General features: G+C 50.2%; 42 protein-coding genes and 1 tRNA gene. 12 read left to right on the forward strand and 31 right to left on the reverse strand.

Annotated elements, in window-relative coordinates; translation table 11 throughout:
- Positions 1–58 precede the first annotated feature (58 nt).
- From OGY13_RS02355 to proB, 9 genes are all read right to left on the reverse strand, one after another.
- On the reverse strand, positions 59–1,507 hold the full coding sequence (locus tag OGY13_RS02355) for an EAL domain-containing protein (RefSeq protein ID WP_048214863.1): 1,449 nt from the start codon (positions 1,505–1,507) through the stop codon (positions 59–61).
- A 517-nt stretch (positions 1,508–2,024) separates the two neighbouring features.
- Positions 2,025–2,720, reverse strand: a complete 696-nt coding sequence (locus OGY13_RS02360) for a fimbrial biogenesis chaperone (protein ID WP_057068504.1) — start codon at positions 2,718–2,720, stop codon at positions 2,025–2,027.
- Positions 2,717–4,324 carry a fimbrial adhesin EcpD family protein gene (locus tag OGY13_RS02365; protein WP_213752995.1) on the reverse strand — a complete coding sequence of 536 codons (1,608 nt, stop codon included), beginning with the start codon at positions 4,322–4,324 and terminating at the stop codon, positions 2,717–2,719. Before OGY13_RS02365 ends, OGY13_RS02360 begins: the two co-directional genes overlap by 4 nt.
- Positions 4,325–4,334: 10 nt before the next feature.
- A complete protein-coding gene (locus OGY13_RS02370; protein ID WP_213752994.1) occupies positions 4,335–6,827 on the reverse strand; it encodes a CS1-pili formation C-terminal domain-containing protein in 2,493 nt (830 codons plus the stop codon).
- A 58-nt stretch (positions 6,828–6,885) separates the two neighbouring features.
- A complete protein-coding gene (locus OGY13_RS02375; RefSeq protein WP_213752993.1) occupies positions 6,886–7,563 on the reverse strand; it encodes an EcpB family pilus assembly chaperone in 678 nt (225 codons plus the stop codon).
- A 52-nt stretch (positions 7,564–7,615) separates the two neighbouring features.
- On the reverse strand, positions 7,616–8,203 hold the full coding sequence (ecpA, locus tag OGY13_RS02380; protein ID WP_003830835.1) for a common pilus major fimbrillin subunit EcpA: 588 nt from the start codon (positions 8,201–8,203) through the stop codon (positions 7,616–7,618).
- Between the two features lie 598 nt (positions 8,204–8,801).
- The gene (locus OGY13_RS02385; protein ID WP_213752980.1) at positions 8,802–9,521 is read right to left on the reverse strand and encodes a Crp/Fnr family transcriptional regulator; all 720 of its coding nucleotides are present in this window, start codon (positions 9,519–9,521) and stop codon (positions 8,802–8,804) included.
- Positions 9,522–9,799: 278 nt separating this feature from the next.
- Positions 9,800–11,050: a glutamate-5-semialdehyde dehydrogenase gene (gene proA / locus OGY13_RS02390; protein ID WP_048236044.1), complete on the reverse strand. Its 1,251-nt coding sequence runs from the start codon at positions 11,048–11,050 to the stop codon at positions 9,800–9,802.
- An 11-nt stretch (positions 11,051–11,061) separates the two neighbouring features.
- Positions 11,062–12,165: a glutamate 5-kinase gene (gene proB, locus OGY13_RS02395; protein ID WP_003031373.1), complete on the reverse strand. Its 1,104-nt coding sequence runs from the start codon at positions 12,163–12,165 to the stop codon at positions 11,062–11,064.
- A 289-nt stretch (positions 12,166–12,454) separates the two neighbouring features.
- On the opposite strand from proB, the gene phoE reads away from it, so the two are divergent.
- The gene (gene phoE / locus OGY13_RS02400) at positions 12,455–13,510 is read left to right on the forward strand and encodes a phosphoporin PhoE (RefSeq protein WP_153687913.1); all 1,056 of its coding nucleotides are present in this window, start codon (positions 12,455–12,457) and stop codon (positions 13,508–13,510) included.
- Positions 13,511–13,691: 181 nt separating this feature from the next.
- Here phoE and crl read toward each other — a convergent pair whose 3' ends face one another.
- The 3 genes from crl to gpt form a co-directional block, all read right to left on the reverse strand.
- Positions 13,692–14,093, reverse strand: coding sequence for a sigma factor-binding protein Crl (gene crl, locus OGY13_RS02405; protein ID WP_008783790.1), 402 nt, complete (start codon positions 14,091–14,093; stop codon positions 13,692–13,694).
- 57 nt (positions 14,094–14,150) lie between these two features.
- Complete coding sequence (gene frsA / locus OGY13_RS02410; protein WP_048214870.1) at positions 14,151–15,395, reverse strand: esterase FrsA; 1,245 nt, start codon at positions 15,393–15,395, stop codon at positions 14,151–14,153.
- A gap of 100 nt (positions 15,396–15,495) precedes the next feature.
- Positions 15,496–15,954, reverse strand: coding sequence for a xanthine phosphoribosyltransferase (gene gpt, locus OGY13_RS02415; RefSeq protein ID WP_003031380.1), 459 nt, complete (start codon positions 15,952–15,954; stop codon positions 15,496–15,498).
- Positions 15,955–16,215: 261 nt separating this feature from the next.
- Between gpt and pepD the strand changes: the two genes are divergently transcribed.
- Positions 16,216–17,673, forward strand: a complete 1,458-nt coding sequence (pepD, locus tag OGY13_RS02420; protein ID WP_008783788.1) for a cytosol nonspecific dipeptidase — start codon at positions 16,216–16,218, stop codon at positions 17,671–17,673.
- Between the two features lie 151 nt (positions 17,674–17,824).
- On the opposite strand, the gene dinB is transcribed toward pepD, so the two are convergent.
- Positions 17,825–18,880, reverse strand: a complete 1,056-nt coding sequence (gene dinB, locus OGY13_RS02425; protein WP_003830824.1) for a DNA polymerase IV — start codon at positions 18,878–18,880, stop codon at positions 17,825–17,827.
- Between the two features lie 331 nt (positions 18,881–19,211).
- Here dinB and dpaA point away from each other — a divergent pair, with 331 nt between their 5' ends.
- The gene (dpaA, locus tag OGY13_RS02430; RefSeq protein WP_167820216.1) at positions 19,212–19,952 is read left to right on the forward strand and encodes a peptidoglycan meso-diaminopimelic acid protein amidase; all 741 of its coding nucleotides are present in this window, start codon (positions 19,212–19,214) and stop codon (positions 19,950–19,952) included.
- On the opposite strand, the gene OGY13_RS02435 is transcribed toward dpaA, so the two are convergent.
- Positions 19,923–20,690 carry a class II glutamine amidotransferase gene (locus OGY13_RS02435; RefSeq protein ID WP_003031388.1) on the reverse strand — a complete coding sequence of 256 codons (768 nt, stop codon included), beginning with the start codon at positions 20,688–20,690 and terminating at the stop codon, positions 19,923–19,925. The two genes, dpaA and OGY13_RS02435, sit on opposite strands and share 30 nt — an antisense overlap.
- A gap of 111 nt (positions 20,691–20,801) precedes the next feature.
- Positions 20,802–21,383 carry a D-sedoheptulose 7-phosphate isomerase gene (lpcA, locus tag OGY13_RS02440; RefSeq protein ID WP_003031390.1) on the reverse strand — a complete coding sequence of 194 codons (582 nt, stop codon included), beginning with the start codon at positions 21,381–21,383 and terminating at the stop codon, positions 20,802–20,804.
- A 961-nt stretch (positions 21,384–22,344) separates the two neighbouring features.
- Here lpcA and fadE point away from each other — a divergent pair.
- From fadE to OGY13_RS02455, 3 genes are all read left to right on the forward strand, one after another.
- Positions 22,345–24,789 carry an acyl-CoA dehydrogenase FadE gene (fadE, locus tag OGY13_RS02445; RefSeq protein ID WP_003830821.1) on the forward strand — a complete coding sequence of 815 codons (2,445 nt, stop codon included), beginning with the start codon at positions 22,345–22,347 and terminating at the stop codon, positions 24,787–24,789.
- Between the two features lie 110 nt (positions 24,790–24,899).
- The gene (locus OGY13_RS02450; RefSeq protein ID WP_213752979.1) at positions 24,900–25,667 is read left to right on the forward strand and encodes an amidohydrolase; all 768 of its coding nucleotides are present in this window, start codon (positions 24,900–24,902) and stop codon (positions 25,665–25,667) included.
- A gap of 179 nt (positions 25,668–25,846) precedes the next feature.
- Positions 25,847–26,257, forward strand: coding sequence for a Spy/CpxP family protein refolding chaperone (locus OGY13_RS02455; RefSeq protein WP_003830819.1), 411 nt, complete (start codon positions 25,847–25,849; stop codon positions 26,255–26,257).
- A gap of 15 nt (positions 26,258–26,272) precedes the next feature.
- Here the strand turns inward: OGY13_RS02455 and OGY13_RS02460 are convergent, their stop codons facing one another.
- The 9 genes from OGY13_RS02460 to OGY13_RS02500 all read right to left on the reverse strand — a co-directional run bounded on the left by OGY13_RS02460 (position 26,273) and on the right by OGY13_RS02500 (position 35,376).
- The gene (locus tag OGY13_RS02460) at positions 26,273–26,992 is read right to left on the reverse strand and encodes an EAL domain-containing protein (protein WP_213752978.1); all 720 of its coding nucleotides are present in this window, start codon (positions 26,990–26,992) and stop codon (positions 26,273–26,275) included.
- Position 26,993: 1 nt separating this feature from the next.
- A complete protein-coding gene (locus OGY13_RS02465; RefSeq protein WP_213752977.1) occupies positions 26,994–28,661 on the reverse strand; it encodes an O-antigen ligase family protein in 1,668 nt (555 codons plus the stop codon).
- A 1-nt stretch (position 28,662) separates the two neighbouring features.
- Positions 28,663–29,205 (reverse strand): fimbrial protein, encoded by a 543-nt coding sequence (locus tag OGY13_RS02470; protein ID WP_003830815.1) that lies wholly within the window; start codon positions 29,203–29,205, stop codon positions 28,663–28,665.
- Positions 29,206–29,214: 9 nt separating this feature from the next.
- Positions 29,215–30,279, reverse strand: coding sequence for a fimbrial protein (locus tag OGY13_RS02475; RefSeq protein WP_020996610.1), 1,065 nt, complete (start codon positions 30,277–30,279; stop codon positions 29,215–29,217).
- Positions 30,276–30,881, reverse strand: coding sequence for a fimbrial protein (locus tag OGY13_RS02480; RefSeq protein ID WP_213752976.1), 606 nt, complete (start codon positions 30,879–30,881; stop codon positions 30,276–30,278). Before OGY13_RS02480 ends, OGY13_RS02475 begins: the two co-directional genes overlap by 4 nt.
- A 12-nt stretch (positions 30,882–30,893) precedes the next feature.
- Positions 30,894–31,682 carry a fimbrial biogenesis chaperone gene (locus OGY13_RS02485; RefSeq protein ID WP_191226401.1) on the reverse strand — a complete coding sequence of 263 codons (789 nt, stop codon included), beginning with the start codon at positions 31,680–31,682 and terminating at the stop codon, positions 30,894–30,896.
- Positions 31,683–31,696: 14 nt separating this feature from the next.
- Entirely contained in the window at positions 31,697–34,168 is a 2,472-nt protein-coding gene (locus OGY13_RS02490; RefSeq protein ID WP_204192643.1) for a fimbria/pilus outer membrane usher protein, read from the reverse strand.
- 41 nt (positions 34,169–34,209) lie between these two features.
- Positions 34,210–34,758, reverse strand: a complete 549-nt coding sequence (locus OGY13_RS02495; RefSeq protein WP_020996612.1) for a fimbrial protein — start codon at positions 34,756–34,758, stop codon at positions 34,210–34,212.
- A 69-nt stretch (positions 34,759–34,827) separates the two neighbouring features.
- Complete coding sequence (locus OGY13_RS02500; RefSeq protein ID WP_048236091.1) at positions 34,828–35,376, reverse strand: fimbrial protein; 549 nt, start codon at positions 35,374–35,376, stop codon at positions 34,828–34,830.
- Positions 35,377–36,126: 750 nt separating this feature from the next.
- Between OGY13_RS02500 and OGY13_RS02505 the strand changes: the two genes are divergently transcribed.
- Complete coding sequence (locus OGY13_RS02505) at positions 36,127–36,810, forward strand: winged helix-turn-helix domain-containing protein (RefSeq protein ID WP_250152994.1); 684 nt, start codon at positions 36,127–36,129, stop codon at positions 36,808–36,810.
- A 1-nt stretch (position 36,811) separates the two neighbouring features.
- Positions 36,812–37,330 carry a FidL-like protein gene (locus OGY13_RS02510; RefSeq protein ID WP_003830806.1) on the forward strand — a complete coding sequence of 173 codons (519 nt, stop codon included), beginning with the start codon at positions 36,812–36,814 and terminating at the stop codon, positions 37,328–37,330.
- A 156-nt stretch (positions 37,331–37,486) separates the two neighbouring features.
- On the opposite strand, the gene OGY13_RS02515 is transcribed toward OGY13_RS02510, so the two are convergent.
- Together OGY13_RS02515 and dnaQ are read right to left on the reverse strand one after the other, a co-directional pair.
- A tRNA-Asp gene (locus OGY13_RS02515) sits at positions 37,487–37,563 on the reverse strand.
- Positions 37,564–37,696: 133 nt separating this feature from the next.
- A complete protein-coding gene (gene dnaQ, locus OGY13_RS02520; protein ID WP_095533177.1) occupies positions 37,697–38,425 on the reverse strand; it encodes a DNA polymerase III subunit epsilon in 729 nt (242 codons plus the stop codon).
- A 64-nt stretch (positions 38,426–38,489) separates the two neighbouring features.
- Between dnaQ and rnhA the strand changes: the two genes are divergently transcribed.
- Positions 38,490–38,957, forward strand: a complete 468-nt coding sequence (gene rnhA / locus OGY13_RS02525) for a ribonuclease HI (RefSeq protein ID WP_003838896.1) — start codon at positions 38,490–38,492, stop codon at positions 38,955–38,957.
- On the opposite strand, the gene OGY13_RS02530 is transcribed toward rnhA, so the two are convergent.
- A complete protein-coding gene (locus OGY13_RS02530; RefSeq protein WP_048214878.1) occupies positions 38,954–39,676 on the reverse strand; it encodes a class I SAM-dependent methyltransferase in 723 nt (240 codons plus the stop codon). The genes rnhA and OGY13_RS02530 overlap by 4 nt on opposite strands.
- 33 nt (positions 39,677–39,709) lie before the next feature.
- Between OGY13_RS02530 and gloB the strand changes: the two genes are divergently transcribed.
- Together gloB and mltD are read left to right on the forward strand one after the other, a co-directional pair.
- Positions 39,710–40,465 carry a hydroxyacylglutathione hydrolase gene (gene gloB / locus OGY13_RS02535; RefSeq protein ID WP_008783773.1) on the forward strand — a complete coding sequence of 252 codons (756 nt, stop codon included), beginning with the start codon at positions 39,710–39,712 and terminating at the stop codon, positions 40,463–40,465.
- 71 nt (positions 40,466–40,536) lie between these two features.
- Positions 40,537–41,895: a murein transglycosylase D gene (gene mltD / locus OGY13_RS02540; protein ID WP_048236093.1), complete on the forward strand. Its 1,359-nt coding sequence runs from the start codon at positions 40,537–40,539 to the stop codon at positions 41,893–41,895.
- A 49-nt stretch (positions 41,896–41,944) separates the two neighbouring features.
- Here mltD and OGY13_RS02545 read toward each other — a convergent pair whose 3' ends face one another.
- The 3 genes from OGY13_RS02545 to OGY13_RS02555 all read right to left on the reverse strand — a co-directional run bounded on the left by OGY13_RS02545 (position 41,945) and on the right by OGY13_RS02555 (position 44,899).
- A complete protein-coding gene (locus tag OGY13_RS02545) occupies positions 41,945–42,715 on the reverse strand; it encodes a class I SAM-dependent methyltransferase (RefSeq protein ID WP_213752975.1) in 771 nt (256 codons plus the stop codon).
- A gap of 76 nt (positions 42,716–42,791) precedes the next feature.
- Positions 42,792–43,592 (reverse strand): endonuclease/exonuclease/phosphatase family protein, encoded by an 801-nt coding sequence (locus OGY13_RS02550; RefSeq protein ID WP_008783770.1) that lies wholly within the window; start codon positions 43,590–43,592, stop codon positions 42,792–42,794.
- 131 nt (positions 43,593–43,723) lie between these two features.
- On the reverse strand, positions 43,724–44,899 hold the full coding sequence (locus OGY13_RS02555) for an MFS transporter (RefSeq protein WP_213752974.1): 1,176 nt from the start codon (positions 44,897–44,899) through the stop codon (positions 43,724–43,726).
- A gap of 104 nt (positions 44,900–45,003) precedes the next feature.
- Here OGY13_RS02555 and yafC point away from each other — a divergent pair, with 104 nt between their 5' ends.
- Entirely contained in the window at positions 45,004–45,918 is a 915-nt protein-coding gene (gene yafC, locus OGY13_RS02560; protein WP_008783768.1) for a DNA-binding transcriptional regulator YafC, read from the forward strand.
- A 21-nt stretch (positions 45,919–45,939) separates the two neighbouring features.
- On the opposite strand, the gene dkgB is transcribed toward yafC, so the two are convergent.
- Complete coding sequence (gene dkgB, locus OGY13_RS02565; protein WP_213752973.1) at positions 45,940–46,743, reverse strand: 2,5-didehydrogluconate reductase DkgB; 804 nt, start codon at positions 46,741–46,743, stop codon at positions 45,940–45,942.
- Positions 46,744–46,980: the final 237 nt, after the last annotated feature.

The raw sequence follows: 46,980 nt of genomic DNA on the forward strand, positions 1-46,980 counted from the left end.
AGCACATACTCGTTTAAAGGTTTTACCCTTCATATGTAAAAACCGTGTCAAAAATGAATTACGTAGATAAAGGTGAATCCGACGCTGATTCAAACAAATCTACAGACTGCTGGTAATACCGGATAAAATCATTAAATGTCACTGGCGGTAGAAACTGATACCCCTGCAGATAGTCAACATTATTTTTTCCCAACCATTGTTGCTGATAGTCATTTTCAACGCCCTCGGCCACCGTACGTAACCCCAGAAGTCCTGAAAGGTGAGTAATTGACTCGAGCATAGGGATATATTGATCAACCTCTTTAATTTCCTTAATGAAGCTTTTATCAATTTTGATTACATCCAGGTCTAACTCATTGAGATAGCAGAGATTAGCGTATCCAGTACCAAAATCATCCAAAGCAAACAACACACCTTTATTTCGTAACGAACGAATAAGTTCTTTGATTGCAGGAGTGATCGTGAACGTCTGGTTCTCTGTTATCTCTATCATCAATTTTATCGGCAGACCTTGCGTTATCTCCATAAAATTAAGGCATTCCCAATAGAATACGGGATTATTTAAACCTGACGGACTGACATTAAAAGAAACGAACAGAGTTTTATTAATGCTTGCGCCTCCAGAGACCAGATTGCGCGCAACAGCGGTCATTAAATAGCTAGTTAACTCATTGATTAAGCCACTTTTTTCAGCCAATGGAATAAACTCTCGCTGAGAAATAGCATAGTTATGTCCCTGTGGCCAACGAGCCAATACCTCAACACCACAAACGTCGCCCCTGATATTCACGATGGGCTGAAAATAAGGAATGATCTCCTCATTCCTTATTGCCATACTCAGTCTACTAGTATCCGAAACATCATATGCGTCAGTGTAAACTGCATCCCCATTCACATTATTATTGATTATAGAACTTTCATTTAATAAATTATTTCGGGTTAAAAAGATAACAGTTTCATTAAAATTGGAAAAGCCGAGGCGAGCAGTAATTTTATCCCGATATCGATACACTGACTTAATTGTTAGCGAATTAGCAATACAGAAATCATGCAGTTTTTCTTTTGTGAATGATGAATACAGCATTTCTTCTTCAAATTCAGTCAAGTTAAAAGTAAACATCGGTGAATCTTTATTGACTTCCACAACTTTGTTAGGTGCCAATAGACTCTCTTTTAATTGAGCGATCAACTGCTCCGACAATTCCCCCCCATTGATAAAGGAATATTCTTCATATCCCCGATTAACAGGCAGGGTTTCGCACATCCGCAGAACAATACAGTGTATGTTGATGAACTGTGTACTGTTTCTCTGAAGCCATTTTTTGACCAATAATAATGGCAACCGGTTATCGATCACCAGCAAGCAGGACGGATATTGCGACATAACTGACTGCGTGCCAGAAATAAATGTCCGTGCATCGATCAATACCAGATTTGGTAACCATGCTTTTATTCCTGAAAAAAGGAAAGTATCATAACTGAGCAGAAAAATTTTTTTCGTATTCATAGTTATCACCAACTCAAATTTATGGCATAGCAGGTCCCTCGCTCTATTCACGAGAGAATATACAACACCTTCGACCTCCAATAATCATAAGGCGATTCGTGATATAACTTTATCCATAAGCCATATCACGTAAATTCAGAATTTATAATCACAGTTATCCATATGAGTATTCTCATCACACCGTAAGTTCCATTTAAAAATTGAAAAAGAAAAATCTCCATTTCTTAATCAGTACAAATCCCTTTACTCACTTTCACTTCATTACAAAACAAAAAACTATAAATACAAAATTTACAAAACATATAACTACAGTGACCAACAAAATAACATACTACCGTAGTTTATACTGACCGGCAAACTAAGAGAGGATGTCGTAGATCTTGTATTCATAAACATTTCCGGCAATATGCACGACATATTGTTTCATCGACTCTAAATTTATTGCTACATTTTCTATAGCGAGTGACAGTATAGGTTCAATATATAATCAGGGCATATTGGTTCAGACCCAACACCTCTAATGATTAATTTTTGAGCAACCCTGACCCACGGGTAGGTATTTCTGCAACGCTACGATAAATTTCCGGTTTTTTGTTTTCAACTCACTACTATGCCAGGTTTCCCCCGGTAACACATAACGCATGGTGGCTTCATCATCAGTTGAGTGACACCCCTGGTGTACGATAATTTTGAAAAAAGTATTCCCTGTGTTTTTCAACGTCCCGTTTATCTCATCAATGGTGTAGGCCAGGTTCATTTTCCTCGGACGAACGACCAATATGGTATCCATAGCGATCACCGGGAGAGCCTGTCCGCCTTTCCCTTGATTACGCTCGGTAAACAGCGTTATCGGCATTTCACGAAACAGTATTCGGTAATAGCGTTCTTTATCATCCTGCGGGCCACGATAGAAAATCTTAAAAAACTCACTTGCCTGCGGTGCCAGTGAAAAACGGAGCGGAGTAAACAAAAGTTCGCCTTCGGCAATAGCACTTCTGTTTTCACCTCCCGGTCCCGGTTTATCTATTTTAACTGCGCTAATACTGTACACGTTCTGTTTCTGGCTATCGTTATAGATTCGTTTACTGATAAATGATTTATCCGATGGCATCTCATAAATAGTCGACTCCAGGTAGACGGCCTGTGCGGAGAACACCGCCAGCCCGGAAAGCAAGGCCAATATCCATCTTAGCGCCAAACGACAGTGGCTCATGGCGTCACTCCCACCCAGTTCGCCGTCACTTTTATCTCTCCGCTGGCACTGACAACACCTTCCCAATCCGCACCGGAAACGGTCAACATCGAACGCGAATCATTCATTGGGAAAAGCAATTTTAAATCAGTCGCAAAGTAGCTTCCATCATCTGTATTATTTGCGTCCCAGGGCGTCTGTTGCCATTGCGCATCTCTCATGCTGATTGCCGCTTCACTACAACTATTTCGTTTCTGTACCACGCCACCCGACTGACTGTTGTACTGAAGGAAGGCGGGAATTGGGACGGACAGCCCGCCTTGCGCAGACGTAAACAGGCAGTAAGGCACATTGTTTATCGTCGTACTTTCCCCAATAACTTGTGCGGTAATGCTATCAGCCTGACGAGGCCCCGAGACCGTCACGGTGTAATCCATCTCAATCGGAGCGGTCTCGCCAATTGTGCCGCTGCCGCTTGCCGAGGTGCTGTTATCCGATGAGATAATACTGATCCCATATTCCTTTGGAACAATATTGAGCTGTAGCGAAGGAGTAAACTGGTAATACCCCGACTCTGGCGTCACGCTATTTGTAAAAGCAAATGTAAATGGTTGGCTGTTGGTGATACTGACGCCACGATCCACCATATTTTTCAGGAATGTTTTCGACAGAAAAACATAGACATACTCACCACTATTACTAAAAACATTATAATAAACCGACGTCGAGCTAAAGTTAGTCCAGGTTTGACCATCACCAGAATATTTTATTGTGGCAGCCGCAGGCGTAAAACCGAGCAAACCGCTATCTGCGTACATACGAATACGTAGTGAAGCCGTCAGATTGCTGGTTTGATTTAAATTATATGAAATCATCTTACAGATAACGCCATCTTCACGACTGACCACACCCAGCTCACAATAACCACTGTCTTTAGTGATGCTCGGGGTGCCATCACTGGCAACCCATAACTCCTGAAATGCATTGGTAGAAACCAAAGATAAATGACCTATTTTATTTAATGTATAAGGTCTGATATACCAATTACCGCTGCTCTGGTCTTTACAACGTTGCCCAGCCGCATAATCATAGTCAATCGTGGTTCGACAAAAATTAAGGTTATATGTCTCTGCGCTTCCGACCGACATATTGCGGAAGTATTCATACGCCGAGTCTGTCAGCGATGCAAAACCATAGTATCCACCGGCGATTCCGGATCCGGTTGCTTTGGTGTGATAAAAACCAAATTGATCGGTTAGCTCGGCAGCAATATAGCCAGATGCAGGGCAATTAGCACCAGTAGTGCAACGAATACCCCGGAATGGTTCACTGATTGGCGAATTATCAATCCACATATCTTTATAATATGAGGTATTGGCTACCCAACCAACGATACCCATATATCCCAGGCTATCCTGGTCGTTTCCATATTTTACCCAGGTGTTCGACCCACTAATGCGAGGATCGAGAGAGGACGGGGTAATAAAGTATTCGTTATCAACATTGTTTTCTATAAACAAATAGTTGTTGTTGACCGCCGCCTGAGTGGAAGCCGAGAGCGCCCAGGCGGATGGAGATAACGCGGCAAAGACACAGCCGAGAATAAGGGAAAGAGATTTATTCATTATTAATACCTTATCGTTGTGCCATCGTGGTTTGCGTTGCACATTTCACATCGCCAACCCACGCAGCGCCGCGTGCTTTTTCCAGATCCAGATCGGCTTCACATATCCTGCCATTGGCAGAAATTAACGTAATAACCGGATACTTTTTATCAATATCGATAGCAAACTCACCTTTTGCATCCGTACGTGTTTTACCGATGTGGTTATGAATATCGGTATTTGCAGCCAACTGTCCATCGGGATAACGAATGCGACCGAATACGGTGACCATGCTTTTCACTTCAGGGTTGATAACTCCCACGTTACCCGGATATAGCGTCAGCTCCTGTTTGCGTCCTGAAACAATATCGAAGCTGTCCTCAGAATTTTTATCATTGAGGATTTCCAGCTTGTACTGAGCATAGGGCGGCAGTGCAATGAAGTTTGATTTACCGCTGAGACGATAATTGCGGTTATTAATCTTCGCAGCCAGTTTCCCCTCGCCGGTCAAATCTGTTTTTACGATAACGCCAGAACGCTGCCTCTCTTTACTCAGACCGAAGTCTTTACCTGCCCATGCCAGAGAACCTTGGGAAGAGAAGTTCATATTGGTGGAGTTGTCAGCAGAACGTGTTACCGATACGGTGCCAGCGTTATATTTCGTGTCATAACTTAGATTGCCGTTTACCGAATAATTATTGTCGTAATACTGTTCACCACTCAGACGCGTTGATGCCGATAATCCGACCGATTTAATCGGCCCTTCAGCATACTGTTTTCGTGCACTGAGATTACCCTGGGTGCTGCCATAGCGATCTCGGGAGACGCCCATGCTCAACCAGGTCGCCAACGGCAACGATAAGTCCAGGCTGACATAACGTTCCTGTCGCCCATCGTCATTTCGGTTGTTGTAGTAATAACGCTGAATTCCTGCACGTAACCCAATCGTGGCATACCTTCCAGAATAAAGAGTCGTGTTGTAATCCAGATTACGGTATTTATTGCCTGAGTAACGATTCTCCGTCTGACTAACAGTAAGTGAACCACCATGAGGAATAAACTTTCCGAGGTTAAGAGTTCCGCCAATGGAATAGTTATCACGCTCCTGCATAGGCAAGCGATCGCCAATTTTACTGTCTTCACGAGATGCCCAAAGGGAACCATATCCCTCAGGGACATTGAGATTAATGTTACTGATGTTTCGCCATGATGAATCGTTCGCTACCAACATCTGATTGCCAATACTGACGTATTCATTCACATTCAGCGTGACATCCGTTTCATTAACCGCATTGTTGTCAAAACCGTAGATCGTTGATTTCAGGCCCAGCCCCGACAATATCGCCAGCGTCACCGATGCGGCCCCCCCGGCAATCCAGGTCTGCTCACTACCCAAATCCTGATAGTGGTTACGCTTATAGCTCACCCGATCATAATCCAGCGAACCACCAAAAAACTGCCATGAGAGCTGATGAACTCCGGCAGCTTGTTGGCGAGCAAAGATCTTATTAACCCGGCTGACACGACTATTAATTGTCCGCCCATTGACCACGATATCTACCGTGACGTCGTAAACACCATACGGAAAGCGACTGGTATCAATTTCATAGCTGCCCATATTAAAGTTCTGCACGCTGAGCAAACGTCCATCGCGGAAGACATGAACCTCACCAGCGGCTGGCAAAAATACGGTAATCGGCGTGAGTGAAAGCGCGGTATTCTCAACAACCGTACTTCCTTTGTTCCCGTAGCTCGCACCGTAAATTTTCCCACCATTCAGCGCATTCAGGCTGGCAATAGACTGGACATTCCATGTATCAAGCATCCCCAGCGCCAGTCGATACCCTTCATAATCGCGCTCATACATCGCACGATAAAGTTTACTGGTACCATTGCTGTCACCGATACCGTAAAACGAACCGTTAACATTAATGTGGTGCTCCCGCAGCGATGTTGTATTGTCCATCGTCAGATAGCTGCGGGTACTGCTGCCATTTCGGTAATCGTTGTAGTAGGTACCAAAGTTGTAGTTCAGGACGTTAGACAGAGTTTCAACGCTGGAAGGTCCAAGCAAGCTACTGCGCGCGACAATCGCTTCAGTTAACGCATCTTTGCTGACAATCATCTCCAGGTGAAATGATGAGACATTAAGTTGCAGTCGAGCATCATCTGACAGTTCAATATTCGTATTATCGTGAAACTTTACATCACGGATTTTTTCCACTAACGCGCGGGTTTTCTCGGATAACACAGCATTATTGGGCAATTCAGCAAGAGTCAGTGCTTTAACTGTAATATTGCCATCAACAAGCGAAATCACCGCATCGGCAATTTTTTGCTGACTTTTCTCATCAGTCTCGTTGTAACGAATATAAACCGGCACCGTCATTCCCTGCTCCAGTGAACGGGCGAAAGCGCTGGGAATAACGTAATTACCCACTTTTACTGGGGCTGCATGTGAAGTTCCTGGTGTCAGCGCAAGAAAAAGACAAATGCTACCGCCAACAATATATGTTGTTGTCATATGCATCCTTACAATCCGGTATTTTTATTTATCCCGTACAGATGGTTGCTATTGACCATCACTTCACTGTAATAAACTGCTTACCGTGCCAGATACCGATGCGTGAGCGGCTATTACTAATGTCGGTGAACTGCATTTTTATTTTTGTACCTGGCATAATGTAATAACGTTCACGACAGCCCCGCCCCTGATCGCGAGCATTATCTTTGCAAGCCCCATAGGCGATTACTCGAAATGAAACATTGCCAGTATTGCTAATAACATCACCATTACGGTTATATTCAAAACGCTCTTTTCGCGGCGCAACGACCAAAATCGTGCCAATTTCTGCTGACGCTGTCGCAACAGCCAATTTATTGGCCCGGGTTTCCGCGCTCTCGGTGACCGGCTCATCTATCCATTGCAGACGATAATAACGCTCGACATCATCAACTGGCCCTTTATAAAAGAAACGAAAAACATCCTTTGCCTGACCAGGCAGAATTAGATTGGCAGGCGTAGAGAGTAATTCCCCGGAATTAACGGGTTTTATTTCGACTCCGCCCGCTAAAGGTGATGACAGTTGTTTTACCGATACGCTGACATAACGAGCCGAATCTGTCGTATTAGTGATTTCTTTCGATAATGAACTCTCAGTAGAAGTCATTATCGACGTGATATCACCGACGTTAATTGCCCAGCTGGAAAAAGATATTACCAACCCTACCAACATTGCTGCCGGTAAATATTTATTCATGACACCATTCCTGATAAGTTCGGGAGAAGTTCTCCTCCCGAACTTTTATTTCTTAGGCGGACGGAGTCGTCCAGGTTGCATTGAACTGTACTTTTACATCCCCAGTCCAATAGCCGTCTGGCAGTGCAGAGTAATCCGTTACCGGCGTGCTACCATCAGAAGTCGCAGACGCAATGGTGAATTTGAAGTTGGATTGATCGCTGACGCGGTCAGCACCGTTGTAAGCGCCATCAGCCATCAGGCTTTCAAGACCAGAAGTCGAGCTGGAATTTACCAGGACAGTATCTGATGAATTAGTCAACGCGGTGCCATTCCATGCCACCCCTACGTTCAGGGTAGACGCATCACCACTGGCGTTGGTCAGAGTATTGCTAATAATCTGAGCGGTCAGTTCAAAATCAGTTGCCGTTTCCTGGCCCTGAATAGTCACATCAAACGCGCCATCCTGGGAGTTGAAGCCATTCAGACCTTCCGCATACTGGAAAGTCAAAGAGTTCAGCGGAGTGACGACCAACATGCTGGTGGTATCTTTTGTTGCCGTCGCGTCCCACGAGGCCGTTGCAGAAGCAGTGACATCTGCCATTGCATTTGCCGCAACAAATACAGACGCCAGAGAGGTCACTAATAATAATTTTTTCATTTTTATCTTCTCCTAAGAACAAACTCACCACCGAGTCTTATTATTAAGTCACTCCAGCGGTTCCATTAATTGCGAGCCAGAATTGCCGCGCCCAAAAATTATCATTTGAATTAAGTAACATCTCAACAAACCCTGAAACGCAAAAATTACAAAAAGACTAAGAATTTTCCCACTAAAACGATAATATAAGAAGTTTCCTAAGTTTAATTTACTTAAATAACACCATGACTCAGAACTATCACCCAAATAAATAGGACAAATCAAACAATTCATCTTTTTTATGTTTTTGATAAATATCAAAAAGATCATACAAACACCACGAGAGCAAAACCCTTACAAAACATAAAGATAATTAACACCTCCATAGTTTCTCTATAATGCTTATTATTTGTTGCAATTATGCTAAATTTTTAACGCCGCAAGAAAATTCTCATGATATATCCATTTGCGAGGGAATATTCTTATAAAAAAATCATTCACCTACAGAAACTACATTCTAATTGATAATTATTTGACAAAATTAAAACCAGGAATTTTCCATATAAAATGAATATTCCTGGCTTATCAGGAGAGATAATGATTATCGTTAAATAGAAAATTAGATAAAACGTTTTAAACCAAGATAACTATTAATTGTTACGGTACGTACCCTATGTAAGGTAATCAAATTCTGCTGTTCAAGAGATTTTAATGAGCGGCTAACGGTTTCAATTTTAAGATCGAGATAACTGGCAATTTCCTCGCGAGAAAATGGCAAGCGAAGCGTCGTTTCTGGCCTGCCGATGCGCAAATGCATCTCGTAAAATTCCACCAGGAAAGCCGCGATCCTGGCCTCAGCATGTTTATTCGCATAGCGCCGCAGTTTTTCAACAATGAATCCATTATCCCTGCAGAGAAACTTGATGACTGCGGCAGCAACCGAAGGCTCCTTCTCTGCTACCTTGAACAACCGCGCAATATCAATGTGGCAAACTTCCGCAGCCGTTGCCGCCTTAATCGTTGTCAGGTACTTCCCCCCTTCGACAGCATCCAGCGCCATGATATCTCCCGGAACATAAAAGCGGCTGATAAAAACGTTATCGCCACATTCCACGCTGGACTTGCAGTACCCCTCATGGATAACAAAAAGCATATCCGCGGTTTCATCCTGCCGAGCGAGTATCTCCCCAGCTTTAAACCGCCTTCTTTTGTCTATTAATTTGTATTGATTATCACGATCAATCGCCGCTCCCTTTGGGCACAGCGAACAATGACGGGGAGGAAACGGGTTGCCAAGCGGCACAACAGGAATGCTTAGTTTGTGAATATCCGATTTCACGCAACAACTCCTCATAAAAATGAGATTGATTCTAATAGATCGGGCCATGGGAACAATACGTGAAACGAAGACCAGGAAAATTCATGCAGGCAGGGAAAATTCTGTGATCCGCAGCCTTCCTGGCGCCAGAGAATGCATAGGTCAGAACCAGACGGGTGCGGATGATGTTAAAAACGCAGGATAAAAAATGCGGCAGCGGGGTGAAGATTAGAATTAACTGGGTGATGCCTTAATAGCTTTTTAAATCAGATGGCTATTATTACATCACCCAGTTTCATTTACGCACGAATCGTGTCGTCACCGAAGCCAACCCACTTATATGTGGTCAGTGCTTCCAGTCCCATTGGGCCACGTGCGTGCAGTTTTTGCGTGCTCACCGCCACTTCCGCACCCAGTCCGAACTGGCCGCCATCGGTAAAACGAGTAGAGGCGTTTACATACACGGCAGAAGAGTCCACTTCATTCACGAAACGGTTGGCGTTGCTGAGCGTGCGCGTCAGTATGGCGTCCGAGTGCTGGGTACCGTGTTCGCGAATATGGGCGATAGCACCATCCATATTTTCGACCACCACAACGTTCAGATCCAGAGACAGAAACTCGTTATCCAGCTCTTCCGGTTTTAGTGGCACCAGTTTGGCAGGGCCATGCAGAACCTGCATCACAATTTCATCACCGTGCAGCGTAACACCGCTATCCGCCATCTTTTGGCTTAACGCAGGCAGGAAACGCTCAGCAATATCCTGATGCACCAGCAGAGTTTCTACAGTGTTACAGGTGCTTGGACGCTGGGTTTTGGCGTTAACGATAATCTTCAGGGCCGGGGCGATCTCCGCGGTATCATCAACATAAATATGGCATACGCCAATACCGCCGGTGATGACCGGGATCGTCGACTGCTCACGGCACAGCTTATGCAGACCCGCGCCACCGCGAGGGATCAGCATATCGATGTACTTATCCATCCGCAGCATTTCAGCGACCAACGCGCGGTCCGGGTTATCAATTGACTGTACGGCAGCCGCGGGTAAACCGCAGGCTTCCAGCGCCTTTTGGATAACCGCCACGGTGGCGGCGTTGGTCCGGTAGGTCTCTTTCCCACCGCGCAGAATCACCGCATTGCCGGTTTTCAGGCACAGTGAGGCAACATCAACGGTGACGTTTGGACGCGCTTCATAAATCACGCCAATCACGCCCAGCGGGACGCGACGACGCTCCAGACGCAGACCGCTATCCAGCAGGCCGCCGTCAATCACCTGCCCTACCGGGTCGGCAAGATTACAGACCTGGCGCACATCGTCAGCAATCGCTTTCAGACGCGCCGGCGTCAGCGCCAGGCGGTCAAGCATCGCTTCGCTCAGGCCGTTGGCTCGCGCCTGCTCAACATCTTGTACGTTCGCGCTGAGGATGCTTTCCGTTTGCGCTTCCAGCTCATCAGCAATGGTTTCCAGTACGCGATTTTTTTCGCGACTGGAGAGCAGCGCCAGCTTGTATGACGCGGCTTTGGCAGCAATGCCCATTTGTTCCAGCATATGCCTGTTCCTTAACGGGTGATCATGTCGTCGCGATGGACAGCAACCGGACCGTATTCATAGCCCAGGATGGTGTCGATCTGTTGTGAGTGGTGTCCGGCAATACGGCGCAGCGCGTCACTGTTATAGCGGGTGACGCCGTGGGCAATATCGCGCCCTTCAAGATTGCAGATACGGATCACTTCACCACGAGAAAAGTTACCTGTCACGCTTTTAATGCCTTTTGGCAGTAATGAGCTGCCGCGTTCCAGAATTGCTGCGGTCGCGCCCTCATCGACGGTAATCTCTCCGGCAGGCGGAGCGCCGAAGATCCAGCGTTTACGGTTCTCCAGCGGAGAGGCTTGAGCATGAAAACGCGTCCCAACGGAAACGCCTTCCATCACGTCGCCAATCACGCCCGGCTTGCTGCCTGCGGCAATAATGGTGTCAATCCCGGCGCGGCATGCGACATCGGCGGCCTGCAGTTTTGTGCCCATGCCGCCGGTTCCCAGACCTGAGACGCTATCCCCGGCAATGGCGCGCAGCGCATCATCAATGCCGTGCACGTCTTTAATCAGCTCAGCCTGCGGGTTGGTGCGTGGATCGGCGGTGAACAGCCCCTGCTGATCGGTCAACAGCAGCAGCTTATCGGCTCCAGCCAGAATTGCCGCCAGCGCGGAGAGGTTGTCGTTATCGCCGACTTTAATCTCGGCGGTCGCTACGGCGTCATTCTCATTAATGACAGGAACAATGTTGTTATCCAGCAGCGCGCGGAGCGTATCGCGGGCGTTGAGGAAGCGCTCTCTGTCTTCCATATCTGCACGCGTCAGCAGCATCTGCCCGATATGAATACCGTAAATCGAGAACAGCTGTTCCCACAGTTGAATCAGTCGGCTCTGCCCGACCGCCGCCAACAGCTGTTTCGAAGCTATCGTTGCCGGGAGCTCCGGGTAACCAAGATGCTCACGTCCGGCGGCAATCGCACCAGAGGTAACGATAACAATACGATGCCCTGCGGCATGGAGCTGCGCGCACTGGCGAACCAGTTCTACGATGTGGGCGCGGTTCAGGCGGCGGGATCCGCCCGTTAACACACTGGTGCCAAGTTTTACCACCAGCGTCTGGCTGTCACTCATGATTCTCTGCCATTCAAAATTGGGGAAAATGATATCAAACGAACGTTTTAGCAGGACTGGCCCCGGTTGCCAACAACCAGCGCACAAAGCATGAAATTTTATTGCGCAGGATCAGCAAGCGTAGCGGCAGATTTTGACGCATTTATTACAGAAACAAAAAAACATCCTTTTTTAAAAATATTCTTACTTTGTCATAAAACGTTCATTGCCAGACGTTAAAAACCCTCCTGTCTTTTAACGGGGATCACACCCAGTGAATATTAGCGCGTACTTTTAATCAGGAATGAAAATGAAAAAGAGCACTCTGGCATTAGTGGTGATGGGAATTGTTGCGTCGGCATCCGTACAGGCAGCGGAAGTGTATAACAAGAACGGCAATAAGCTGGATTTGTACGGCAAAGTAAAAGCCATGCATTACATGACGGATTATGACAGCAAAGATGGTGACCAAAGCTATATCCGTTTAGGTTTTAAAGGTGAAACGCAAATTAACGATCAACTAACCGGTTATGGTCGTTGGGAAGCAGAGTTTGCCGGCAATAAAGCTGAAAGCGACTCTAACCAACAAAAAACACGTCTGGCCTTCGCTGGTGTGAAATTAAAAGATTTTGGCTCGTTTGATTATGGTCGTAACCTGGGCGCGCTGTATGACGTGGAAGCCTGGACCGATATGTTCCCGGAATTTGGTGGCGACTCCTCCGCACAGACCGATAACTTTATGACCAAACGCGCCAGCGGTCTGGCAACTTACCGTAACACCGACTTCTTCGGCGTCGTGGATGGCCTGGATCTGACCCTGCAATACCAGGGTAAAAACCAGGATCGCGATGTGAAAAAACAGAACGGCGACGGTTTTGGTACTTCTGTTACCTATGACTTTGGCGGCAGCGATTTCGCGGTGAGCGGCGCTTATACCAACTCCGATCGTACCAACCAGCAGAATCTGCAAACTCGCGGTACGGGTGATAAAGCTGAAGCCTGGGCAACCGGCTTAAAATATGATGCTAACGATATTTATATTGCGACGTTCTATTCTGAAACACGCAATATGACGCCAATTTCCGGCGGCTTCGCCAATAAAACACAGAACTTCGAAGCGGTTGTTCAGTACCAGTTTGACTTTGGTCTGCGTCCGTCACTGGGTTATGTGCTTTCTAAAGGGAAAGATATTGAAGGCGTCGGCAATGAAGACCTGGTGAATTATATCGACGTGGGCGCAACGTATTTTTTCAACAAAAATATGTCCGCGTTTGTTGACTATAAAATCAACCAGCTGGATAGCGATAATAAACTGGGCATCAACGATGATGACATCGTTGCTGTCGGTATGGTCTACCAGTTCTAATTATACCCGTCATATTTCAAGCTGCATGTGCGTTGGCTTTCCTCGCTCACCCCAGTCACGTACTTATGTACGCTCCTGGGGATTCGCTGCGTCGCCGCCTTCCTGCAACTCGAATTATTTAGGGTATAGCATAAAAAAATGCCGGATGGGGTTGCGCCGCCATCCGGCATTTTACTGTTCATTATGCCGTTAACTTAACCGGTTCATCCTTAAAGTCGTCAGCAGGTTCCAGCGCCAGATTCAGCGTCGTCAACAAGCCACGTAATTTTTCATGGAATTCACGTAAGGTGTATTCCAGTCGCTCTACCACTTCAGTCTCTTTCACCGGCACCGCCGTCCAGTTACCGTCTTTATCAAACAAACCAAACTGATAGCTGTATGTGAAACGTTTTTCCTGCGCCTCCAGTTCCATCCACCAGCCCCAGAACTCGCGTTTCTCAGGGGCGGGTTTCACGTTGACGCAAACAGCCAGACAATCGAAAAAAAATCGATTATCTTCGCACTGCCCTTCCCGGATATACGGGCCAAGCGCGGTGAATTTCTTGATCAATCTACTTTTCGGATGCCCACTCGGTAACGTCATTACGATCTCCTTAGGTGAAGCACCTGTTTTACCAAATCGCTAAAATTTAGCAAACTTTTAACACAATCTCTGATTGATCCAACCGGTTATTTCCTGCAACCCTTTGTCAAAATTGCGATACACCGGGTTGAAGGGGATCTCCAGTAGCTTACCGTCTGAAGATGAAGATGTGATTAAACGTGACTCTTCTTCCGGGCTAAACGGATCGTTCTTCCAGAATCCCGAGAGCATTGGCGTCGGGCAGCGTCGCCCCAGCAGGCCCTGCACTTTTAATGAATAGCGATTAAGCTCAACGCGCAGCGCTTCATCGGAGGCGTCGTGCATCCCCAGGCGGCTAGCCAGTACATCAAGGTACATTTCCGGGACGCTCGCCTGACGCTGCGGGTCGCTAAGCAACGCATGAACCACTGGCCCCAGACAGGCCACCGCCTTCAGGCGCGATGATTCCAGATACGCCAGACGTACCGCTACGTTAGCGCCAAAGCGGAAACCGAAGGCTGCCACGCGGGTGTGATCCACCCAGGGAACATTAGGCAGCGCTTTTAATACATGCTGATGCAGCAGGCTGGAATCCTGAGTCAGTTTCCATTTTGACGAGAACCCAACCGACGGCATGTCCAGCGTCAGCATGGCTATACCCCGTGGGGCAAAATAGCGCTCATACAGGGTGTAGTAATCCGTTTGCATGGAATCGAGGCCACCACACATCAGCACCGTCGGGAACGGACCGTCACCTTTTGGCATATGTAAGAAGCCGGTGATCGGCGCACCGCCAGCGACGGGAAACTCCATCTCACGCAGCGTGCCCGGCAATCGCTGTGCGGCCTCTTCATAGGCGCGATTCGCCAAAGCCTGTGCCTGCTCTGCCAGCTCATCGCCTTTCAGGTGTGGGTAAGCGGCAATGTTGTACAACGTAGACGCATGCAGCCAGTGGCGTCCGCTCACCTGCGGATCCTCTTCCATAGACGCTTTCTGTTGCCAGTCCATCGCCTGCTTCGCCCACTCATAGATCCAGTTCCCACCGCGATAGCCGATAACCGTATCGTAGAGTTCTTTATCTGTACGCTCGGCTTCGCTCATCACGATACGTGCCTGCACCTCAAGGATTTCACGCGGGTCGACGCCGCGCCAGATCCACATCAGGCGATTCACCATGCGATACCAGTGCGGAATGGTTTTGCCATCCAGGGCAGATTGTACGGACGGCTGCGCGCCGTGATTAAAACGACGAACCAGTGTTGACGTTTCAGGGTGTTTGAAGCGGGGTTTAAACAGGACTTCGCTGAGGTTAGCCTGTGACATGATTGCAGCCTCCATGAGTACTCACTAAGGCATAGTGTAACCTGACACAGCACAAAAAGAACAACGCCCGGCAGTTGCCAGGCGTTGAAAACTTTTTAGATTAGCGGCCAGAGATCGGCGGGACGAACACTACGCCCATATCCCACGGCTGCTCAATCCAGGTATCCTGAGGGATATCAACAACATAATCATTCACCAGCGGGCGACCAGCCGGCTTAGCGAAGATAGTGACGAAATGCGCTTTAGGATACATTTCGCGGATCGCAACGGCGGTACCTCCGGTGTCAACCAGGTCATCGATTACGATGAAACCTTCACCGTCGCCTTCGGCACGCTTCAGCACTTTCAGTTCGCGCTGGTTGTCGTGATCGTAGCTGGAGATGCATACGGTATCGACATGACGAATACCCAATTCACGCGCCAGCAATGCGCCCGGCACTAGACCACCACGGCTAACGGCAATAATGCCTTTCCATTGTTCAGAAGGCATCAGGCGGCTTGCCAGTTTACGCGCATGGATCTGCAACATGTCCCAGGTGACGACGTATTTTTCGCTCATGTGAAGTGTCCCAGCCTGTTTATCTACGGCTTAAAAAGTGTTCGAGGGGGAAATAGGTTGCGCGAGATTATAGAGATCTGACGCACTAAAAACCAGTGTTTCGCGGAATCCGCGCCTCTTTTTGCATGCTTTATGCTAGCCGTCAGCGGAGAAAGTGGTATTCTCAATCGCATCGCGCAAGCCTGACTTGTGGTGTTTTTAATTCTGCTAACCCCGTGGCCTGCAAGCAAGTTTTGTAGGACATCGCCAAGGAGACTCAACGTGTCTGAACTGTCTCAATTATCCCCGCAACCGCTATGGGATATTTTTGCCAAAATCTGTTCTATTCCTCATCCGTCCTATCATGAAGAGCAGCTCGCTGAACACATTCTGAGCTGGGCCCAAGAGAAAGGTTTCCACGTCGAGCGCGATCAAGTCGGTAATATCCTGATTCGCAAACCCGCTACCGCAGGCATGGAAAACCGCAAGCCGGTCGTTCTGCAGGCGCACCTGGATATGGTCCCGCAGAAAAACAACGACACCGTGCATGACTTCACTAAAGATCCTATCCAGCCTTATATTGACGGCGAATGGGTGAAAGCCCGTGGCACTACGCTGGGTGCGGATAACGGCATCGGTATGGCGTCTGCGCTGGCCGTTCTGGCTGATGACAGCGTAGTACACGGTCCGCTGGAAGTGCTGCTGACCATGACCGAAGAAGCGGGTATGGATGGCGCGTTTGGTCTGCAGGCTAACTGGCTGCAGGCAGATATCCTGATCAACACCGACTCAGAAGAAGAAGGTGAGATCTACATGGGTTGCGCAGGCGGTATCGACTTTACCTCTAACCTGCCGCTGTCCCGTGAAGCAATCCCGGCTGGATTCCAGAGCTTTAAGCTGACGTTAAAAGGCCTGAAAGGCGGTCACTCCGGCGGCGAAATCCACGTGGGTCTCGGTAACGCGAACAAACTGCTGGTACGCTTCCTGGCGGGCCACGCTGAAGAGCTGGATCTGCGTCTGGTTGATTTCAACGGCGGTACGCTGCGTAACGCGATTCCGCGTGAAGCCTTTGCCACCCTCGCCGTGGCTGCAGATAAAGTTGATGCGTTAAAAGCGCTGGTCAACACCTATCAGGAAATCCTGAAAAACGAACTGGAAGCCAAAGAGAAGAACCTGGCTCTGCTGCTGGATGCCGTAACTCAAGACAAAGCCGCGCTGACCGCTCAGTCTCGCGACAGCTTTGTGCGTCTGCTGAACGCCACCCCGAACGGCGTAATCCGCAACTCTGACGTCGCCAAAGGCGTGGTAGAGACCTCTCTGAACGTCGGCGTTGTCACCATGACTGACGACAACGTTGAAATTCACTGCCTGATCCGTTCCCTGATCGACAGCGGTAAAGACTACGTGGTGAGCATGCTGGATTCACTGGGTAAACTGGCTGGCGCGAAAACCCAGGCAAAAGGCGGATACCCAGGCTGGCAGCCGGATGCTAACTCTCCGGTTATGCACCTGGTTCGTGAAACCTATCAGCGTCTGTTCAACAAAACGCCGAATATCCAGATCATCCACGCTGGTCTGGAATGTGGTCTGTTCAAGAAACCGTATCCAGATATGGACATGGTTTCCATCGGGCCAACTATCACCGGTCCGCACTCCCCGGATGAGCAGGTTCATATCGAAAGCGTCGGCCATTACTGGACGCTGCTGACTGAACTGCTGAAGTCTATTCCGGCGAAGTAAGATTCTGCGCTAAATGCCGGATGACGCTACGTTTATCTGGCCTACATGCTGATTTGTAGGCCGGATAAAGTTGTTACGTAGCCATCTGGCCTGCACGCTGGTTTGTAGGCCGGATAAGGCGTTTACGCCGACATCCGGCAATTGTTCTGAATCACAGCCCCAACAGTAGCTGTCTTTCCATTTGTGGATCCAGCAGCGTGACGTGTAACCCCACCAGCCTGACACCTCGCCCTCCCCTACGCTCGTCCCAGGTCTTGCGCGCTGTCGTAATTAAGTCATCTTTATTTAAGCGCGGCCAGACGTGCTCCTGCGTAGTCTGCTGAAAATCATTAAACTTGAGTTTTATCCCCTGGCGAGCGATCAGCAGATCCGGCTTTACCTTTGCCAGACGCCGTTCCAGCTCAGGATAGAGCCGTTCAATTATCGCCTCACACTCCGACCACTCGTGAATATCTTCCGCCAGCGTACGCTCCACGCCGACGGATTTACGCAGCCTGTCGTTGTTGACGTCCCGTTCGTCAATCCCCTGACTGCGCTCCCACAGCACACGACCAAACTTGCCGAAGCGTTTGAGCAGCATTGCCAGGTCGTATTTTTGAACATCTTCGCAGGTACGTAATCCCATTGATTCCAGCTTAGCGGCGGAGACTTTGCCAACGCCGGGAATTTTGCCTAACGGCAATGTTCTGAGAAATTCAGGAACATCGGCAGGGGTAATCACATATTGCCCATTGGGTTTGTTGAGATCGGAAGCTATTTTTGCCAGAAATTTTACCGGCGCAATTCCGGCAGAGGCGGTTAACTGTAACTCGTTAAAAATTGTCTGGCGGATTTCCTGAGCGATCAGCGTAGCTGAGCCGTGGCAGTGGGTGCTGTCGGTCACATCCAGATAGGCTTCATCCAGCGAAAGTGGTTCTATCAGCGAGGTATAGCGGGAGAAAATAGCCTGAATCTGGCGGGAGGCTTCTTTATAGGCCTCGTAACGACCAGGTAATAAAGTGAGATGCGGACACAGCTTTAATGCCATTCCAGTTGGCATTGCGCTACGCACGCCAAATTTGCGCGCCGGGTAATTGGCCGTGCTGATGACCCCCCGACGTTCTCGACTGCCGCCAATAGCAATGGGAATATCACGCAGGGCGGGGTTGTCGCGCATTTCCACCGCCGCGAAAAAGCAGTCCATATCGACATGTATGATTTTACGCATCGTTTGTCTCCCACATCACTGTTTAAGTATACAGTATTTTTATGTTGTGAGAAGTCTGGTTGTACCTAATGCTGGGCCGTTCCTGACCCATTATCCATCCAGCACGATTAAGACCCAATGAAGCGCAGTAACCAGCAAAATACGCCAGTGTCTGACTGCCTTTAAGCGCAATTTTCCGTATAAAGAAAAACTAAAGTGTAAACGCCGCACGAGAGACTTGCGAAAAACTCTCTTGGTGCTAATGTGAGCGCTCCAGATCCAGATTTATCCGATTTGGGGATTCTTTTTGCCGTCCTGGCGTGTGTGATCGTTTTATCAAGGAATAAGCAGTATGCGTAAAATCGCATTTTTTCTTGCGATGCTTTTATTGCCGTGCGTTTCATTTGCCGGTTTGCTGAGCAGCAGCAGCCCGACTACGCCTGTCAGCAAAGAATATAAGCAGCAATTAATGGGCTCCCCCGTTTATATCCAGATCTTCAAAGAAGAGCGAACCTTGGATCTGTACGTCAAGATGGGCGAACAGTATCAGTTGCTCGACAGTTATAAGATCTGTAATTATTCTGGTGGCTTAGGTCCGAAGCAGCGTCAGGGTGATTTCAAAAGTCCGGAAGGGTTTTACAGCGTTCAGCGTGGACAGCTGAAACCAGATAGTCGCTTCTATAAAGCGATTAACATTGGTTTCCCTAATGCCTACGACCGCGCACACGGTTATGAAGGTAAGTACCTGATGATCCACGGTGCCTGTGTTTCCGTCGGCTGCTACGCAATGACCGACAACGGCATTGATGAGATTTTCCAGTTTGTGACAGGTGCTCTGGTGTTCGGGCAGTCCAGCGTACAGGTTAGCATTTACCCGTTCCGCATGACCGATGCCAACATGCAGCGCCATAAGTTCTCGTATTACAAAGATTTCTGGGCCCAGTTAAAGCCGGGATACGATTACTTTGAACAAACACGTAAACCACCGACCGTCTCCGTCATCGATGGTCGTTACGTCGTCAGCAAGCCGTTGAGTCACGAAGTGGTTCAGCCGCAACTGGCATCAAACTACACGCTCCCCGAGACAAAATAATGCCCACTCGCCTGGCATAATCTTTTGCCAGGTTTCATTGCCGGTTAACGGTTGAGTGGCAATCACGGTGACCACATCATTGGGTGTGGTCTCTGAACTAAAATCGATTTCCACATCCTGATCCAGCAATGTCGCCACGCCAAACGGCGCACGACGCGTGATCCAAAACAAGTTGGTCGAACAGAAGGCCATCACATAGCGTCCGTCAGACAACAACATGTTGAAGACGCCCTTCTCCCGCAGTTCTCCTGCCAGCATCGCGATGTATTTAAACACTGCCGTCATATTGCCAGGCGTGCGCGGATAACGCTCCGTCAGCTTGTGGAGCAGCCAGCAGAAAGCTTTTTCGCTGTCGGTTTCCCCGACCGGGCGGAAATTTCCGGTTTCCAGCGATTTATAGCCACTGAGCTGTCCATTATGAGCATAGGTCCAGTTGCGTCCCCACAATTCGCGGGTAAAGGGATGGGTATTTTCCAACGCCACTTCGCCACGGTTCGCCTGACGAATATGGGCAATCACGGAACAGGATTTGATGGGGTAGTCTTGTACCAGTTTGGCGATAGGCGAATTAAAGCTGGGTTGCGGATCTTTAAACGTACGGCAGCCCTTACCTTCATAAAACGTAATACCCCAGCCGTCTTTGTGCGGCCCGGTCCCTCCGCCGCGCTGAACCAGCCCGGTGAAGCTAAAGCAGATATCGGTTGGCACATTGGCGCTCATCCCGAGCAGTTCGCACATACATCACCTACCTTAAAACCGTGAACTGCCTGATGGCGCTGCGCTTATCAGGCCTACGTGGCGCTCATGTAGGCCGGATGAGGCTTCAGCCACCATCCGGCAATCGTCTTCTTATGGTTTAACCATCTCTTTTTCGATCAGCTGGATCAGAATATGGATCACTTTGATATGAATTTCCTGAATACGGTCAGCGTAGCCAAAGTGCGGCACACGAATTTCGATATCCGCGCTGCCCGCCATTTTTCCGCCATCTTTACCGGTCAGGGTGATCACTTTCATCCCTTTCTCACGCGCTGCGGCAATCGCTTTAATTACGTTACCGGAATTACCCGAAGTCGAGATGCCTAGCAGGACATCACCTTCACGACCCACGGCTTCTACGTAGCGAGAGAACACATAATCGTAACCAAAATCGTTGCTGACGCAGGAGATATGGCTGACGTCAGAGATAGCGATAGCAGGGTAACCAGGACGGTTTTCACGATAGCGTCCGGTCAGCTCTTCGGCAAAGTGCATCGCGTCGCAATGGGAACCGCCGTTACCGCAAGAAAGCACCTTACCGCCCGCTTTAAAGCTGTCTGCCAACAGGACCGCCGCGCGCTGAATGGCGTGAATATTGGCGTCATCTTTAAGAAAATTAGCCAGCGTTTCCGCCGCTTCGCTCAGTTCGTTACGAATAAGATCCTGGTACATGAGGATATCCTTCAGCATGAATGTAAATGACAAGATGCAGTGTACCGGATAGCGCTACCAGCGAGAAGTACAAGCCACAGGAATGGTCATAATGACTGCAAGTGAATCATGCAAGGAGAATATTTTATCTTTGAACAGGGTTACGTTCACCTTATGTTCATTGCTACTCTGATATCGCTATTTACGTGAACGTACAAGGGTGGCTCACCGCCACCACCCTTGCAACCCGGGCTCCCGGCGGGAAAATCGTCGCTATGCGATTCATTCGTCTTATTCCGTCTGCCTTTCGGGTCGGGGCCGAGCCTGCATCCCTGCAGGCCATCCCCTCCGTCCGCATCCCTGCGGACGACCCCGGTCAGCCGTCAACGCCTCATCAATTTTCAGCCGGACCGAGGGTATCGCTTCAACTCTCTTAATTTCAGGTGTTTCTGTTTCGCTGTTTGAAAAAACGGCGGCGATGATCAGGTGTGGGCTGGTCCGGCTGAAAATTGCCGACGTGTTTCCGTAAGGCCGGGAGAGCCAGCATGAATGCTGGCTCAGGGCGCGTTTTGCAGGGACGCTACCTCGCGCCCGGCCCGGTAGCCTGAAGGAATAAGCGGAGGGTATTGCGCAGCAACAATTTTCCCGCCAGGAGCCGGGATTGTTAAGGGTGCAGCGATAGCACCCTTAACACGTTCACAAATATTGGTGCTGCAGAGTGGCGATAAACGCAAAGTGAACGGAACAATTTCTCAGAATTAACACGTTCATTACCTTAACAACGCATGTTGATATTTCCTACTACAGAAAATTATCCAGACAGGAATGGCTGTCGCTTTTGATTTTTTGTGCCGGTTAAAACAGCAACAATGTGAGCTTTGTTGTAATTATTTTGTAAACACATTGCTAAAAGAATTTACATCCACTACAAACATATCATCACAAGTGGTCAGACCTCCTACAAGCAAGGGAGCTTTTCGTTATGATGATTTTGAGTATTATCGCTACGGTTGTTCTGCTCAGCGTTCTGTTTTATCACCGCGTGAGCTTATTCCTCAGCAGCTTAATTTTGCTCGCCTGGACGGCTGCGCTTGGCGTGGCTGGCCTGTGGTCAGTCTGGCTGCTGGTTCCTCTGGCCATTATCCTCGTGCCGTTTAACTTTACACCGATGCGCAAATCCATGATCTCTGCGCCGGTGTTCCGCGGCTTCCGTAAAGTCATGCCACCGATGTCGCGTACTGAGAAAGAAGCGATTGATGCGGGTACAACCTGGTGGGAAGGTGACCTGTTCCAGGGCAAGCCTGACTGGAAAAAACTGCATAACTATCCTCAACCGCATCTGACCGCTGAAGAACAGGCGTTTATTGATGGTCCAGTGGAAGAAGCGTGCCGCATGGCGAACGACTTCCAGATCACTCACGAACTCGCGGATCTGCCGCCGGAACTGTGGGCATATCTGAAAGAACACCGCTTCTTCGCGATGATCATTAAGAAAGAGTACGGCGGGCTGGAATTCTCTGCATATGCTCAGGCTCGCGTTCTGCAGAAACTCTCCGGCGTTTCCGGGATCCTGGCGATCACCGTTGGCGTACCTAACTCATTAGGCCCAGGCGAACTGCTGCAACATTACGGCACCGAAGAGCAGAAAAATCATTACCTGCCGCGTCTGGCTCGCGGTCAGGAGATCCCATGCTTTGCTCTGACCAGCCCGGAAGCAGGCTCCGACGCAGGGGCGATCCCTGATACCGGCGTGGTTTGTATGGGCGACTGGCAGGGCCAACAGGTGCTGGGTATGCGCCTGACCTGGAACAAACGTTATATTACGCTGGCGCCTATCGCCACGGTACTGGGTCTGGCATTTAAACTCTCTGACCCGGAAAAACTGCTGGGTGGTGAAGAAGATCTCGGTATTACCTGTGCGCTGATCCCAACCTCAACGCCGGGTGTACAAATTGGGCGTCGTCACTTCCCGCTGAACGTGCCGTTCCAGAACGGTCCGACCCTCGGCAAAGATGTGTTTGTACCGATTGATTACATCATCGGTGGTCCGAAAATGGCCGGTCAGGGCTGGCGCATGCTGGTGGAATGTCTGTCTGTAGGACGTGGTATTACCCTGCCGTCTAACTCGACGGGCGGCGTGAAATCGGTCGCAATGGCCACCGGCGCGTATGCGCACATTCGTCGCCAGTTCAAAATCTCCATCGGCAAGATGGAAGGTATTGAAGAGCCGTTGGCACGTATTGCCGGTAACGCCTACGTGATGGACGCTGCGGCATCACTGATTACCTACGGCATTATGCTGGGTGAAAAACCGGCGGTGCTGTCGGCTATCGTGAAATATCACTGTACCCACCGCGGGCAGCAGTCAATCATCGATGCTATGGATATCACTGGCGGTAAAGGCATTATGCTTGGCGAAAGCAACTTCCTCGCCCGCGCTTATCAAGGTGCGCCAATCGCCATTACCGTTGAAGGTGCCAACATTCTGACCCGTAGCATGATGATCTTCGGTCAGGGTGCTATTCGCTGCCATCCGTATGTTCTGGAAGAGATGGCTGCGGCACAGAGTAACGATGTGAATGCGTTCGACAAGCTGCTGTTCAAACACATCGGTCACGTTGGCAGTAACAAAGTGCGCAGCTTCTGGCTTGGCCTGACACGTGGCTTAACCAGCAGCACGCCAACCGGCGATGCGACCAAACGTTACTACCAGCACCTGAACCGTTTGAGCGCCAACCTGGCCCTGCTTTCAGATGTGTCCATGGCCGTACTGGGCGGTAGTCTGAAGCGCCGTGAACGTATCTCCGCGCGTCTGGGCGATGTGTTAAGCCAGCTGTATCTGGCCTCTGCGGTACTGAAACGTTATGACGATGAAGGCCGTAATGAAGCGGACCTGCCGTTGGTTCACTGGGGCGTTCAGGATGCGTTGTACAAAGCGGAACAGGCGATGGACGATCTGCTGAAAAACTTCCCGAACCGTCTGGTCGCGGGCTTGCTGAACGTGGTTATCTTCCCGACCGGTCGCCACTACGACGCGCCGTCTGACAAGCTGGACCATAAAGTCGCGAAGATTTTGCAGGTTCCGAGTGCTACTCGTTCTCGTATTGGTCGCGGTCAATATCTGACGCCAAGCGAGCATAACCCGGTTGGTTTGCTGGAAGAGGCGCTGCTGGATGTCATTGCAGCCGACCCTATCCACCAGCGGATCTGTAAAGAGTTGGGTAAAAACCTGCCATTTACCCGTCTCGACGAACTGGCGCACAATGCGCTGGCGAAAGGGCTGATTGATAAAGATGAAGCCGCGATTCTGGTGAAAGCCGAAGCGAGCCGCCTGCGCAGTATCAACGTGGATGACTTTGAACCCGAGGAGCTGGCGACTCAGCCGGTAAAGCTGCCAGAGAAAGTGCGTAAAGTCGAAGCCGCATAACGATATACGCACAACGTTTAGCCCCGCTTAATGCGGGGCTTTTTATTGCCACATTTTCATTAATGCTCATGCTACAGTGTCAAAATGTTGTTCAACGAGGAGCCTCGATCGTGCCTGGTTTGAAAATTACTCTGCTGCAACAACCCTTGATCTGGATGGATGGCCCGGCCAACCTGCGCCATTTTGACCGACAACTGGAAACCGTCGCCGGACGTGATGTCATCGTGTTGCCCGAGATGTTTACCAGCGGATTTGCCATGGAAGCGGCAAATAAATCGTTGCCGCAGGAAGAGGTCGTCAGTTGGATGCTCGTCAAGGCGCAACAGACCAACGCCCTGATCGCGGGCAGCGCTGCTATCCAGTCTGAACGCGGCCCGGTAAACCGCTTTTTTCTGGTTGAGCCCGAAGGTAATGTGCATTTCTACGACAAGCGCCATCTGTTCCGCATGGCGGACGAGCATCAGCATTACCATGCAGGTGACGCGCGCGTTATTGTTGAATGGCGCGGCTGGCGCATTCTGCCGTTGGTCTGTTATGACCTGCGTTTTCCGGTATGGTCGCGTAATCGCAACGATTACGACCTGGCGTTGTATGTTGCCAATTGGCCTGCGCCGCGTTCGCTGCACTGGCAGCTTCTGCTTGCCGCACGGGCGATTGAGAACCAGGCTTATGTAGCAGGATGTAACCGCGTGGGCACAGACGGTAACGGGCATCATTATCGCGGTGACAGCCGGGTGATTAATCCGCAGGGTGAGATTATTGCCACCGCCGAGCCGCATCAGGCCACGCGCATTGACGCCGAACTGTCACTCTCAGCGCTGCGAGAGTATCGCGAGAAGTTTCCCGCCTGGCAGGACGCCGACCCGTTTACGCTATAACTATCGCCTTCACTCCCGCTGCACTACGTTTCCTGTGGCGGGATTGTTTCACTCCGTAACCAACCGCAAAACAAATTCGCGTGGCGACATGCGGCGGGCATCGTATTCTGCAAAGGATAATCACTCGTAACCAGCGAGTGGCAGACAATGTCGATAATTTCCTTATCAGGATTTCAATAATGAAGAACTTCTTACGCATGACTTTGCTGGCGGCTACCTTAGCGGGCGCTTCTTTTAGTACGCTTGCAGCAAACGTATCCAATGTTCCTGCTCCAGCTCAGGACCCGGTCGTTCAGCATCTTAAGCTGACCAACGACCAGGTGGCGCAGATTAAAAAACTGCACCAGCAGCTTGAAACCAACGTAAGCCAGATTTCGGTGAAAGATGTTAAAGACGGCGCGTTGATTGACGTCATCAAGTCCGGGAAATGGGATGAAGCTGCCGTTCAGAAACAGCTTTCTGCGTTCAGCAACATCGAACAGCAGGCGCGTTATTATCGCGTAAAATACTATTTTGACCTGAACAAAGTGCTGACCCCAGAACAGCGCCAGCAGGTGCAAAAAGATATCGCACAGACGCTGAGCGAGTAATTGTCAGAGCCTGAGTCAGCAATGATTCAGGCTTTTCGGTAAAATTTCCTGCTCAAACAGAAAGCCCTGTACAGCATCTGCGCCGCTCATACGGCAAATGGCATAATCCTGTGGCGTTTCTACTCCCTCAATGACAACCCGTTCACCCAGCCCACGAAATTGATTGACCAGAACCCTCAACTGCCACTCCGATGTTCTGAACTGATGAAACATTCCGCTTTCAATTTTGATGGCATCGAAACGGATGCCCGACAGCCGCCAGACAAAAAATAGCTCAGGCGAAACATCATCCAGCCACACGCGAAACCCGTGACGCACCAGCGTTTTTACGGCAATGCATACAGCCTGCTGCTCTGCCTTATCCAGGCGCATCATCGAGCCCGGATCCTGAATTTCAATAACAATCCTCCCCTGATGCACCTGCTTTGTGAGACGTGTGATCCATGACAGACTAGTCAGCATCCTGACGGATAAATTCAGCGAATAGCTTCCAGAGAGGGCCAGCACCCGCTGCATTTGCCATAGAAAAAGCTGCTGTTTTGCCGTGATGGAAAGGTGCTTGAAAAACAAATCCAGTGGGAGCTGTGTGCGTACCTGGCTTAACACCTCACAGACATCCAGCGATGCGTCATCAAAAAAATGAATGCGCTGCAAACGGATCCCGGTGATCCGCAGCAATTCGGCGTTGCGGGGAAGTTCTGGCACATAACGGGCCTGTTCACTGAATCTGTTCATATCATTCCATTATTTTATTAAAAGGACGTCGTGCATCCTGCAGCCACGGGATACGGCGATCGTTTGGGTATATCAGGCAAAAGCGCGTCGCCAGACGATGCGCCTCGCCCAGGTCGCGCTGTTGCAACGCCAGTAAGATTTGCGTGAAGGAGACATTAGGGTCTGGGTGAACGCGCACATAGTCAGGCGCCCAGCGGCGAACCGCCTCCAGCCAACGTGCGTCCCGGGTACGCTGATACCGTTGCAGATACCCCATCTGGACATCAAACCGATAGCGACTGGTAAGAAGCCAGCCTCCTACAGGGAGCTGTTCGGCAAGATGCCACTGCGTTGACTGCCTCTCCACCAGCGTCAATTGCTGTTGCGTGTGCAGCGTGAGAAGCAGCAATGGCGCGACGGTCAGTAACGAGATAAACCCTGCCGCGCGAATCAGCGACGTCGACGTAAGCGCCAGGCGTATTCCCGTTCGCGCGCTGTCTGCACATCGAAGCAACAGGATCAACAGCAGCCAGTGTGGCGTTGACTGCCTAACGGGGTATTCCGTCAACATATGAATAACCACCGGCAGTGCCGCCACCAGGCAGGCGCGACGCCAGCAATTACCGTGCAGCCAGAGCCATAAACCACCCGCTATAAAACAGAGTGCCCCTGCCAGCCCAACCAGACCGCCCTCCACCAACCACAGCACAAGTTCGTTGTGCGGATGCGAAATGCTGCCCAGCCCCAATGGCCCCGCGCGTTCGAGAAACACGGCAGCAAAACTGCCCACGCCCCACCCCATCCACGGACGTTCGGCAAATAATGCCAGCGACGTTTTCAACACCGTCCAGCGCACTTGAGAAGTCGTCAGATGATCGACCGTGACCACAGACAAAAAATGGCGGGCCGTGGCCCCTATCGCTACGCCTAACGCCAGCGGCAGTAGAAGCAGCAGCAGCGTGCGCCGTTGCGCCGGGAAAACCGCCAGCAGCAGCACTTCACCGATTACCAGAGACAGGTAGCCGGTTTGCGACTGAGATTCATGCAGCACAAATCCCATCATTACCAGGCCTATCCCAATGGCAATTCGATACCCGCGGTGCAGACGTAAAAAGAGCGGCGCTGACAGCAGCACACCGCATGCCGTGAAGCTGGCTATCAGGTTGACCTGCTGAAATATCCCGTAGGGTCGCGTACCGCGCCGCCAGGCAAACTCCCAGTATTCAACGCCCGGCAAATGCCAGTACTGATAGACAAACGCCAGACATTCAATGACGCACGCTCCCCATAGCAGAGCCAGCAGTGCCGTTAAGGTGTTTGCCGTGAGCGGAATTTGTAATGTGACCAGATAGACGCTCACACCGCCCAGTAACGCCCCCGCCACCAGCAGTGCCTCGGCCTGCCAGACATCAGGCGTTAGCAGGCAAAGCAACGTCAGGATGAACGCCCCGACTGTAAAACCCGCAGCGGGCACAGTGATGCGCCAGCGTTGACGAGGCACCAGCATCAATACGCTTGCAGCCAGTACAACAGCGTAGATCCAGCTCGTAATATTAAGCGGCAACGACAGACCGCTGCCGCCGTTGTTCGGCCAGTAGAGATGCATGGCCCCACACCAGAAAAACAGACTAATACCGAGCAATAATTTCTGCGCAGGCAGCGGCGCAATGCGATTCAGTACGTTCATCATGCTACTGGTAGTTCAACGTCCAGGTCCCGCTGGCGCTGAACGGACCGTATTCGAGAGACTGATTTTTTATCGCCGATGGCTCCGCTGCGACCCACGCCAAGAAATTCAGCGTCATCGAGCCTTCTGTTATCTCTTTAACTGACGTGCTCTCATCAAGGCGGATTGCCGTGCCGTCCTCTTCGCTCATCCCAATCCCGATCCCTGACGCACCGCCTTGTTCACTGCTATCCAGCGCCAGATGATCGGTCAGCTCCGCATCCTCACGACCGCTGAAGGTAACCGAGATCCCACGGAAAACCTCCGGGTTGCAGTCGCGTAACTGGATGCTGAATTTTTCCGGCTTACTGCGCCCCGAGAGATAGAGATCCTGTGTCGCGATTTGCTTGAAATCGACCTCGATTTTGTCGCCTCCCGGTGCAAGGCTGCAGGCCAGGGCTCTGATGGTGCCGTGAAAATACATATCGCCGCCGACCAGTTTGGTGTCGGCCTGCGCCATGCCACCTAGCAGTAACATACTGGTCGCGAATAACGCCGAGAATCTCATGACATCCCCCTACTGAAACTGCGCGACAACGGTGGCAGAGGCTTCAAATTCACCTTCTTTCACGCTTCCCACGCCCGGCTTTGCCACCGGCGCGGCGGTAAGATTCCAGTCGCCCTGATTCTGGTAAAACCCCTTCACGTTGTAGAATTGATTGGGCACAACGGTGCCACCACTTTCGTCTTTAAGCATAATGCCGAGATCGTCGCGCTTTTGTCCGCCGCTCAGCGTGCCAAGGAGATTACCGTTAAACCCCGCCGTGCCTGACGCCGTGGTCGTTTGTATACCAAGATTAATGTTCAGCGCGCCCTGATCGAAGCTCCCGCCTTCACAGACCACATGTATAGGGACCGACTTGCTGTAGTTAGTGCCGTTGAGCCGGGCAGCGGATCCAGGCAGATCGCCAAACTCAATGCTGATTTTGTCTCCCCGGTTGAAGGTGCATTTGTCCGGGACAGTAATTAGCCCGGATTTAATCACCACGCGAGAAATCGCCGTGGTTGGCGTAGGTCCCGCGCTTCCCATACGCCCGGCCACCTCCACCAGCGACTGGGAAGTGATATTGATGCCATTGATAATGGGTTTAGTGACAATAAACGTCACTTTCCCTTTTGAACCGCTTTCAACGTTAGTCGCTCGCGTGTAGCCCTTACGCTTTTTACAGCTGTTGTTGCTGTTGCGGTTTGAAACGTTGGTAAAAGGTGCCTGCACATATTTTTTATAGCCCCCGGCAACCCACACCTGAACTTCCACATCCAGATACTCGTTTAGCCGAAAACGGTTCGCCCCCTGATTTGAAGGCGGCATCGTGGTTGTGGTGGTGTAGTAAATTGGTGCTCGGGAGATGTCAGCCTGTTCGCAATAGAAATTCACCACATACCAACCGCCCAGATTCCATGGGAACGGCTCCGTTCTGCCCCCCACGTGGTTTTTGCTGACATCCAGCGAGCTCAGTTCAATATCGTACTGATGCGGCGACCCACCTTCCGGCTCACCTTCTCCCTGTGTAAATGCCTGCCCGGCCAACGGACAGCCTGCCAGCACCACCCACAACAGCGTTTTACGTAATACGCTCATAGATACTCCAGCTTGAGTCTGACCAGACCGTTAAATTCTCCGGCGGTCACCTCTCGCCCAAAAGATTCCAGCGCGGCAAGAAAATGAATGGCGTTATCGCCCGGTTTGAGGATCCACATGCGTTGCGGTTGGTTCAGGTGGATTAACTGATTACGTTCAGTCAGTAGTCGGATGCCCGCGCCGCGAACATCGCCACGAATGCGCCCCAAATCGCTGTTTTCCGGTGCGCCTTCAGCCATTAGCGTCATCGAAACACCACGCTCCACCGTGCTGTGCGCAAGCTCAGGCATCTCACTGGTCTGCCCGGGGAAATCCCTTAAGGTATGACCGGAGCCCTTTAAACAGCCATTCAGATACAGCGTGACCAATACCGGATCGCTGCGATCGCAGCCCTGGCGAAATCGGCTGGCGGAAATATCACCAAGATCGATAGTCTGATCGCGGGAGGCCATATCCAGCACGCACGGCGAAACGAACACCCGACCATGAAAGCGGACGTTGCCATACTCGCCGGACACGTTGCTCATATCCTGGCGACCGCTTGTGGCCTGAACCGAGCAGGCCATGCCCGCCATCAGCAGAGCGCAAAGCATCTTTTTCATTTATGAATCCTGTTACCGGGGCTGTTGCTCCATCGGCAATGCTTTACACACATTGCCTGTGCAGCTGAATTTCAATTCGGGATGACCGCCAAAATCGTTCACATACATCATGCTGAACTGGCTAACGCTGCCGTCGGTCACGCTGAAATCGAGAGAGGACTTTGGTGAAACCATAATCCCAGGGAAGTCAGTCAGCCTGTCGCCGCCCTGCGCTTCAGGCTTGCGGCTTAAGCCGATTAAGGTAACGAAGTACGGCGTTGGGTTATCCACACTCCAGCGCAGCCCCTGCTTATGAAAGACCAGTTGGTTTTGCCACACGGCGCCCGGTGTTTCCGGCACGATGGCGGTCGGACGGTAGAACAGTTTGATGCGCGACTGCATCGCCAGTTGCAGCACGTTCGGCTTATCCGGCTTGGGCGGAATTTCACGCACGTTCAGGTAGAACAGACTTTCGCGATCCTGCGGCAGAGCGTTAATACCGCTGGTTTTTGTCACACGCGCAATGCCCTTTTGCCCGCCGTTAATCCGTTGCAGCGGCGGTAAAACCATCAACGGCGAGGTAATTTTTGTTCCATTGGCGTCTTCCACCCACGACTGAGCCAGAAACGGAATGCTCGGACTGGTGTTGGTTAAGTTCGCGCTGACCGATCGCGCATCACCGGTGATGATCAGGCGGGTACGGTCAAGTGCAATGCCCGCCCATGAGGCGTTGATCTCTGTAATAAAAAGCAGACCGCAGACCACGGGTTTGAGCCAACGCTGCACGGAGTAAAATGCTTGATTTTTCATGACAAAATTCATTCAGGTTATTGATATTATTCACAAGGCAACAGCACGTTACCTTCCGGGTTGATTTGTTGCGGCACCTGTAAGTGACACTGCGCGCGACCGCCCCAGGCAACAGAAAGACGCTCGGCTGGATTCACACCCGCAATCCAGGCCATGCCGTTTTCCATCACCATGGCGACGCTGACACCGTTGGCGTTAAACACTTCGGCACCAAACGGCGGTACCGAACCATCTTTTAGGCGCAGCAGCGCCATCATTTTTTGCCCCTGCGCCACGGCGAAGCGCTGATAACCAATCGCGCCTTCCGTCAGGGTGTTGGTGACGATGGCTTTGGTCGCGGAAATGTCCTCGTCCATTGCATCCACATCGATACGGGTATCAAAGCTGTGATAGCTGACGACGTCCGGTACGACGGCAATACCGAAGCGGTTTGAGTGCGCCTGTTCGCCGTTCAGCGGTACATTCGCCACACCGTCGGTATCAACCATCACCCTGGCGGTATTCATCGACGCCTGGCTGTTGTGTAGTGCCGCACCATGACGCGTTGCGGTAAAGCCGCCGCGCATCGTGCCGCCAACGGATAAATAACGTGATTGCTGCCAGCTGACGTTAGATTCCAGTTCCGCCATCATGCTGCGATGCTTGTAGTAGCCATCAAACGCGGTGTGCCCTTCACCGGAAACCCCTGCGCGCAGTCGCCATGGATTGTTACGGTCGCGGTTATCGGAATACGAAACCATCTGACTGGTCTGGCTGCCGCTGTTTTGCACTTCATAATCCATTGAGCGGCCATCGCTCCATGGCACCGAAATGGACAGCGAAAGGCTGTCGTCCCGTTTGCCCTGATACTCAGAGCGGTAAGCGGCAAGGTTGGCGCTGATCCCCTGAATGCCTGCGAACGAAAAGCTGTGTCCCATCGACACCCCGTAACGATCCTGAGAGCCACGATCCCAGTAATTCTGGTGGGTATAGGTCAGGTACAGCGTGGTCGCTAATTGCGGGTCGTCAGCAAAAAAGGTCTTGTTACCGGTGATGGTGTACATCTCTTTTTCGTTGCCGGCGCTGTTGTTATTTTCATACTGCTCGTCGAGGAACTGCGAGAAGGTGCGGAAGTTACGCTGTGAAAAACGGTAACCGGCAAAGGTGATGGCGCTGTTGTATTCATCAAAGGTTTTGGCATAGCTGAGCTTAAAGGACATCCCTTTTTGTTCAGCCTGATGCTTCACTCGGCTCACGGATTGCGTCGCATCAGCCGACAGCGCGCCCAGCCAGCTCAAATCCCGCCCAATCCCCATCGACCAGGCGTTATAGCGATCGCCAGTGAGCAACGCGCCACCGTACAGTGACCACGCATTGCTGACCCCCCATGAAAAATCACCGCTATAAAATGCAGGTCCCTGGACGTCGTGGTTATAACGCGATGGCTTACCGACAGCGGCGTTGTAACGAACATAGCCCGGGCGCGTCAGGTAAGGGATATCTGCCGTATTGACCTGAAAGGTTTGTACGCTGCCATCCTGCTCTTCGACGCGAACATCCAGCGTGCCGCGTACCGAGCCGTGTAGATCCTGAATATTAAATGGCCCCGCAGGAACGGTGGTTTGATAGATAACACGCCCCTGCTGACTGACGGTGACCTTCGCATTACTGCGGGCGATGCCGTGCACTTCGGGCGCGTAGCCCTGCAAATTCGGTGGTAGCATGCGCTCGTCGCTGGCAAGGTTAGCCCCGGTAAATCGCACTGAATCAAACACCTGGGAATTCAGATATATTTCACCGACCGTCAGTTTTGCAGCCTGCATCGGTAACGGGCGATAGGCATAGATCTGATCCCAGTCGATACGCCCACGATTTTCATCTGAAGCATAATTGGCCTGATACTGGCCACGAAAGCGCCACGCGCCGAGGTTAAAGCCCGTCTGTCCGTAACCAGACAGTGAGCGGTAATGATCGCCACCTTGTTCGTAATGTGTGGCCTGGCCCGAAACGCTGTAGTCGAAAATCAGTCCCGCGACGCCGTTATCCCAGCGCTCCGGCGGCGTCCAGTCTGGATCGGTATATTTCATCCATGCCTGAGGCACGGTAATGTCCAGTACGCCTGCGCTATTATTCAGCACCACACCCGGCAGGCGGGAAATGTCATAGCAGGTCGCGCTAATCGGATGAATATAGGTCAGCGCCTCTTCTTTGAGCGCCAGTAATTCGAGCTGTTGCGGCGTCAGGCACGCCATGGATTTATGCGAGTTGGCAGGATCAACGATATAACGGATCGACTGCTGAGGAATCTCCTGGCTGTTAATACGAACATCCAGCAGATATTCTCCGGGAGTCACAAAGTTGCCTTCGGAAAAACGCTGTAAATCGACATTTTGTCTGTCACTGGCATCCAGGACGTCAGTATTAAATTCAATAGACTCATCCGCTTCAGCCCATGAAGAGGCACAGACCAGAGCAATTAAAAGCGCCAGACGTTTTTTATCTGTTTTCAGCGTGATCATTTTCGTTCGCAAACCTTCAGATACCCGAATTGCTGTGCAGCTCAGAGATAATTCACAACAAAATGCGTGACTGCAGTAAATTCACCAGACGTCATTCTTCCGTCGCGGGAGATCAAATAAGCCGTAAAATTGAGCGTGTTTTTCCCTGGGTTAAGCGCATAATCCGGTGATGGCTCACCCAAATGAATTTGCTTGCCTTTGCCGTCATATATTTCTATCGCTAAATTTTCAGTTTCCGATTGCACGCTCAGATAATCAGGATTGTCACTATCCGGTGCGCCGGAAAAGGTAATATTGGCGCGTTGGAACAGATTCCCGGGGTGTTGAGAATCCCCTAATGAACATCCCAGCAAATGAATGCTGAAATCATGCGCAGATACTTTTTCAGGTTTTCCGGAAATATCTCTGGCTGAGAGGTCATCAAATTCAACCAGCAGCGACCGGTCGCGTGGATCGACATAACAGGCAGCCTCAATAATATTTCCCCGCATGCGCATTTTGCCGGGCGTACTGACAAGACGATGGGTGTCAGCCAAAACCCATGCAGGCGATATGAAGATAAAAAGCAGTAAAATACGCCATCCAGGCATCACCGCATTTCCTTTCAGTTATTCGCAGGAAGGGTTAAGCAGGCGCATAATTGCGCCCGCAGCAGATCGTTACTGATAATCGATCTGGAAATTAACGGTAGATTCGAAGTCACCCGGGGTTACGGCTGCGGATGCGTTGTTGGCCTGCAGGTAAGCAACGAAATCAATGTCGGTTTCGCCATCGGTAATGTTGACCTGAGATGCGGCTTCGCCCCATTTCACGTCCTGGTTACCACTGTCAATCATACCGATGCCCGCGCCCTTTGCTGTACCCGAGGTAAATGCAGCCAGCGCATTGTTGTCGGTATCAATCGTTGCCGGGGTGTAGGTTACTGTGGCGGTTTTCGCAACAGTTGTATCGCAGCCCTGCAGAACGATTTTGGCATGCTTAACACCAGCACGTTGGTTGTCTTTTAACTGAGAAGTTGGGATCTCACCAAAATTAACCTGCACCGGGCTGGATTCTGGGGCCAGACCGCATGCGGAATTAACCAGAGAACCAGTGAAGTGAATTTTACCGTTAGTCGGTTCAACATTTTTTGCAGCGAAAGCAGAAGATGCAGTAAAAGACATTCCCGCCATCAGCGCACAAGCCACAGCCACGTTTTTCATTTTCATATTACTACTTAACCTTATATCTGTTTTTTGGTTATTCCGACGATCTATTTCCACAGACAATTTATGCAAGGGAAACCCTGATCTGCAGGTGGCGGAAGTGCATTTCCTTGCAAACAATCCATCTCAAGCCACCCTGTATTTTGAACTTCATTGGTATTCCATCCGAAATACCGCCCACAGTTGTTTACGCTGTTTCGGGGCTTATATTAAGTCGACGAAAAAATGACACAATGCAAAAATCCGGTATTAATCAAACTCAGGGAATCGTGTTGTAACACTGTCTGTAGAGCGATCGTTTACCTAAAAAATAGCCAAAAAACACGCCAACACCAGTGTTAATGTCTATTATTTATAATTTTTATAGAGTTTTTATCTATCAACTATTTTTTTATTTAGCCAGAAGAACAGGCAAAATGTATTTATGAATGTTTTGTAAAAATGAAATTGGGCATCAAAAGCGAGTAATGACAATAAGATAGTGAAAGAGAGGAAGGAGATTGGAGGATTCTATTAGATATATTAAGAGATTGTTATATAAATATTAATAAAGCGATCTATGGTGCAATCATTTTTTATAAATGAATTATGTTATGCTATTGCTTCCCCCACTCGAATGCGAGATATCCTGCTTTAAAGGAGACATCAGTGATTTCTCATATACCAATAAACAAAATTAAATCCGTAATTATTGGTGAAGGCTTAGTTTTCAGACCACATAAAAATACCCTAAAAGACCTGGCATCTGGTGAAATGGCCACATTGAATAATGTGGCAACACAATTACTGCTCTATCTGTTGCAAAATGGTAAAGAGATATCCTCGCGCGATGAAATTCTGCGGAATGTTTTCCAGCATAATGGCGCCAGAGCGACGGATGCTAATCTCAATCAGCACATTTCATTTCTGCGCAAAGCAATAACGTCTACGGGCCATCCTGCAGAACTGATCGTCACCATTCCGCGAATAGGATTTCGGATGAGCGACGCCAGTATCAATATTCAGCAACTGGAGGAATCGCAAGCGCCCACCAGAATAGTCAATGTTGCATTGACGCCCGGGAAAAAGAAACGAAACCTGTGGCCTGTCACGATAACAACGTTAATTACCGGCATCGCCGTGCTGGCGACAGCGTGGTTAACATGGATACCCAATGAAATCGCGATGACGGACGCGGCGATCCTGCGGACTATCGACTACGAGCAATGCCGTGTGCATATATTAGGAAACGCCCTCACCGACACCATAACCGAAAAAAAAGCGCTGGATATTTTCAAGTCCGTGGGTATTAACCCCAACTGTTCGTACCCAAAAGATCTGTATCTCAATACCTGGGCGAGCAACCATAATCTGGTTGAGTGGTCGTTTGCCGCTGAATGCGGGCTAAACCTCGGCTATTACCATTGCATCAGCCAGTATCGCCATCATGAGGAATGATATGAAGCAGGAAAGCGATCACTCTCCTTTACTATGGTCAGTCGTGATTGCCATTTTTGGGCTAGCGGCTATCGCTTTTTTTATTATCGCCGGGAATGCGAAAAAACAAGAAATCAGTTTTTCCTGCTCCTCGGAATTCACGTCGATACTCGACATCCAGAATACAAAAAAGGAACTCCACGGAATAATGCTGATAACCAGCTACAACTCCGGACACCTTTCATTGTCAGTCCAGGGGAAACTCAAAAGTGACGACGGCGAGTTCGCTGTTAACCGAAAACTGTTCTTTCGCTATGCCCGTCCACTCGGCCATACCGCAGGCGTTTTTATGCTCACTCCCGATGGTCGGGAAAAATCCCCCGATGATGACGCAACGGACGCTGTCGACTATCTCTTCTTCGACGCTTACGAACGTGCCGACAAGCTGTATATGCTAAAGCACCTGAATGAGGAAACGGTTCTTATTGGCGATAACTTCTCACCCCGCTTCGCCTGCGTGATGAATCACTTCGCGAGTTAATCGCCTTCTGGATATGCGTCGGGTTAAGGATGACCTGATGTGTTGCCCACCCGAAAGCTCGGGCGCGGTCGATAAAGTATGGTAATGAGATTATTATTTTTGGCGGGCTAAAACGACGAAAGCCTGAATCATTTCTGATTCAGGCTTTCTGAATAGTGGCGGAATGGACGGGACTCGAACCCGCGACCCCCTGCGTGACAGGCAGGTATTCTAACCAACTGAACTACCACTCCGCGTTGTGTTCCGCTTGGGAACGAAGCGAATATTACGGATTGCCTCGCGCCTCGTCAACGCTTTTTCTCACGTTTTTAATCGTTTGCTGCAAAAATCACCCGAATGGCCATTTTCATACGGTAAACGTACAAACTATGCCCGCCAGAGGCAACTTCCGCCTTTCTTCTGCACCAGGTCAAGGCGTGACTCATGGGCCGCTAACTCTTCATCAGTAGCGAAAACAACGCGTAGTTTGCTGGACTGTCGCACAATACGCTGGATCCCCGTGTCATTCTGCTGCTGGCTGTCGCCTTCCATTGAGAACGCCATCGTGGTCTGCCCGCCGGTCATCATCAGATAAACGTCGGCCAGAATCTGGGCATCGAGCAATGCGCCGTGCAGGGTTCGTTTACTGTTGTCTATCTCATAGCGCGAGCATAACGCATCAAGGCTGTTTCGCTTGCCAGGAAACATTTTCCTCGCCAGCGCCAGGCTATCGGTTATTTTGCAAAATTCATTCGTCTTCGGAATATCACGCTTGAGCTTCGCGAATTCGTAATCCATAAAGCCGATATCGAACGATGCGTTATGAATGACCAGCTCCGCGCCGCGAATGTAGTCGAGAAACTCGTCGGCTACATCGGCAAACGTAGGTTTATCGAGCAGGAATTCGTCTGCGATTCCGTGTACGCCGAACGCTTCCGGGTCCACCAGCCGATCCGGCTTCAGGTAAACGTGGAAGTTATTGCCGGTCAGGCGGCGGTTCACCACTTCAACCGCACCGATCTCAATGATCTTGTGGCCTTCATAGTGGGCGCCAATCTGGTTCATACCGGTGGTTTCGGTATCGAGGACGATCTGTCGTGTAATTCCAGTGCTCATAACGGTCATTTATGTCAGACTTATCGTTTGATTTCGATTTGCTAAAACAGGAAGTCTACCAGAGATGCTTAAACAGGTAGAAATTTTCACCGATGGTTCTTGCCTGGGAAATCCAGGGCCTGGTGGTTATGGGGCGATTTTACGCTATCGCGGGCGCGAAAAAACCTTTAGCGAGGGCTACAACCTCACCACTAATAATCGCATGGAGCTGATGGCGGCAATCGTTGCGCTGGAAGCCCTGAAAGAACAGTGTGAAGTGATACTCAGCACGGACAGCCAGTATGTGCGCCAGGGCATTACGCAGTGGATCCACAACTGGAAGAAGCGCGGCTGGAAAACAGCAGATAAAAAACCGGTGAAGAACGTCGATCTGTGGAAACGTCTCGATGCCGCACTGGGGCCGCATCAAATCAAATGGGAATGGGTTAAAGGCCATGCGGGCCATCCGGAAAACGAACGCTGCGATGAGCTTGCGCGCACCGCGGCCATGAGCCCGACTCAGGATGATATTGGGTATCAGACTGAGGCTTAAGCGTCCGGTTTACGGTATTGCCGGGTCGCGCCAACGGCATGACGGATAGGCGTTTTGCTTTTATTTTGTTTCATCGGGTTGAGCGTAAGCGGAATGGTTCGCTTGCGCGCAACCACCAGCTGTAAACAGCCCAGCGCGGGGATATGGGCGCTTAACATTTTCCCGCCCTTCTTGTTCCAGGGCAGAACATGAAAACGACTATAGTGCAGCACTTCAAAATTCAGTAATGATAGCCAGTCCAGTTGACGCATGAGGGTAAACATCCGACTGTTATAGGGCGATGTCTTGCGCAATACGGGCACCAGTTTACGCAATCCCATCAAGCTTACCGGGTTAAAGCCGCTCAGAATCAACCAGCCGTCATCAATCAACACGCGATCGGCTTCACGCAGTAGGCGATGCGGATCAGAGCACCACGGCAACGTATGGGCCAATAAACAGACATCCACGGACTTATCGGCAAAGGGAAGATGCAAAGGATCGGCCGTCACCTGCATGGGAGATCCCTGCAAAGAAACATTTACCTGATGAGAAACCGCGCACGCTTCAGAATCGATTTCTGCGCTTAAATTACCAACCTTAAGCAGATGAAAACCGTACATTTTTGCAAACCACGGGTTAAGCTGATGCTCCAGCGCCTCACGATAGTGTTCGCCCCAGGGCAAATCATCCCAGCTAACGGGCGCTACGACAGTTTGAGGGATCCTTGCCGGTTTCATCACAACCTTCCGTTACGCATTGAGAGGTAATATATGAATCTTAACAGTATTCCTGCATTTCAGGACAATTACATCTGGGTCCTGTCAAATAATGACCAGCATTGTCTGATTGTGGACCCGGGTGAAGCGGCTCCTGTTTTGAAAGCCATTGCAGAGCATAACTGGGTGCCGGAAGCCATTCTGCTAACCCACCATCATCAGGATCACGTTGGTGGAGTGAAAGAACTCCTGCAACATTTCCCACAAATAGTGGTATACGGACCGGCTGAAACGCAAGATAAGGGAACGACACACGTAGTCGAAGATGGCGATATTGCACTCGTTTTGGGGCATGAATTTAGGGTAATTGCTACTCCGGGTCACACTTTAGGACATATCTGTTACTTTAGCCATCCTTACTTATTTTGTGGTGACACGCTCTTTTCTGGCGGTTGCGGTCGACTTTTCGAAGGTACAGCAACTCAAATGTATCAATCACTTAAAAAAATAAACGAACTTCCTGACGATACATTAATTTGTTGCGCACATGAGTACACATTAGCAAACATGAAGTTTGCCTTAAGCATTCTCCCGCACGATTCGTTCATAAATGAATATTATCGTAAAGTTAATGAGTTACGCGTAAAAAAACAAATGACACTACCCGTAATTCTGAAAAATGAGCGGCGAAATAATCTTTTTTTGAGAACGGAAGATATTGATTTAATTAATGAAATCAACAAAGAAACAATATTGCAACAACCTGAAGAGCGTTTTGCCTGGTTAAGGTCAAAGAAAGATACGTTCTGACAATTCCGGGTTGCCTTTTGAAAACTTCGCCGTTATGATCGGTCGTCTTTTAAGCAACTATTGACACACACATGAAGGCAAAAGCGATATTACTCGCCTCTGTCCTGCTTGTTGGGTGCCAGAATACTGGTAACGTCCAACAACACGCACAGAGCCTTTCTGCAGCTGGTCAAGGGGAAGCAGGAAAGTTTACAAGTCAGGCGCGATGGATGGACGACGGAACATCTATCGCTGCTGATCAAGATTTGTGGGCTTTCATTGGTGACGAGCTAAAGATGGGAATTCCGGAAAACAGCCGGATTCGCGAACAGAAACAGAAGTATTTACGCAATAAGAGCTATCTCCACGATGTAACTTTACGGGCAGAGCCGTATATGTACTGGATAGCCGGGCAGGTTAAGAAACGTAACATGCCTATGGAACTGGTACTACTACCCATAGTGGAGAGCGCTTTTGATCCTCACGCAACGTCTGGCGCCAATGCCGCAGGTATTTGGCAGATCATTCCGAGCACGGGGCGCAATTATGGTTTAAAACAGACCCGCAGTTATGATGCACGTCGCGACGTTGTGGCTTCCACCACCGCCGCGCTGGACATGATGCAGCGTCTGAACAAGATGTTTGATGGCGACTGGCTGCTGACCGTTGCTGCTTATAATAGCGGTGAAGGTCGTGTCATGAAGGCAATCAAAACGAACAAAGCACGTGGTAAACCCACTGACTTCTGGTCGTTGCCATTGCCTCAGGAAACGAAGCTATACGTGCCCAAAATGCTGGCATTGAGCGATATACTCAAAAACAGCAAACGCTATGGCGTACGTCTGCCAACAACAGACGAAAGCCGCGCGTTGGCACGTGTTCGCCTGAGTAGCCCGGTTGAGATGGCTCAGGTTGCTGATATGGCGGGTATTTCCGTCAGCAAGCTGAAGACCTTCAATGCAGGCGTGAAAGGCTCCACGTTGGGTGCCAGCGGCCCGCAATATGTGATGGTGCCAAAGAAGCATGCAGAGAAGCTGCGTGAGTCTCTGGCTTCAGGCGAAATTGCAGCCGTGCAGTCAACGCTGGTCGCGGATAACACGCCGCTGAACAGTCGTAGCTACAAAGTTCGCTCTGGCGATACGCTTTCTGGCGTCGCGTCACGCCTTGGCGTGAGCACCAATGACCTTAAGCAGTGGAATAATCTGCGCGGGTCATCCCTGAAAGTGGGTCAAAACCTGACGGTGGGTGCGGGTACCAGCGCACAGCGTCTGGCGAACAACAGCGATAGCATCACCTATCGTGTGCGTAAAGGCGACTCGCTGTCGAGCATTGCCAAACGTCACGGGGTTAACATCAAAGATGTCATGCGCTGGAACAACGATACGGACAATCTACAGCCAGGCGATCAGCTCACGTTGTTTGTGAAAAACAACGGCATGCCGGACTCCTGATAGCATTGTAGAAATGAAGGCACTGGATTCCCCCCAGTGCCTTTTTTATTTATCCCGCTTTATGTGCCTCAACCATTATCGTGTCGCTGGTAAACGAGCCATCTTCCTGTAACGCAAAGTAGGCTTTCACGTCTGCAGAAGCACTTTGTTGGTATGCAGGAATCGCGTCGCTCAACGCTGCGGGCGTGCGCATCCTCGCGACCCACGAACTGAACTCCAGTGGCAGTCGATCGGTTAACAAAGTATCGGCAATCAAATTGGCATCGTTGATTAACGACAGCCACTCTCCACTGGAATAGTTACGAACGTGCGAGGTATCGCGTAACGCCTCCACGGTTTGCAACCAGATATCACGTACAGGGTGGCCTGGCGACATCACATCCATCACAATCAATACACCACCGGGCTTCAGAACGCGGTTCACTTCCCGCAGCGCGCGTCCGACATCATGCCAGTGATGCGCAGAATAGCGGCTAATCACCACGTCAAATTCGCTATCTTCAAATGGCAGACTTTCGGCATAACCCTGGCGTGTGGCGACATTCTCCAGGCCCCTGTCATTTGCCGCCTCAGCGACCACCTCAAGCATCTGCGACGATAAATCATAAGCCACAACCTGCTTTACGTGTTGCGCGGCTACAAAGCTGGCATGCCCCGCTCCACATCCCATATCCAACACACGGGCCTGCGGAAATGCCGACAACCTTTCCCCCAGACGCAGCAAGTCACGGCCAGAGGCGTGCACCGCACTGGTTAAATAGGCATTAGCCTGAGAGCTAAACTGTTTTTCGACGTTGTCATGGTGAGAGCGTGTTGTCATTGTGTTGTCCTTCGGTTGTTGTGAAATAGGAAGGGCAACCATCACAGGCCTGCCCTACGGCAGACCTGACACACCGTTATTGTTCAGGTTTGCCGGGACTGAATTCAACGAGTAGCGGGTTGTGATCGGATGCACGGGTGACCAGCACAGAGGCTTCACTCACGTTCAGACCACGATAGAACACAAAATCGAGAGGGCGACCAAACGCGCGTCGGCGCTGATCGTCGGTAAAACGTACCTGGCGCAGCGACATTTCTCGCGCAAAGCGGTACAGCGCATTCATCCGTCGACGGCTCCAGGCATTAAAATCGCCGGCCATAATAACCGGACCGCTGTGATGAGCAATCTGATCGCCAATGGGAAGTAACTGCTTACTATAAACATCGACGCCGAGGCTAAAGTTAACCGCGTGGATATTCACCACCATTAATAATCGAGAGTCAGGCAGCGGATACACCGTTACCAGAGCCGATTTCGCCAGCCGTAAAATAGGCTCACGCTCGCGCAATGGACAACAGTAAACAGGATGAGCAGCAGAGAGCGTCATGACGCCAGAGGGATGCTGAGGCAGCACAAAGGCAGGAACCTGATCGGCAGCAAGGTAGTTAGCGGTCGCAAACTGCACCAGTTCTGGCGTGGTTTGCGCTTCCTGTAATAATACCAGATGCGCATCTTTGCCAAAATTCTTCAGCACCGACTGCCATTCTGCGCGCTGCTGTTTAAAAATATTCCATACCAGCACGCGAATGCGGTCTTCACTGCTTAACGGAACGCCTGCGGGTAATGCCTGGCCAATATGCGCAAACGACCCCGGCGGTAAAATCCGCTCGGCGGGTTGTCCGGCAACATAACGCATGGCATAGGTGTTTTTTCGCACTTTAGACTTTCAAACCTCTGTAACGTCAACCAGTCCGCAGCCGGACTGGTTCTTCTGTTATAGGGATTTTAGCTCTCACTTTCAACGAACAATTGCAGTTTGTTTTGTAAGTGGGCGCTTACATCAATGATTTACCCCAGAGCAACACGCACGGGTTTATCAAGACGACCGCTGACCCCCATCAGCAGGAAAGCTACCAGAACAATGAGGGCGCCAATCCACGGCGTCTGTGCTAAACCATAATGCTCGACCGTTTGCCCGCCAATCACTGACCCCAGCGCAATCCCAATGTTAAACGCCGCAATGTTTAACCCTGACGCCACATCTACAGCATTAGGCGTAAATTGCTCCGCTTTCTGTACCACGTAGACCTGCAACCCCGGCACGTTACCAAAGGCAAAGATCCCCATCACCAGAATGGTAGCCAGCGCGGCGTACTGCGTGGAGGCCGTCAGTTGGAAGACCATCAGCAGAACAAACAGCGCGGCGAAAATGAATTTCAGCGCAGGAACCGCACCATGCTTATCTGCCAGCTTACCACCCCAGATATTACCGATAGCCACTGAAACACCGTAACCCAGTAAGATCCAGCTTACTGCTGCCGGGGAGAATCCCGCCAGATCCTGCATCATCGGTGCAAGGAAGGTGAATGCCGTGAATACACCGCCGTAGCCCAGTGCCGTAACGGCGTAAATCAGCAACAGACGGGGATGAGTCAGTACCTTCACCTGGTCGCGAATGCTGGCGGCTGCACGACCGGGAATGTTGGCGGGGATCAGTAACTGGCTACTGATCAGTGCAATCACGCCTAACATTGATACCGCGAGGAAAGTCTCACGCCAGCCAAAGTGCTGACCGATAAATGTTCCCAGCGGCACGCCGGTGACCAGCGCCACCGTTAAGCCACCAAACATAATGGCAATGGCGGAAGCCGCTTTCTCTTTTGGCACCAGACTTGTCGCGATGGTAGAACCAATCGAGAAGAATACGCCATGTGCCAGTCCAGTCATCAGACGAGCAACAATGAGTGTCATATACCCGGGTGCCTGCCATGCCAGCAAATTCCCCGCCGTAAACAGAACCATCAGCGCAACCAGTAACTGTTTACGTGGCAGGCGTCCGGTCAGAGCGGTCAGTACCGGCGCGCCAATTGCCACACCCAGCGCATAAATTGAAACCAGCATCCCGGCTGAAGGTAACGAGATCGCCAGCTGTTGAGCGATGGTCGGCACCAGACCAACAATCACAAACTCAGTAGTGCCTATAGCGAAGGCACTTATTGTTAGTGCAAATAAAGCGAGAGGCATAAATAACTCCGTAACATCAGTAATCAGATGACACGCAGTATGCCTGGATGTTTTAATGACAAAAACATTCAAAATCTCAATATAATTTTGCGTCAGGTGCAAAAATGAAAGCAACCTCCGAAGAACTTGCAATTTTTGTGGCGGTAGTGGAAAGCGGCAGCTTTAGCCGGGCGGCAGAACAGCTTGGACAAGCCAATTCCGCGGTCAGCCGGGCAGTAAAAAAGCTGGAGATGAAACTGGGCGTCAGTTTGCTTAATCGCACGACCCGACAGCTAAGCCTGACCGAAGAAGGAGAGCGCTACTTCAGGCGGGTGCAGCAGATACTGCAAGAGATGGCTGCAGCAGAAACGGAAATCATGGAGTCGCGTAATACTCCGCGCGGCCTGCTGCGCATCGACGCAGCAACACCGGTGATGTTGCATTTCCTGATGCCGCTAATCAAGCCGTTCCGGGAACGGTATCCCGAGATGACGTTGTCTCTCGTCTCCTCAGAAACGTTCATCAATCTTATTGAACGAAAAGTGGATGTTGCTATACGAGCGGGTACACTGACTGACTCGAGCCTACGTGCGCGTCCGCTATTTACCAGCTATCGTAAGATTATTGCCTCACCGGACTACATTGCCCGTTTTGGCAAGCCAGAGAGCGTCGAGGAGTTAAACCAGCATCTGTGTCTGGGGTTTTCCGAACCGGTTTCACTCAATACCTGGCCGATTGCCTGTAGCGACGGACAGCTGCATGAGGTTGAGTGCGGAATTTCTTCCAACAGTGGAGAAACGCTAAAACAGCTTTGCCTGAATGGCAACGGCATCGCATGTCTTTCAGATTATATGATAGATAAAGAGATCGCGCGGGGTGAACTGGTGGAGTTATTGGCAGATAAACGTCTGCCGGTAGAGATGCCTTTTAGCGCAGTTTATTACAGCGATCGTGCCGTCAGTACGCGCATCCGGGCATTTATCGACTTTTTAAGTGAATATATAAGAACAGCTCCCGAAGGAGCTGTGAAAGAGGGTTAATGGGTACAGAGGGTCAGGCAATTAATCCCAATCAGGGGCCAGGCCTTCCGGGCTGACCAGACGATCGTTGCAGTCCAGTGCCGCGATCGCTTTTTTATCTTCGGCATCCAGATGCAGTTCCAGCGCCAGCAGGTTGCTTGCCAGGTTTTCACGTTTGGTAGAAGAAGGAATTACGGAGTAACCTTCCCCCATTGCCCATGCCAGAATAACCTGCGCCGGGGTCGCGTTATGTTTATCGGCAATGTGCGCAATCACTTCATCTTTCAGCGCTTTACCATAAGCCAGCGTCATGTAAGAGGTGATGTGGATGCCGTGTGCTTTCGCCCAGTCAACCACCTTACGGCTCTGCAGATACGGAGACAGCTCAATCTGATTGGTCGCAATGTTCTCTGCGCCTACTGCGGCAATGGCTTTTTCCATCAGCGGAATGGTGAAGTTTGAGATACCAATTTCGCGAGTCAGCCCCTGCTGTTTTGCTTCGAGCAGCGCCTGCATGAATTCCTCAACAGATACCGCATCACCTGGAGATGGCCAGTGGATCAGCGTCAGATCGACATAATCTGTACGCAGCTTCTTCAGGCTTTCTTTCAGACTTGGGATCAGTTTTTCTTTGCTGAGATTTTCAATCCAAATCTTGGTGGTGATATACAGCTCGTTACGCGGTACGCCGCTTTCGGCAATCGCCTGACCAACAGCCGCTTCATTATCATAGATTTGCGCAGTGTCGACAGCACGGTAGCCTAGCTCAAGCGCCGTTTTAACAGAAGCGATAACCACGTCGTCTTTCAGGCGGAAAGTACCTAAACCGAATGCAGGGATAGTCATAGAATTCCTCTTTTTAATCACTATGTTCGTTAACTGAGAGGATTATGAGCTTAAGCTCTTTATAGAAAAAGAGTGAAAAATGCAGAGGATTTTTGCGGATTCAGCAATAATTAAATTGCAGACAAAGAAAAAGCCCTGAGCGTTAGCTCAGGGCTCTTAATAAGTGGCGGAACGGACGGGACTCGAACCCGCGACCCCCTGCGTGACAGGCAGGTATTCTAACCAACTGAACTACCG

Source organism: Citrobacter sp. Cpo045 (assembly GCF_030332875.1).
GTDB lineage: Bacteria > Pseudomonadota > Gammaproteobacteria > Enterobacterales > Enterobacteriaceae > Citrobacter > Citrobacter portucalensis.

Coding starts and splice junctions, on each gene's coding strand:
- OGY13_RS02355 (WP_048214863.1), bottom strand. CDS start 1,507: ATGAATACGAAAAAAATTTTTCTGCTCAGTTATGATACTTTCCTTTTT.
- OGY13_RS02360 (WP_057068504.1), bottom strand. CDS start 2,720: ATGAGCCACTGTCGTTTGGCGCTAAGATGGATATTGGCCTTGCTTTCC.
- OGY13_RS02365 (WP_213752995.1), bottom strand. CDS start 4,324: ATGAATAAATCTCTTTCCCTTATTCTCGGCTGTGTCTTTGCCGCGTTA.
- OGY13_RS02370 (WP_213752994.1), bottom strand. CDS start 6,827: ATGACAACAACATATATTGTTGGCGGTAGCATTTGTCTTTTTCTTGCG.
- OGY13_RS02375 (WP_213752993.1), bottom strand. CDS start 7,563: ATGAATAAATATTTACCGGCAGCAATGTTGGTAGGGTTGGTAATATCT.
- ecpA (WP_003830835.1), bottom strand. CDS start 8,203: ATGAAAAAATTATTATTAGTGACCTCTCTGGCGTCTGTATTTGTTGCG.
- proA (WP_048236044.1), bottom strand. CDS start 11,050: ATGCTGGAACAAATGGGCATTGCTGCCAAAGCCGCGTCATACAAGCTG.
- proB (WP_003031373.1), bottom strand. CDS start 12,165: ATGAGTGACAGCCAGACGCTGGTGGTAAAACTTGGCACCAGTGTGTTA.
- phoE (WP_153687913.1), top strand. CDS start 12,455: ATGAAAAAGAGCACTCTGGCATTAGTGGTGATGGGAATTGTTGCGTCG.
- crl (WP_008783790.1), bottom strand. CDS start 14,093: ATGACGTTACCGAGTGGGCATCCGAAAAGTAGATTGATCAAGAAATTC.
- frsA (WP_048214870.1), bottom strand. CDS start 15,395: ATGTCACAGGCTAACCTCAGCGAAGTCCTGTTTAAACCCCGCTTCAAA.
- gpt (WP_003031380.1), bottom strand. CDS start 15,954: ATGAGCGAAAAATACGTCGTCACCTGGGACATGTTGCAGATCCATGCG.
- dinB (WP_003830824.1), bottom strand. CDS start 18,880: ATGCGTAAAATCATACATGTCGATATGGACTGCTTTTTCGCGGCGGTG.
- dpaA (WP_167820216.1), top strand. CDS start 19,212: ATGCGTAAAATCGCATTTTTTCTTGCGATGCTTTTATTGCCGTGCGTT.
- OGY13_RS02435 (WP_003031388.1), bottom strand. CDS start 20,690: ATGTGCGAACTGCTCGGGATGAGCGCCAATGTGCCAACCGATATCTGC.
- lpcA (WP_003031390.1), bottom strand. CDS start 21,383: ATGTACCAGGATCTTATTCGTAACGAACTGAGCGAAGCGGCGGAAACG.
- fadE (WP_003830821.1), top strand. CDS start 22,345: ATGATGATTTTGAGTATTATCGCTACGGTTGTTCTGCTCAGCGTTCTG.
- OGY13_RS02455 (WP_003830819.1), top strand. CDS start 25,847: ATGAAGAACTTCTTACGCATGACTTTGCTGGCGGCTACCTTAGCGGGC.
- OGY13_RS02460 (WP_213752978.1), bottom strand. CDS start 26,992: ATGAACAGATTCAGTGAACAGGCCCGTTATGTGCCAGAACTTCCCCGC.
- OGY13_RS02465 (WP_213752977.1), bottom strand. CDS start 28,661: ATGATGAACGTACTGAATCGCATTGCGCCGCTGCCTGCGCAGAAATTA.
- OGY13_RS02470 (WP_003830815.1), bottom strand. CDS start 29,205: ATGAGATTCTCGGCGTTATTCGCGACCAGTATGTTACTGCTAGGTGGC.
- OGY13_RS02475 (WP_020996610.1), bottom strand. CDS start 30,279: ATGAGCGTATTACGTAAAACGCTGTTGTGGGTGGTGCTGGCAGGCTGT.
- OGY13_RS02480 (WP_213752976.1), bottom strand. CDS start 30,881: ATGAAAAAGATGCTTTGCGCTCTGCTGATGGCGGGCATGGCCTGCTCG.
- OGY13_RS02485 (WP_191226401.1), bottom strand. CDS start 31,682: ATGAATTTTGTCATGAAAAATCAAGCATTTTACTCCGTGCAGCGTTGG.
- OGY13_RS02490 (WP_204192643.1), bottom strand. CDS start 34,168: ATGATCACGCTGAAAACAGATAAAAAACGTCTGGCGCTTTTAATTGCT.
- OGY13_RS02495 (WP_020996612.1), bottom strand. CDS start 34,758: ATGCCTGGATGGCGTATTTTACTGCTTTTTATCTTCATATCGCCTGCA.
- OGY13_RS02500 (WP_048236091.1), bottom strand. CDS start 35,376: ATGAAAATGAAAAACGTGGCTGTGGCTTGTGCGCTGATGGCGGGAATG.
- OGY13_RS02505 (WP_250152994.1), top strand. CDS start 36,127: ATGGCCACATTGAATAATGTGGCAACACAATTACTGCTCTATCTGTTG.
- OGY13_RS02510 (WP_003830806.1), top strand. CDS start 36,812: ATGAAGCAGGAAAGCGATCACTCTCCTTTACTATGGTCAGTCGTGATT.
- dnaQ (WP_095533177.1), bottom strand. CDS start 38,425: ATGAGCACTGGAATTACACGACAGATCGTCCTCGATACCGAAACCACC.
- rnhA (WP_003838896.1), top strand. CDS start 38,490: ATGCTTAAACAGGTAGAAATTTTCACCGATGGTTCTTGCCTGGGAAAT.
- OGY13_RS02530 (WP_048214878.1), bottom strand. CDS start 39,676: ATGAAACCGGCAAGGATCCCTCAAACTGTCGTAGCGCCCGTTAGCTGG.
- gloB (WP_008783773.1), top strand. CDS start 39,710: ATGAATCTTAACAGTATTCCTGCATTTCAGGACAATTACATCTGGGTC.
- mltD (WP_048236093.1), top strand. CDS start 40,537: ATGAAGGCAAAAGCGATATTACTCGCCTCTGTCCTGCTTGTTGGGTGC.
- OGY13_RS02545 (WP_213752975.1), bottom strand. CDS start 42,715: ATGACAACACGCTCTCACCATGACAACGTCGAAAAACAGTTTAGCTCT.
- OGY13_RS02555 (WP_213752974.1), bottom strand. CDS start 44,899: ATGCCTCTCGCTTTATTTGCACTAACAATAAGTGCCTTCGCTATAGGC.
- yafC (WP_008783768.1), top strand. CDS start 45,004: ATGAAAGCAACCTCCGAAGAACTTGCAATTTTTGTGGCGGTAGTGGAA.
- dkgB (WP_213752973.1), bottom strand. CDS start 46,743: ATGACTATCCCTGCATTCGGTTTAGGTACTTTCCGCCTGAAAGACGAC.